The sequence below is a fragment of the Actinoallomurus sp. CA-142502 genome (assembly GCF_050936355.1).
In the GTDB taxonomy this organism is placed as follows: domain Bacteria; phylum Actinomycetota; class Actinomycetes; order Streptosporangiales; family Streptosporangiaceae; genus Actinoallomurus; species Actinoallomurus iriomotensis.
In genome coordinates this window covers 6,767,509-6,823,515 of record NZ_JBNJMY010000001.1, presented here as the reverse complement: position 1 = coordinate 6,823,515, position 56,007 = coordinate 6,767,509, and the positions used below count along the sequence as shown (strand labels likewise).

At 72.7% G+C, this 56,007-nt stretch carries 50 protein-coding genes (2 of these 50 cut by a window edge); 18 read left to right on the top strand and 32 right to left on the bottom strand.

Annotated elements, in window-relative coordinates; genetic code table 11:
• A protein-coding gene (locus ACQEV1_RS32175; protein WP_433398455.1) for a family 16 glycoside hydrolase crosses the window boundary here: on the top strand, positions 1-1,177 show its 3' portion. Its footprint begins 881 nt before the window's first position; 1,177 of the gene's 2,058 nt are visible here — the last part of the coding sequence; its start codon lies off the left edge, out of view; it ends in the stop codon at positions 1,175-1,177.
• A gap of 88 nt (positions 1,178-1,265) precedes the next feature.
• Here the strand turns inward: ACQEV1_RS32175 and ACQEV1_RS32170 are convergent, their stop codons facing one another.
• The 11 genes from ACQEV1_RS32170 to ACQEV1_RS32120 all read right to left on the bottom strand — a co-directional run bounded on the left by ACQEV1_RS32170 (position 1,266) and on the right by ACQEV1_RS32120 (position 12,307).
• Positions 1,266-1,703: a GrpB family protein gene (locus tag ACQEV1_RS32170; RefSeq protein WP_433398453.1), complete on the bottom strand. Its 438-nt coding sequence runs from the start codon at positions 1,701-1,703 to the stop codon at positions 1,266-1,268.
• Positions 1,704-1,805: 102 nt separating this feature from the next.
• On the bottom strand, positions 1,806-3,431 hold the full coding sequence (locus tag ACQEV1_RS32165; protein ID WP_433398451.1) for an AMP-binding protein: 1,626 nt from the start codon (positions 3,429-3,431) through the stop codon (positions 1,806-1,808).
• Positions 3,428-4,156, bottom strand: a complete 729-nt coding sequence (locus tag ACQEV1_RS32160) for an ABC transporter ATP-binding protein (RefSeq protein WP_433398449.1) — start codon at positions 4,154-4,156, stop codon at positions 3,428-3,430. The genes ACQEV1_RS32165 and ACQEV1_RS32160 overlap by 4 nt, the downstream gene beginning before the upstream one ends.
• A gap of 19 nt (positions 4,157-4,175) precedes the next feature.
• Entirely contained in the window at positions 4,176-4,940 is a 765-nt protein-coding gene (locus tag ACQEV1_RS32155) for an ABC transporter ATP-binding protein (protein WP_285623091.1), read from the bottom strand.
• Positions 4,937-5,830, bottom strand: coding sequence for a branched-chain amino acid ABC transporter permease (locus ACQEV1_RS32150; RefSeq protein WP_433398446.1), 894 nt, complete (start codon positions 5,828-5,830; stop codon positions 4,937-4,939). The genes ACQEV1_RS32155 and ACQEV1_RS32150 overlap by 4 nt, the downstream gene beginning before the upstream one ends.
• Positions 5,830-6,714: a branched-chain amino acid ABC transporter permease gene (locus ACQEV1_RS32145; RefSeq protein ID WP_433398444.1), complete on the bottom strand. Its 885-nt coding sequence runs from the start codon at positions 6,712-6,714 to the stop codon at positions 5,830-5,832. Before ACQEV1_RS32145 ends, ACQEV1_RS32150 begins: the two co-directional genes overlap by 1 nt.
• A gap of 19 nt (positions 6,715-6,733) precedes the next feature.
• The gene (locus ACQEV1_RS32140) at positions 6,734-7,903 is read right to left on the bottom strand and encodes an ABC transporter substrate-binding protein (RefSeq protein WP_285623086.1); all 1,170 of its coding nucleotides are present in this window, start codon (positions 7,901-7,903) and stop codon (positions 6,734-6,736) included.
• Positions 7,904-7,955: 52 nt separating this feature from the next.
• The gene (locus ACQEV1_RS32135) at positions 7,956-9,590 is read right to left on the bottom strand and encodes an alpha/beta fold hydrolase (RefSeq protein ID WP_433398442.1); all 1,635 of its coding nucleotides are present in this window, start codon (positions 9,588-9,590) and stop codon (positions 7,956-7,958) included.
• A gap of 1 nt (position 9,591) precedes the next feature.
• A complete protein-coding gene (locus ACQEV1_RS32130) occupies positions 9,592-10,131 on the bottom strand; it encodes a 3-isopropylmalate dehydratase (RefSeq protein WP_433398440.1) in 540 nt (179 codons plus the stop codon).
• Entirely contained in the window at positions 10,131-11,435 is a 1,305-nt protein-coding gene (locus tag ACQEV1_RS32125; RefSeq protein ID WP_433398438.1) for a 3-isopropylmalate dehydratase large subunit, read from the bottom strand. Before ACQEV1_RS32125 ends, ACQEV1_RS32130 begins: the two co-directional genes overlap by 1 nt.
• Before the next feature lie 5 nt (positions 11,436-11,440).
• Positions 11,441-12,307 (bottom strand): isocitrate lyase/PEP mutase family protein, encoded by an 867-nt coding sequence (locus tag ACQEV1_RS32120; protein ID WP_433398436.1) that lies wholly within the window; start codon positions 12,305-12,307, stop codon positions 11,441-11,443.
• Positions 12,308-12,526: 219 nt separating this feature from the next.
• On the opposite strand from ACQEV1_RS32120, the gene ACQEV1_RS32115 reads away from it, so the two are divergent.
• The 6 genes from ACQEV1_RS32115 (at position 12,527) to ACQEV1_RS32090 (ending at position 18,562) form a co-directional block, all read left to right on the top strand.
• Positions 12,527-13,627: a cyclase family protein gene (locus ACQEV1_RS32115; RefSeq protein ID WP_433398434.1), complete on the top strand. Its 1,101-nt coding sequence runs from the start codon at positions 12,527-12,529 to the stop codon at positions 13,625-13,627.
• A 19-nt stretch (positions 13,628-13,646) separates the two neighbouring features.
• Positions 13,647-14,069: an Ohr family peroxiredoxin gene (locus ACQEV1_RS32110; RefSeq protein ID WP_285623074.1), complete on the top strand. Its 423-nt coding sequence runs from the start codon at positions 13,647-13,649 to the stop codon at positions 14,067-14,069.
• Positions 14,070-14,074: 5 nt separating this feature from the next.
• Positions 14,075-15,712: an FAD-binding protein gene (locus tag ACQEV1_RS32105; RefSeq protein WP_433398432.1), complete on the top strand. Its 1,638-nt coding sequence runs from the start codon at positions 14,075-14,077 to the stop codon at positions 15,710-15,712.
• A gap of 45 nt (positions 15,713-15,757) precedes the next feature.
• Entirely contained in the window at positions 15,758-16,540 is a 783-nt protein-coding gene (locus ACQEV1_RS32100; protein ID WP_433398430.1) for an IclR family transcriptional regulator, read from the top strand.
• A gap of 130 nt (positions 16,541-16,670) precedes the next feature.
• Entirely contained in the window at positions 16,671-17,450 is a 780-nt protein-coding gene (locus ACQEV1_RS32095; RefSeq protein ID WP_433398428.1) for a DUF2334 domain-containing protein, read from the top strand.
• 5 nt (positions 17,451-17,455) lie between these two features.
• Complete coding sequence (locus tag ACQEV1_RS32090; protein WP_433406021.1) at positions 17,456-18,562, top strand: glycosyltransferase; 1,107 nt, start codon at positions 17,456-17,458, stop codon at positions 18,560-18,562.
• On the opposite strand, the gene ACQEV1_RS32085 is transcribed toward ACQEV1_RS32090, so the two are convergent.
• From ACQEV1_RS32085 to ACQEV1_RS32050, 8 genes are all read right to left on the bottom strand, one after another.
• Positions 18,542-19,414: a DMT family transporter gene (locus tag ACQEV1_RS32085; RefSeq protein ID WP_433398426.1), complete on the bottom strand. Its 873-nt coding sequence runs from the start codon at positions 19,412-19,414 to the stop codon at positions 18,542-18,544. The genes ACQEV1_RS32090 and ACQEV1_RS32085 overlap by 21 nt on opposite strands.
• A gap of 11 nt (positions 19,415-19,425) precedes the next feature.
• The gene (locus ACQEV1_RS32080) at positions 19,426-19,764 is read right to left on the bottom strand and encodes a hypothetical protein (protein ID WP_433398424.1); all 339 of its coding nucleotides are present in this window, start codon (positions 19,762-19,764) and stop codon (positions 19,426-19,428) included.
• Positions 19,765-20,080: 316 nt separating this feature from the next.
• Positions 20,081-21,289, bottom strand: a complete 1,209-nt coding sequence (locus ACQEV1_RS32075) for an alpha/beta hydrolase (RefSeq protein WP_433398422.1) — start codon at positions 21,287-21,289, stop codon at positions 20,081-20,083.
• Positions 21,286-22,311, bottom strand: a complete 1,026-nt coding sequence (locus ACQEV1_RS32070; RefSeq protein ID WP_285623044.1) for an alpha/beta hydrolase-fold protein — start codon at positions 22,309-22,311, stop codon at positions 21,286-21,288. The genes ACQEV1_RS32075 and ACQEV1_RS32070 overlap by 4 nt, the downstream gene beginning before the upstream one ends.
• Before the next feature lie 147 nt (positions 22,312-22,458).
• Complete coding sequence (locus tag ACQEV1_RS32065) at positions 22,459-23,193, bottom strand: serine hydrolase (protein ID WP_433398420.1); 735 nt, start codon at positions 23,191-23,193, stop codon at positions 22,459-22,461.
• Entirely contained in the window at positions 23,190-24,611 is a 1,422-nt protein-coding gene (locus ACQEV1_RS32060) for a TRAP transporter large permease subunit (RefSeq protein WP_285623040.1), read from the bottom strand. The genes ACQEV1_RS32065 and ACQEV1_RS32060 overlap by 4 nt, the downstream gene beginning before the upstream one ends.
• An 11-nt stretch (positions 24,612-24,622) precedes the next feature.
• The gene (locus tag ACQEV1_RS32055) at positions 24,623-26,191 is read right to left on the bottom strand and encodes an N-acyl-D-amino-acid deacylase family protein (RefSeq protein WP_433398417.1); all 1,569 of its coding nucleotides are present in this window, start codon (positions 26,189-26,191) and stop codon (positions 24,623-24,625) included.
• 199 nt (positions 26,192-26,390) lie between these two features.
• Entirely contained in the window at positions 26,391-27,215 is an 825-nt protein-coding gene (locus ACQEV1_RS32050; protein WP_433398416.1) for a hypothetical protein, read from the bottom strand.
• Positions 27,216-27,446: 231 nt separating this feature from the next.
• On the opposite strand from ACQEV1_RS32050, the gene ACQEV1_RS32045 reads away from it, so the two are divergent.
• The 4 genes from ACQEV1_RS32045 to ACQEV1_RS32030 all read left to right on the top strand — a co-directional run bounded on the left by ACQEV1_RS32045 (position 27,447) and on the right by ACQEV1_RS32030 (position 31,866).
• On the top strand, positions 27,447-28,628 hold the full coding sequence (locus tag ACQEV1_RS32045) for a hypothetical protein (RefSeq protein WP_433398414.1): 1,182 nt from the start codon (positions 27,447-27,449) through the stop codon (positions 28,626-28,628).
• Positions 28,629-28,744: 116 nt separating this feature from the next.
• Positions 28,745-29,866 carry an ABC transporter substrate-binding protein gene (locus ACQEV1_RS32040; protein ID WP_433398412.1) on the top strand — a complete coding sequence of 374 codons (1,122 nt, stop codon included), beginning with the start codon at positions 28,745-28,747 and terminating at the stop codon, positions 29,864-29,866.
• Positions 29,867-29,876: 10 nt separating this feature from the next.
• Positions 29,877-30,656 (top strand): enoyl-CoA hydratase/isomerase family protein, encoded by a 780-nt coding sequence (locus tag ACQEV1_RS32035; protein ID WP_433398410.1) that lies wholly within the window; start codon positions 29,877-29,879, stop codon positions 30,654-30,656.
• 4 nt (positions 30,657-30,660) lie between these two features.
• The gene (locus tag ACQEV1_RS32030) at positions 30,661-31,866 is read left to right on the top strand and encodes a fumarylacetoacetate hydrolase family protein (RefSeq protein ID WP_285572211.1); all 1,206 of its coding nucleotides are present in this window, start codon (positions 30,661-30,663) and stop codon (positions 31,864-31,866) included.
• 29 nt (positions 31,867-31,895) lie between these two features.
• Here ACQEV1_RS32030 and ACQEV1_RS32025 read toward each other — a convergent pair whose 3' ends face one another.
• Complete coding sequence (locus ACQEV1_RS32025; RefSeq protein ID WP_433398409.1) at positions 31,896-32,948, bottom strand: LacI family DNA-binding transcriptional regulator; 1,053 nt, start codon at positions 32,946-32,948, stop codon at positions 31,896-31,898.
• Positions 32,949-33,134: 186 nt separating this feature from the next.
• Between ACQEV1_RS32025 and ACQEV1_RS32020 the strand changes: the two genes are divergently transcribed.
• Together ACQEV1_RS32020 and ACQEV1_RS32015 are read left to right on the top strand one after the other, a co-directional pair.
• Complete coding sequence (locus tag ACQEV1_RS32020; protein ID WP_433398407.1) at positions 33,135-34,346, top strand: CaiB/BaiF CoA transferase family protein; 1,212 nt, start codon at positions 33,135-33,137, stop codon at positions 34,344-34,346.
• 9 nt (positions 34,347-34,355) lie between these two features.
• On the top strand, positions 34,356-35,930 hold the full coding sequence (locus ACQEV1_RS32015) for an aldehyde dehydrogenase (NADP(+)) (RefSeq protein ID WP_433398405.1): 1,575 nt from the start codon (positions 34,356-34,358) through the stop codon (positions 35,928-35,930).
• 101 nt (positions 35,931-36,031) lie between these two features.
• On the opposite strand, the gene ACQEV1_RS32010 is transcribed toward ACQEV1_RS32015, so the two are convergent.
• The 3 genes from ACQEV1_RS32010 to ACQEV1_RS32000 all read right to left on the bottom strand — a co-directional run bounded on the left by ACQEV1_RS32010 (position 36,032) and on the right by ACQEV1_RS32000 (position 40,644).
• Positions 36,032-37,957 carry an ABC transporter ATP-binding protein gene (locus ACQEV1_RS32010; RefSeq protein ID WP_433398403.1) on the bottom strand — a complete coding sequence of 642 codons (1,926 nt, stop codon included), beginning with the start codon at positions 37,955-37,957 and terminating at the stop codon, positions 36,032-36,034.
• On the bottom strand, positions 37,954-39,552 hold the full coding sequence (locus tag ACQEV1_RS32005; RefSeq protein WP_433398401.1) for an ABC transporter ATP-binding protein: 1,599 nt from the start codon (positions 39,550-39,552) through the stop codon (positions 37,954-37,956). The genes ACQEV1_RS32010 and ACQEV1_RS32005 overlap by 4 nt, the downstream gene beginning before the upstream one ends.
• A gap of 171 nt (positions 39,553-39,723) precedes the next feature.
• Entirely contained in the window at positions 39,724-40,644 is a 921-nt protein-coding gene (locus ACQEV1_RS32000) for an ABC transporter substrate-binding protein (RefSeq protein ID WP_433398399.1), read from the bottom strand.
• A 247-nt stretch (positions 40,645-40,891) separates the two neighbouring features.
• Between ACQEV1_RS32000 and ACQEV1_RS31995 the strand changes: the two genes are divergently transcribed.
• Entirely contained in the window at positions 40,892-42,130 is a 1,239-nt protein-coding gene (locus ACQEV1_RS31995; RefSeq protein ID WP_433397788.1) for an IS110 family transposase, read from the top strand.
• Positions 42,131-42,133: 3 nt separating this feature from the next.
• Here the strand turns inward: ACQEV1_RS31995 and ACQEV1_RS31990 are convergent, their stop codons facing one another.
• The 6 genes from ACQEV1_RS31990 to ACQEV1_RS31965 are packed head-to-tail and all read right to left on the bottom strand — an operon-like array spanning position 42,134 to position 47,620.
• Entirely contained in the window at positions 42,134-43,246 is a 1,113-nt protein-coding gene (locus tag ACQEV1_RS31990; RefSeq protein ID WP_433398397.1) for an LLM class flavin-dependent oxidoreductase, read from the bottom strand.
• Positions 43,239-44,054, bottom strand: coding sequence for an LLM class flavin-dependent oxidoreductase (locus ACQEV1_RS31985; RefSeq protein WP_433398395.1), 816 nt, complete (start codon positions 44,052-44,054; stop codon positions 43,239-43,241). The genes ACQEV1_RS31990 and ACQEV1_RS31985 overlap by 8 nt, the downstream gene beginning before the upstream one ends.
• Positions 44,051-44,788: an ABC transporter ATP-binding protein gene (locus tag ACQEV1_RS31980; RefSeq protein WP_433398393.1), complete on the bottom strand. Its 738-nt coding sequence runs from the start codon at positions 44,786-44,788 to the stop codon at positions 44,051-44,053. Before ACQEV1_RS31980 ends, ACQEV1_RS31985 begins: the two co-directional genes overlap by 4 nt.
• Positions 44,785-45,606 (bottom strand): ABC transporter permease, encoded by an 822-nt coding sequence (locus tag ACQEV1_RS31975; protein ID WP_433398391.1) that lies wholly within the window; start codon positions 45,604-45,606, stop codon positions 44,785-44,787. The genes ACQEV1_RS31980 and ACQEV1_RS31975 overlap by 4 nt, the downstream gene beginning before the upstream one ends.
• Positions 45,603-46,610 (bottom strand): NrtA/SsuA/CpmA family ABC transporter substrate-binding protein, encoded by a 1,008-nt coding sequence (locus tag ACQEV1_RS31970; protein WP_285623001.1) that lies wholly within the window; start codon positions 46,608-46,610, stop codon positions 45,603-45,605. The genes ACQEV1_RS31975 and ACQEV1_RS31970 overlap by 4 nt, the downstream gene beginning before the upstream one ends.
• Entirely contained in the window at positions 46,607-47,620 is a 1,014-nt protein-coding gene (locus ACQEV1_RS31965; RefSeq protein ID WP_433398389.1) for an ABC transporter substrate-binding protein, read from the bottom strand. Before ACQEV1_RS31965 ends, ACQEV1_RS31970 begins: the two co-directional genes overlap by 4 nt.
• A gap of 84 nt (positions 47,621-47,704) precedes the next feature.
• Here ACQEV1_RS31965 and ACQEV1_RS31960 point away from each other — a divergent pair, with 84 nt between their 5' ends.
• Positions 47,705-48,481 carry an IclR family transcriptional regulator gene (locus ACQEV1_RS31960; RefSeq protein WP_433398387.1) on the top strand — a complete coding sequence of 259 codons (777 nt, stop codon included), beginning with the start codon at positions 47,705-47,707 and terminating at the stop codon, positions 48,479-48,481.
• An 85-nt stretch (positions 48,482-48,566) separates the two neighbouring features.
• A complete protein-coding gene (locus ACQEV1_RS31955; protein WP_433398385.1) occupies positions 48,567-49,142 on the top strand; it encodes a hemerythrin domain-containing protein in 576 nt (191 codons plus the stop codon).
• Between the two features lie 513 nt (positions 49,143-49,655).
• On the opposite strand, the gene ACQEV1_RS31950 is transcribed toward ACQEV1_RS31955, so the two are convergent.
• Both ACQEV1_RS31950 and ACQEV1_RS31945 read right to left on the bottom strand, forming a co-directional pair.
• Complete coding sequence (locus ACQEV1_RS31950; protein WP_285622993.1) at positions 49,656-50,081, bottom strand: ChaB family protein; 426 nt, start codon at positions 50,079-50,081, stop codon at positions 49,656-49,658.
• A gap of 89 nt (positions 50,082-50,170) precedes the next feature.
• Positions 50,171-51,079, bottom strand: a complete 909-nt coding sequence (locus tag ACQEV1_RS31945; RefSeq protein WP_433398383.1) for an ANTAR domain-containing protein — start codon at positions 51,077-51,079, stop codon at positions 50,171-50,173.
• A gap of 186 nt (positions 51,080-51,265) precedes the next feature.
• Between ACQEV1_RS31945 and ACQEV1_RS31940 the strand changes: the two genes are divergently transcribed.
• Complete coding sequence (locus ACQEV1_RS31940; protein WP_433398381.1) at positions 51,266-53,356, top strand: catalase; 2,091 nt, start codon at positions 51,266-51,268, stop codon at positions 53,354-53,356.
• Between the two features lie 64 nt (positions 53,357-53,420).
• Here ACQEV1_RS31940 and ACQEV1_RS31935 read toward each other — a convergent pair whose 3' ends face one another.
• Positions 53,421-55,208 carry a thiamine pyrophosphate-requiring protein gene (locus ACQEV1_RS31935; RefSeq protein ID WP_433398379.1) on the bottom strand — a complete coding sequence of 596 codons (1,788 nt, stop codon included), beginning with the start codon at positions 55,206-55,208 and terminating at the stop codon, positions 53,421-53,423.
• A gap of 90 nt (positions 55,209-55,298) precedes the next feature.
• Between ACQEV1_RS31935 and ACQEV1_RS31930 the strand changes: the two genes are divergently transcribed.
• Positions 55,299-56,007, top strand: partial view of an FAD-binding and (Fe-S)-binding domain-containing protein gene (locus tag ACQEV1_RS31930; protein WP_433398377.1) — the 5' end (the start) only. 2,270 nt of this gene lie beyond the right edge of the window; only the first 709 of its 2,979 coding nucleotides appear in the window; it begins with the start codon at positions 55,299-55,301; its stop codon lies off the right edge, out of view.

Sequence of the window (56,007 nt, the reverse complement as noted above, 5' to 3'; positions counted from 1 at the left end):
CCAGAAACTGGTGCACATCGTCTCCGCTGACGGAGGACGTACCTGGAGTGCGAACGCCGATGGCAGCACACGGGTCTCACCCGGCGAGGTCGAGGACGTGGCGAGTCCGACACGGTCCGACCGGCCGGGCATGGTGACCATCGCCGTCCTGCCGAACGTCGACTGGATCATGAGTTTCGAACTGTGCGGTACGAATCACTTCTGCGAAGCCCACGTGAAGACATCGAAAGACGAGGGGCGGACCTGGGGTTCGGGGCCGGCCGACCTCGGGACCGAGGTCGTCACCGATGACGGTCGCTACCTCGGCAGCAGTCCCTTCATCACGTGGAGTCCGGCCGGCGGTGCGAACGGTGAACTGCTCCTGACCGGAATGCGCACCCGCTTCGCGTCGGGCAACGGATTCTCGCCAGAGGACCACCAGGCGGTCTTCGTGAACTCCGACAACGGCACCGGAACCTGGAGCTGGATGCCTGCCCCGATCAACGTCGGCGGTGCCGGGCCGACGGCCAACTGCTACCAGAACTACAGCCCGGATCTGCTGCCTTCCAGCTCGGGGCGGATGCTGCGCTACACCGCGGCGCGAGCGTCGGGAACGTACGGATGCGAGGAGAGCACCGGAGAGGCCAACGCGGGGGTACTGCCGTACGCGTCGGACTTCGGCGCGGGTGACGCCGGATGGTTGAGCTACGGCGGCTGCTGGACGACCGCCTCGGACACGTACGTCGAGACGTGCGGGGGCGACGGCGGCAACAAGGCACTCGCCGGCTCGACCGGGTGGACGAACTACACGATCAGCGGCGACGTCATGATCACCTCGGGAACGCAGGCCGGATTCGTGTTCCGTGCCACCGATCCCAGAGTGGGAGCGGACGCGTTCAACGGCTACTACGTCGGCGTCAGCTCGACGCGACTGATTCTGGGACGAGAGAACGGATCCTGGACGCTTCTCTCGCAAGCGGCCATCCCCGGTGGACTGGCGCACGACAGGTGGTACCACCTCACGATCCGGGCCGTGGGATGCAGGTTCACGATCACCGGCTCCGACGGCGGCGAGACCGCTCCGATCGCCTTCAGCCACACGGACGCCGGCTGCTTCACGCACGGCGCGATCGGCGTGCGCGACCAGAGCGGCACTGCCGCGTGGCGGAACATCACAGTGACACATCCCGGGCGGTAGACGAGCCGGGCCGAAGGGCCGCAGGCGTGGGATCGACGCGGCCTCGCCTCAGGGCGGGGCCGTGCGGTCCACCCCTCCCGAAGGCATTTCAGGTCCGGCAGCGACAGCAGCGGCATCCCTGTCCAAGATGGATGTGCGCTGTCCTTCCTGCGGTGATGGCGAAAATTCGCTGGTTGCGGGTCGGCCAACTCGCCAGCGTGACCACGTGCAGGATGTGATCGCGCACGCCTCCGGGGGCGCGCACGTACAGCAGACGGTCGACCATGCCGTTGAAATGACGGTGATAACCCAGAGCGGCCAGAGTCTCCTCGTCTCGCTCGACGATTTCCAGGTCGGTGACCGCGGCCATCAGATCGATGATGGGCTTGGCCGCCAGCCCTGGCACAGCCGTCGAGCCGATGTGCTCAATCTCGACCATCACTCCGGGCAACGCCTGCTCCAGCTCCTCGATCGCTGCGGCAGCCCGAGCCGGCCATGCCGGGTCGTACTCGACGACGTGGATGGTCCGCCTGGCCATGAGCGCCATCCTGTCACCGTACGACCGGTTTCAGGCTTGGCCCGCTCGGCCGCGTCCAACAAGCCGGACACTGGGCCGCGGTGAACGCCGTTCGGCCAGTCGATCAGGCACTCACGATCGCGCCGGTGCGTCGCGCAGTTCTCGGCGGAGGATCTTGCCGGTGACGCTTTTCGGCAGGTCGTCCTCGATCAGCACCTGGGCGGGAGCCTTGTACACGGCCATCCGGGCGCGGCAGAAGTCCCGGAGTTCGGCCTCCGTCGCGGTCACGCCGGGGCGGAGGCTGACGAACGCCCGCACGGTCTCGCCCCGGTACGGGTCGGGGACGCCCACCACGGCCGCCTCGCGTACGGCCGGATGCTCGTACAGGACGTCCTCCACCTCACGCGGCCAGACCTTGTAGCCGGCCGCCACGATCATGTCCTTCTTGCGGTCGACGAGGTAGACCCAGCCCGCGGTGTCCATGAAGCCGACGTCCCCGCTGAGCAGCGTGCCCTCCGGGAACGAGGCGCGGGTCTGCGCCGGGTTCCGCCAGTAGCCCGCGGCGACCTGCGGGCCGCTGATGGCCAGCTCGCCGACCTCTCCGGCCGGCAGCGGCCGGCCGTCGTCGCCGCGGATCTCCACCCGGACGCTGGGCAGGGGGACGCCGATCGCCAGGGCGCCGGACGTCTCGTCGACCGGCGCGCGGGTGCCGAGCGGCACGGCCACCGCGGCCGAGGTCGTCTCGGTCAGGCCGTAGGCGTTGTGGATATAGACGCCGAACTCGTCGGCGAACCGGCGGACGGTGGCGGCCGGCACCGGCGCGCCGCCGCTGAGCACTTTCGACAGCGAGCCCAGGTCGTGTTCGCGGGCCGCGGGCTCGCCCAGCAGGGCGATGAACGCGGTGATCGACCCGATGGTGAACGTCGGCCGGTAGCGCTCGACCAGCGCCGCCGCCGTACGGGCGTCGAACCGGTAGGTCAGCACCAGCGGCAGACCGCCGCCGAGGCCGAGCGCCAGGTGCATGGCCAGGCCGGTGATGTGGAACAGCGGCGCGACGGTGAGGATCGAGTCGGCGTCGCCCAGGCCGATCCATGTGCGGCAGGCGGCGACCTGGTAGGCGAGGTTGCGGTGCAGATTGATCGAGCCCTTGGCCGGGCCGGTGGTGCCGGAGGTGTAGCTGAGTAGCGCCGCGTCGTCCGGTCCCGGGGCCTCCGCGGCCTGCGGTGCGCCGCCCTCCTCCAGGATGGCGAGAACGTCGTCGTCCGCGCCGTCCGGCCAGGGCCCGGTGGCGTCCGCGGCGAGGGCGCCGTCGCGGGAGTACAGGACGTGCGCGGGCGCGTTCCCGGCGGGCAGCGCGGCGACCACGTCCCGGGCGGCGGGATGCGCGACCAGGACCCGGGCGCCGGAGTCGGCGAGCAGGTGGGCGAGCTCCCGTTCCTTGTACATCGGGTTGACCGGCACGACCGTGCCGCCGAGCTTCCAGACCGCGAGCACGGCCAGTACGCAGACCGGGGTGTTCTGCAGCGCGACCGCCACCCGGTCGCCCGCGCCGACGCCGCGCCGCTCGAGCCCCGCCGCGAACGCGTCGCTCAGCCGGTCGACCTCGGCACGGTCGAGGGTGGTGCCGAAGTAGTGGAGCTGCGGCGCGCCCGGCCGCTCGGCGACGCGGCGGCGGAACAGCTCCACGACGCTGTCCGCCTCGACGTCGATCTCGCCGGGCACGCCCGGTCCGTAAAGCGCCTGCCAGTACGGACTCATGAACTCTCCTTCATGCGCGGCTCGTCCTCGATGCCGAGGTGGCGGGCGATGGTCGCGGGGTCCTTCTCCAGCTCCTCCGGGGCGCCCTCGGCGACGATCTCACCTCGCTGGATGAGGCACGCGTGGTCGGCCAGCGGGAAGGCGAGGGCGGCGTTCTGCTCGACCAGCAGCATGGTCATGCCGGTGGCGCGGATCGCGGAGATCGCCGCGAAGACGGTGTCGACCAACGCGGGGGACAGGCCCATCGACGGCTCGTCGAGCAGCAGCAGCGACGGCGCGGTCATCAGCGCCCGGCCGATCGCCAGCATCTGCTGCTCGCCGCCCGACATCAGCGCCGCGGTCTGCCGACGGCGTTCGGCCAGCCGGGGGAACAGGTCGTACACCTCATCGACCAGGGCGGTGCGACGCCGGCCACGGGCGTACGCGGAGAGATCGAGGTTCTCCTGTACGGTCAGGCAGCCGACGACCATCCGGCCCTCCGGCACCAGCGCGAGGCCGAGCCGGGCGACCCGGTGCGCGGGCATCCCGGTGATGTCGGTCCCGTCGAAGACGACCCGCCCGCCGCTCGGGCGCAGCAGCCCGCCGATCGCGCGCATCGTGCTCGACTTGCCCGCGCCGTTCGCGCCCAGGAGGGCGGCGACCCGCCCCTTGCCGAGGGAGAGGTCGAGACGTGACACGGCGCGGATGGAACCATAGGTCACCTCGAGCGACTCGACGGTCAGCATGGCCTCGTCTCCTTCTCTATCACTTGCCGAAGTACGCCTTGCGCACCTCGGGGCGGCGCAGGCAGACGCCGGGCTCGTCGCAGGCGATGACCTCGCCGGAGGCGAGCACGGCGACCCGGTCGCAGATCGCCTGGATCAGGCGCATGTTGTGCTCGACCACGACGATCGTCGTGCCGCTCTCGCGCAGGCCGGTCACCAGCTCGCCGATCCCGGTCCAGTCGGCCGCGTTCATGCCGGCGGTCGGTTCGTCCAGGAGCAGCAGCCGGGGCCGCGACACCAGCGCCCGCGCGATCTCCAGCCGGCGCTGGTCGCCGTACGACAGGGTCTCGGCCAGCCGGTCGGCGGCGTCGCGCAGGCCGACCGACTCCAGGGTCTCCAGCGCCTGTTCCCGCAGGTCGCGCAGTTCCGCGCGGGCCCGTGGCGTGCCGGCCGAACCCCGGAGGCCGCCGACCCGCCGGCGCCGGTAGGTCCCCGCGAGCACCTGCTCGACGACGGTGAGGCCGCGCAGCAACCGGATGTTCTGGAACGTACGGGAGACGCCCAGGCGGGCCAGGGCCTGCGCCGGCAGGTGGTGGCACGCGTCGCCGTACAGCCGGATCGAACCGCCGTCGGCGGGGAGCAGACCGCTGATGATGTTGAGCAGCGTCGTCTTGCCGGCCCCGTTGGGCCCGGCGATCCCGAAGACGGTGTCGCGGGGGACGGTGAGGCTGACCGAGCGCAGCACGCTCAGCCCGCCGAACCGCTTGGCCAGGCCGTCGACGGCCAGCGCCTCCGTACCGCTCATGAGTTCACCTCCGCCGGTTCGCGCGTCTTGTCCGGCGTGGGCGCGGGGCGGCGTCCGTCCCGCAGCCGCCGCCAGCGCAGCGGGTCCACCAGGCCGCCGGGCAGCCAGATCATGATGATCAGCAGGAGCGCCCCGTCGATGATGGCCTGGCCCTGGCCGATGAACTGGTTCACGTACACCGGCAGCCCGGTGAAGACCACCGCGCCGATGACCGACCCGAACCAGTGGTACGCGCCACCGAGCACGACACAGGCGATCACCGTCACGGCGAGGTCGATGTAGAAGCTGTCCGGGTCGATGTAGCGCAGCAGTCCCGCCTGCAGCACGCCGCCGACCCCACCGAGCACGCCGCTGATCACGAAGGCGACCGCCTGCACCCGGCGTACCGGGATGCCCATCGTCGCGGCGACCGTGGGGTCCTCCCGCGTCGCCACCGCCGCCGTGCCGAACCTCGACCGGGCGAGCCGGGCCAGGATCAGGCAGGCCACGCCCAGGACCACGATGAGCTGCCACAGGTGCACCTCGACCGGGACCACCTCGCCCTGCGAGCCCCCGGTCAGCCCGCCGAGGTTCACCACGACGACCCGGGTGACCAGGATGAGGGCGACCGTGGCCAGTGCCAGCCAGTGGCCGGCCAGCCGGATCAGCAGCAGCCCGGTGACCGCGGCGACCACTCCGCCGCCGAGCCCGCCGACGAGCAACGCGGGCCACAGCCCCAGCCCGGCGGAGTTCATCAGGTGGGTCGCGAAGAACGCGCCGACCGCGGCGAAGCTCACTGTGGCGAAGCTGAGCAGGCCGGCCCACAGCGTCATGTACGTGCTCAGCGCCAGGACCGCGCCGGCCAGCGCGAACTCGGCGGCGCTGATCAGGAGCGTGAGTTGCTGTCCCATCAGGCTCTCCCCAGCTCGACCGTCTTGAGCAGGCCGCGCGGCCGTACGACCAGGACGACCAGCAGCAGGCCGAAGGTGATCGCGTCCTGGAAGGAGTTGGAGATGTACTGGGCCGACAGCACCTGGACGACGCCGATCGCGAACCCACCGAACGCCGCGCCGCGCACGTCGCCCATGCCGCCGATGACGACCGCCGCGAAGCCCTGGAGCAGCAGGCCGTCGCCGAGGCCGAAGGTGAAGGTCTGCCCGTCGGCGTAGAACACCCCGGCCAGTCCCGTCGCGGCCCCGGCCAGCGCCGCCGCGGTCAGGATCGCGACGCGCGGGTTCACCCCGCCGAGCATGGCCGCGCCGCGGTCGTGTCCCACGGCGCGGATCGCCGCGCCCAGCCGGGTGTGCCGCAGGATCACGTGGATCACGGCGGTCACCGCGATCGCGCAGACGACCGCGATGACCTGGGTGGCCAGCACCCGCAGGCCGGCGAAGCGGATCAGGCCGCCCGGCACCGTGCCCGGCGGGAAGCCGAGCGGCGCCGCGCCGGTGGCGAGGCTGGCCGCCTCGCGCAGCGAGATCCACAGGGCGACGCTCGTGATGATCGTGCCGAGGAGTTGCTCGCCGCCGCGGGACCGCAGCGGCTGGAACGCCACCTGGTCGACCGCCACCGCCGCCACCGCGCCGATCGCGGTGCCGACCAGGCAGGCGATCGCGAACGGCAGTCCGGCGTGCGCGACCGCCCAGTAGGCGAAGATCGCTCCCCAGGTGGCGTACACGCCCTGGGCCAGGTTCAGGATCCGCATCGTGGAGAAGACGACGCCGAACCCGACCGCGAACAGGGCGTACACGGCGCCGAGGGCGAGGCCGTTGATGAGCTGCTGAACGAACAACATGGTCAGGTCACCGGCCCGTTCACGACTTGCCCGCGCCCGACGGCGTCCACTCGGTCTGCCGCCCGTCCTTGGTCCAGGTGATGTGGACGATGCTCTCGGGGGCGTGCAGCTGCCCGTTCTGGAAGCCGACCGTGCCGTAGATGGTGCCGTCCAGCTGTTTCAGCGACGACAGCGCCTTGGTGACGCTCGCCCGGGTGACGTTCTTGCCGGCGTTCTTGATCGCGGTGGCCATCGTGTACGCGGCGATGTAGCCCTGGGCCGCGTAGTCGTCCGGGTCGGTGCCGTATTTGGCCTTGTACGTCTGCGCGAACTTCTGTCCCTGCGCGTCGGCCTTGCCGGCGAAGAAGTACACCGGGAAGGGGATGCCGGCGAGCGCGCCGCCCGCGGCCTTGTAGGCGCCGGGGCTGCCGATCGCCTCGCTCGCCACGATGAGCCCGTTGTAGCCGCGGCTGCGCAGCGCCTTGATCAGCGAGATGGACGACTGCTGGAGGCAGGCGACGACGACGGCCGCCGGGTTCTTGGCCATGAGCTGACCGGCCGCCCCGCTGAAGTCGGTCTGCGCGGCGAGCGTGTTGACGGTGCCGAGGTCCCGTACGCCGGTGCCGGCGAAGCCCTCCTGGAAGCTCTTGAGCTGGGAGACCCAGCCGGAGTTGTCCTGCGTCACCGCGTACGCCACCGATGCCGGGCGGACCTGCTGGGCGACCTTCTGCGCGAGGCTCTTGTTGGCGTCCTGCGGCATCGTCGTGGTCCGCACGACGTACGGCGGCTTCTCCAGGCCGAGGTCGGTGGCGCCGTAGATGTCCAGCGGCATCTTGGCCGCCGTGGTGATGGGCTTCACCGCGCCGGCCGTCGGCGACAGGATGCAGCAGATGGTGCCGACGACGCTCTGGTCGCCGGCGAGCTGCTTGGCCTGCTCCACGGCGCGGGCGGGCGTCTCGGCGCCCTCCTTCTTCACCAGTTCGATCTTCCGGCCGCTCCCCAGGTAGCCCTCCTGGTTGAGCTGGTCGACGGCGAGTTCGGTGCCGTGCGCGAACGTCTGCCCGGCGAAGGCGACGGGCCCGGTCAGCGCGGTGATGAAGCCGACCTTGACGTCGCCGCTCTGCGTGTCGCCGTTGCACGCCGAGGCCAGCAGGGCGGCGACGGTGATCAGCACGCCGAGCGGTCCGCGGCGGCGAAGGGATGGTGCCATTGCGTCTCCTCAGAGAAGGGATCCCGGGACTGCGCGTCTTCGGCCGGCGTCGTCAGCCGGCGGCGGTGAGGAAATCCCGGTACCGCCGCACGGTCTCGGCGACCGCGGCGGGATCTTGGTCGGGGTACCAGCAGGTCGCGGGCGTCGGGGCGAGGGTGACGCCGTCCGGGGCCGCGGAGCGCAGGGCCGGGAGGTTGTCGGCCAGCATGTCGTCGGGGCCGGCGCAGATCAGCGCCGGCGTCGTGAGCTCGGGCAGCCGGTCCCGCGTCGGGTACCGGAATGCCGCCGCGTAACTGAGGTGATAGGTCGGACCGCTCTGCAGCAGGCCGACGGTCCAGTCGTGCAGTTCTCGCGCGCGCGGCACGCGCAGGGGGCGGCTCGCGGCGGTCCGGTCGCGGTACCACGGCCAGAACAGGAACATGTCGCGGCGAATCCCCCAGGCCCGTACGAGGTGGGAGCCGAACCGGTCCGGCCGCAGCGGCGGCAGGTAGTGCTCCAGGATGTCGGCGGTGAGCTCGGGCGGCAGCAGCGGCGGCGCCTCCAGTACGGCCCGGCGCACCAGGTCCGGGCGGCGCACGCACAGCTCCAGCGCGATCACGGCGCCGGTGTGGGTGCCCCACAGGTGCACGGGCCCGCCGGCCCGCCGTTCGACGACGTCGGCCATCGCGTCGGCCAGCCGCCCGATGTCCACCTCGTCACGCCAGGGCTTGTCCGACTCGCCGTTGCCCGGGTAGTCCGGGGCGAGCACGTGGAAGTCCGCGCCCAGTCCCCGCATGAGCGGTTCGAGGAGCCGCGCGGACCCGGGCGCCGAATGCAGCGCCAGCAGCGGCGGCGCGGTCGCGTCGCCCGCGAGCCGCAGGTGCACCTGCCCGGCCGAGGTGTCGGCGAACTCCCGCCGCACCTCCGTGTCCCGTACGTCGCCGGGCACGCCGGCGAGAGGCAACGCCCGCCGGGCGGGCCGTGGTTCGGGGGCGGGCCGCGGGTCGCCGTGCGCGCGGGAGAGCAGGGTCAGCCAGCGGTCGGCCGGCGTCGGCCCGGTGCCGTCGGCTCCCACCGTGCGCGGGGCGGGACCGGCGCCGGCGAGCGGGTCCTCGGCCGCGCGGCACCAGGTCTGCCAGAGCGCCGCGAAGTCCTCGGGGTGCTCGGCGAACGCGACGACCGTACGGTCGAGCGCGGCGGGTCCGGGCAGCTCGGCCCGGCCGGGCACCGCGGCGCGCGGCGCTCCGGGCGGGAAGAGGTGCGCGTCCCGTACGAGGTGCCACAGCCGCGACAGGTGGGTGCCGTCGGCGCGCGGCGTCAGGTCGGGCGGGGGGAGTTCCCGCGCGGCCGCGAGGTACCCGGGGTCGACCAGGAACAGCTCGCGGCAGCCCGGCGCCCGGCCCGCCACGGCGGCGGCCAGGTCGCAGCTCATGTCCAGCCCGACGACGGTGTGCGCGCCGAGCGCGGTCGCGACCCGGGCGAGCGCGTCGGCCGCCGTGCCCACGCGGGCCGCCGCGCCGGGCGCCGATCCGCCGGTGCCCGGCAGGTCGGCGACGGCGACCGGCCGGTCCGGCGCGCGGAGCGTGAGCTCCTCCGCGAGCGGCCGGCCGGACCAGCGGATCCCGGGCAGCACCAGTACGCCCGGACGGTCCGCGGTGAGCCAGACCCGGATCTGCCCGTGGCCGGTGTCGAGGTAGCGGCCCCGCATGTCAGCCCTCCGCCGGGGTCCGGCGGCGACCGTGCTCCCGCAGCAGCAGGTTGAGACTGCCGCCGGACTCCAGCACCTTGACCACGCGCTCGCTGGGCGGGTCGCCGGTCAGCTCCGTCCCGTCCGGCAGCCGTACGACGGCTCGCCGCCAGTCGACCTCCACGGCGTCGAACCGCCGCACCGCCGTGGCGATGCCCGGGACGGCGACCAGGGGCATGCCGTTGTAGGTCTCGCCGCGCCAGAAGCCGGGCGAGAACGACTCGGCGAGGACCACGCTGATCCCCAGGTTGCGCAGGGCGACGAGGGGCGGGTAATGCGGGTGGCCGTAGCCGAAGTTGCGCCCGCCGACGACGACGTCGCCCGGCTGGACCCGGTCCACGAACTCCGGGTCGAAGGCCCTCATGCAGACGGCGCGCAGCTTGTCCGGGTCGTAGTACTTGATGTTCTCCACTCCGACGATCAGGTCGACGTCGAAGTCGTCGCCGAAGATCCAGGCGACGCGCCCGCGCAGGACGTCGGGCAGGACGGATGCCGGCTCCATCACTCCACCACCTCCCGCGGGTCGGTGATCCGGCCTGAGACGGCGCTGGCCGCCACGGTGTAGGCCGAGCCCATGTAGATGTCGGCGCCGGTGCTGCCCATCCGGCCGGAGATGTTCAGCACGCCGGTGGAGATGCACTTCTCGCCCGGCTGGAGCGGCCGGGCGTAGCCGAAGCAGAAGTCGCAGCTGGAGATGGCCACGTTCGCGCCGGCCTCGCGCAGCACGTCCAGCAGGCCCTCCTCTTCGGCCTGCCGGTGGATGAGCTGCGAGGTCGGCACGACGTTGAGCTGCACGCCGGGCGCGACCCTGCGGCCGCGCAGCACCTCGGCGGCGGCCCGGATGTCCTCGATCCGGCCGCTCGCGCACGACCCGATGAACGCGCGGGTGATGGGCGTGCCGGCCGCCTCATCCACGCCGAGGGTGTTCGCGGCGCGGGCCGAGCCGGGCAGTACGACCCGCGGGCGCAGCGCGTCGAGGTCGATCTCGTGCGTCGCCGTGTAGGCCGCGCCGGGGTCGCTGGTCAGCGGCTCGAACTCGGCGCGAGCGACGCGGCGGGCGTACTCCAGCGCCGCGTCGTCGGGGTTGAAGATCGCGGAGACGGCGCCGGTGAACATGGCCATCCCGCACAGCCCCTGGCGGCGTCCGAGACTCATGTTCTCCGCGCCCGGCCCGGTGAACTCCATGACCTGGTGCGCGCAGCCGTCCGCGCCGACCCGGGAGATGATCTCGTGGATGAGGTCGCGGTTGTCCACGCCCGGTGCGAAGGACCCGGTCAGGTGGAAGCGCGTCGAGGCGGGCACGTCGAGGAAGATCCGCCCGCTCACCCACGCCTCGAGCAGGTCGCGGCGCACGCCCCAGCCCAGCGCGCCGAACGCGCCGAGACCGCTGATGTGGCCGTCGAAGTGGATGAGGAACTTGCCGGGCAGCGCGTAGCCCAGCTCCGCCGCCACCTGGTGCCCGATCCCGCGCCCCTCGTGCACGGTGATGCCGTAGAACTCGCCCCAGCGCCGGGTGACGTCGTGCACCTCCTCCTCGCGCTGGTCCCCGTTGGACAGCATGTGGTCGATGAAGACCAGGTACCGCTCCGGATCGTCGACCTCGGTGATGCCGAAGTCGTCGTGCATCTGCTTGAACATCAGGTCGGTGTAGCCGGGGAAGTCGTAGGCCACCATGTAGTCCGGGCGGAACGGGTGGTTCTGCCCGGGGCGCACCTCGCCGAGGCCCCCCGCGCGGGCGAGGATCTTCTCGGTGATGGTCAGCGCCGTGCCGTTCCGGGGCGTCGGCTGTTCCGTCGGCTGGGTCACGTCGCTCACGCCCCGGCCGCCGGCAGGTACTTCTCCTGCGCCTTCTCCACGTCGGCGAAGCCGATCAGGTCGACGAAGTCGTGGTGCGGCAGCGCGTCCGCGCTGACCTGGGCGGGCGGTTCACCCGAGCGCAGGCGGCGCAGGGTCTCACGCATGGCGCCGGTGGCGGAGAGCAGGACCTGGGTCGGCAGCAGCGCCAGTCGTACGCCGACCTCGCGCAGCAGCTCGGGGGTGAAGTCGCGTTCCACCCAGGTGGAGGCCGTGAGCGTGGCCATCAGCGGGACGCCGACCCGCTTGTGGCACCCGGCCCACTCTTCGACGGTGGTGAACGTCTTGGTGACCGGCATGATCATCTCGGCGCCCGCGGCGACGTACGCCTCCGCGCGGGCCAGGGCCTCCTCGCCGGCGGCGTCGGTCCTGGCGATCACGATGAGGCGGTCGCCGACGGCGTCGCGCACCGCGCGGATCTTCCCGGTGGCCTCCTCCAGACTGATCACCGGGACCGGGTCGCCGACGCAGATCGGGCAGCGTTTGGGCGACTCCTGATCCTCCATGAAGACCGCGGCGACGCCCGCGTCGGCGAACCGGCGTGCGGTACGGGCGGCGTTGACGGCGTTCCCGTAGCCGGTGTCGATGTCGGCGATCACTGGGAGGTCGCTTGCCTCGATGATCCGGCGCACCGCGTCGAGGTTCTCCGACATCGTGTACAGCTCGGCGTCGGGCAGGCCGAGCGCGGCGGAGATCGCGAAGCCCGAGGCGCACAGGGCGCGGAAGCCGGCCTGCTCGGCGAGGCGTGCGGTCAGACCGTCCCACACACCCGGGGCGAAGACCACGTCGTCGGCCATCAGTTCACGGAGGCGCGTCGCTGTCATGCTTCCCCTTTCCGGAATACGGAATAGATTTCGGAGGAGACACTAGGTTTCGCCCTATGGGCTGTCAATAGGTTCACGGTGCCGAAACATTCGACCCGGATTGCTGGTCAGAAGGGTCTGCGGCGATGGTCTTGACCGGTGTCGCGGTCTCGTGTGATAGTCCGTCATCCGGAACTACTTTCACTGACCTGTTCGTGGCGGCCCGGCTGGAGGAGTTCGATGGACACGTTCTGGCCCGGCGTCGGCGGCAACTGGGGCCGGTGGGGCGAGGCCGACGAGCGAGGCGCGCTCAACCTCATCGACGCCGAACGGATCCGCGCCGCGGCGGCGCTCGTGCGCAGCGGCCGGGCACTCTCCCTCGCCCGCCCGCTGCGCAACGGCCTCCCGCCGTACTATCCGCGGGCCGGCGAGAGTGCCTTCGACCACCGGATGATCACCTGGTGGGGCTCCAACGCGGGCGGCGACGTCCAGGCCGCGAGCGACCGGGTGCGCTCGGAGTGCCACGGCCTGGAGATCACCCACATGGACGCGCTGAGCCACATCGCGCACCGCGGACGCGGCTACGGGGACCGCGACTTCAGGGAGATGGCCGGACCCGAGGGCGTCAGCGCCTGCGACATCACGACCGCCGTCCCGGTGGTGACCCGGGCCGTACTGGCCGACATCCCCCGGCTGCGCGGGGTCGACCACCTGCCGCCCGGCACCGCGGTGGGTCACGACGAACTCGCCGCGGCGGCACCGAGCCTCGCCCCGGGAGACGCCCTGATCGTACGCACCGGCCGATGGTCGGCAACGACACCCGAGCCCGGCTCGGCCCCCACCGCCCGCTCCTCATTCGCGTCCGGGTCGGTGTCCGCCTCCGCGCCCGGGTCGGTTTCCGGTGCCGTGCCCGGGTCGGTTTCCGGTGCCGCGTCTGGCTCTGCGCCGGAGTCGGCGCTCGCGTCCGGGGCCGGTTTCGCGTCCGGTTCGGTGCCCGGTACCGCGCCCGTGTCCGGCTCCGCTTCCGGGTCGGGTGGGCGGTACGGGCGGTTGTCCGGACTGCATCCGGACGCGCTGCGGTTCGTGCACGAGCGGGACGCCGCGCTGGTCGGGACCGACGGGCCGGGGGACGCCTTTCCCGTGCCGGTCGACGACTGCCGGCTCCCGGTGCATGTTCTCGCCCTCGTCTACCTCGGCGTGCACCTCGTGCACAGCATGGCGCTCGACGCTCTCGCCGAGACGCTGGCCGCCGAGGGGCGCGACGACTTCATGCTCATCCTCGCTCCGCTGGCCGTGCCCGGCGGGACGGGTTCACCCATCACCCCTGTCGCCGTCATCTGAACGGCCAGCAAGGAGGACCATGTCCGACGCACCCCTCTACACCGCCCTCGTGGACGTCGCCCACGGCCGCGCCGGCTCCGCCCGCAGCGCGGACGGTGTCCTGGACATCACCCTCGCCGCGCCGAAGGAACTGGGCGGCGACGGGGCCGGCACCAACCCCGAGCAGCTGTTCGCGGCCGGGTTCGCCGCCTGCTTCCTCAGCAGCGTCGCGGCGGTGGGCCGGCGGCGCCGGCTGGAGCTCGGCGAGTTGTCCGCGCGCGGCGAGGTCGACCTGCACCGGGGCGACGGGGGCGGGTTCCGCCTGGGCGTACGGCTCACGGTCGCCGCGCCGCAGGCGGACGCCGCCGCACTGCGCGACGCCGTGGCCGAGGCCGAGCAGGTCTGCCCGTACGCCGCGGCGGTGCGCGGGAACATCCCGGTGGACGTGCGGATCGAGAGCTGAGAGCCATGGACCGCGTCGTCGACTTCCTCTGCGTCGGAGCGGGCCTCGGCGGCCTGGCCGGCGCGGTGCGCGCGCACGCTCTCGGGGCCGACGTGCTGGTCGTGGAGCGATCCGGCATGGTCGGCGGCGTGGCCGCCTACAGCGGAGGCTTCGTCTGGGCCGGCGCGACCGACCTCGCCGCCGACGAAGGGCTGGACGACTCGCTGTCCGCGACGGAGGCCTATCTCGACCACGTCCAGGGCGAGGGCCGCCCGGTCGACCGCCCGTCGCGCCGTGCCTACCTGGAGCTGGCGGTCGAGGCCACGCGCTGGTATCGGGAGGCCGGCGTGCCCTTCCAGGTGATCCGGAACTGCCCCGACCTCTACCACCCGGCACCCGGCTCCACGGCCGAGGGACGCCTCCTGGAGTGCGTCGTGCCCGGCGCGACCCTCGGCGCCTGGCGGGACCGGCTGCGACCGAGTCCGTACTACCAGACCGGGGTCAGCCGCGACGACCTCTACCGCGAGCGGGCGCTGGACCCCGCCGAGCTGGACCGGCTGCGCCGGCACGGCGAGGAGACGGACCTTTTGACCCACGGCTCCGGGCTGTCGGCCGCCTTCGTACGGGCCGCGCTCACCGAACGCGGCGTCGACTGCCTGCTGCACCACCGCGTCTCCGGGCTGGTGATGGACGGCGACGCGGTCGCGGGCGCGGTCCTGGACGGGCCCGGCGGTCGTACGACGGTCCGCGTGCGGCGCGGCGTGCTGATCGCCACCGGCGGGTACGGCTGCGCGCCGGACGCCTGCGAGCTGGAGGACGTGCCCGCGCTCGTCGAGTCGGCGCCGCCCGTGGTGGAGGGCGACAACCTGCTGCTGGCGCAGCGGGCCGGCGCGGCCACCGTCCGCGGCGCGGACCCGTTCTTCAGCGTCGGCTTCCACTTCCCCGGCGAGACCCACCCCGGCGGTGACGTGCCCCTGTGCCGGCCGCTGCTGGAACACCTGGGGCTGCCGCACTCGATGATCGTCAACCGCGACGGACGGCGGTTCGGCGACGAGAGCTACTACGGCGCGCTGATCGGCGCGCTGCGCCGCTACGACGGGCGGAACAAGCGGTGGGCCAACTTCCCCTGCTGGTTCGTCGCCGACGAGGAGTTCCGCCGCCGCTATCGCCTGGGGCCGTACGGGCCCGGGGAGGCGTGGCCCGACCCGATCGCGCGGGCCGGCTCGGTGCGCGAGCTCGCCGAGGTCGCCGGGATCGACCCGGACGGCCTGGCCGCCACCGTGGCCGCCTACAACGACGGCGCGGCGCGCGGCGAGGACCCGGAGTTCGGCCGCGGCACCCTGCCGTTCATCCGCCGCGCCTACGGCGATCCGCTCCAGGCGCCCAATCCGAACCTCGGCCCGCTGGCCACCCCGCCGTACTATGCTCTGCCGCTGTCGATCGTCGGTTTCGGGATGGGCACCCTCGGGCTGTGGATCGACGGGCAGGGACGGGTACGGCGCCGCGACGGCAGCGCGGTGACCGGCCTGTACGCCACCGGCAACGCCGCCGCCACCAAGGAACTCAGGGGCTATGTCACCGGTCTGGCCAACGCGCGCAACTACACCTATGCCTATGCGGCGGCGACACACGCGCTGGCCGCGACGGTCCAGGCCCGCCGATAGAATTCGGAATATGGACCGGATTACGGAACACGCGGGGGAGGGTCGATGACCGGCGACCAGGGGACGGCGGCCGTCGACCCCAAGAACCTGGTGGTCTCGGTGTTGAAGGCGTGTCAGCTCATGGAGTGCTTCACCCGGGAGAAGCCGACTCTCACGCTGACCGACCTCACCGCGGCCACCGGCATGAACAAGACCACGGTCCACCGGCTGGCCTCGACGCTCATCCGGGCCGGCTGGCTGACCCGCGGTGACGGCGCCACGTACCGGCTCACGATGCGGCCCTTCCGCGTCGGCGCGGTCGCGCTCGCCGAGCTCAGCCTGCGCGACGAGGCCGTGCCGTTCCTGCGCGGCCTCGCCGACCGCTTCGGCGACACGGCGTACCTGATGATCCCCGGCCAGGAGGGCGCCGTCTGCGTCGACATGGTCCAGGGCAACAACCCGGTGCGGGTCAACACGGTCGGGGTCGGCACCGTGCTGCCCTATCACACGGCCGCCGGGCCGGTCGTGATGCTGGCCTTCTCCGAGGAGCTGCGCGACCGCTGGCTGGCCCGGACGCTGGACCAGTACACCTCCAACACCATGGTCGACGCGCAGACCCTCACGGACCGGCTCGACAAGGTGGTCCGCGACGGCTACGCGATCAGCGAGGAGGACTACCTGTACGGCGTCGGCGCGGTGGCCGCCCCGGTGTTCGACGCGCAGAGCGAGATCGCCGCGACGCTCAGCCTCGGCGGGGTGAACGACGGGTTCCGCGGCAGCCGCCTGCTGGAGATCATCGAGGCCGTCACCTCGTCCGCCCGCGAGCTGTCCGCCCGCCTCGGCCACTGATCCCCGGCGGTCACCGGCGTTCGCCTGATGTTCGCCGCGGCGGTACCGCGGCGTGGCCGGGGATGCGCACCCGGTGGGTCACGATCACTCTCGTGAAGGTCGCCAACGTGACGAGTGCGGGCCGCCTGACATGAGGGACACGAAGACGCACGGGCCGGCGAGCAACCGGGTGACGCGGCTGGTGGTGAGCGTCCACGACGTCGCCCCGGCCACGGCCGGCCAGACGCGGCGCTGGTGCGCGGACGCCGACTCGCTCGGGATCCCGGTGTCGCTTCTGGTCATCCCCGGACCGTGGCGCGGTGCCCCTCTCGCCGACGAGCCGGGGTACGCCGAGGTGCTGCGGGCGAGGGCGGCACGCGGCGACGAGCTCGTGCTGCACGGCTGGACCCACCGCGCCGGACCGGAGGGATCGCCGCCGCGCCGGCTGCTGGGCCGGCTCGTGGCCCGGGGAGCGGCCGAGTTCGCCGCGCTCGACGAGGCGCAGGCGGCCGACCGGCTGGCGCGCGGCCGCGCGGTGCTGGCAGAGCTCGGCCTGTCCGTACGGGGCTTCACCCCGCCCGGCTGGCTGGCCTCCGCCGCGACCGATCGGGCGCTCGCCCGGGCCGGATTCCACTACACCACCTCGCACCTCGGCGTGCTCGACCTGCGGAGTGGGCGGATGCGGCGCGGATTCGCCCTCTCTCACCGGCCCGGCGGCACGGGAGAGCGGCTGGGCGCCGCGACGATGGAACGCTGGGCGCGGTGGAACGCCGGCCGCGGCGGCCTGATACGGGTCGCGCTGCACCCCGACGACCTGGCCCGGCCCGGACTCCGGGACGCCGCGCTGCGCGCGATCGAGACGGTGCTGGCGGCCGGCGGGCGGGCGGTCACGTACTCGGACGTGGTGCCGGACACCGCGGGGTCGCATTGAGAATCGTGCAGGTCGCCAACTTCTACGCTCCGACGTCGGGCGGCCTGCGCGTCGCGCTCGACGAGACCGGCCGGGGCTTCGGCCGGTACGGGCACGAGCGGATCCTCATCGTGCCGGGGCGCACCGGCTCGGTCGAGCAGACGCCCTCCGGGCAGCGCGTCACCGTACGCGGCCTGAGCCTTCCCGGGCTCGGGAACTACCGGGTCCTGACCGGCCGGCGGCGCGTACGACGGCTGCTGGACGCGCGCCCGCCGGACGTGCTGGAGGTGAGCGACAAGACCAGCCTGCTGTGGCTGGCCCGCTGGAGCCGCCGCCGCGGGGTGCCGCTGGTGCTGTTCTCCCACGAACGTCTCGACGCGATCCTGTACTCGCGGGTGCCGCGCTGGTTCCCCCTGCGGGCCGCCACGGACACCGTCAACCGCCGCCTCGCTCGCCTCGCCGACGAGGTCATCGTCACCTCGGGCTTCTCCCGCGCCGAGTTCGACCGGGTCGGCGCGCGCAACGTACGGCGGATCCCGCTGGGCGTCGACCTCGAGACGTTCCGGCCGATGTCCCGCGCCTCGGCGGGCGACCGGGCGGTGCGCCTGGTCACCGTCACCCGCCTGTCGCGGGAGAAACGCCCGGAGCGCGCGATCGACTGCCTGCGCGTCCTGGGCGAGCGGGGAACGGCGGCCGAGCTGACCGTGATCGGCGACGGCCCGGACGGCGATCGACTGCGGCGCCGTGCCCGCGGGCTTCCCGTCACGTTCCTCGGGCACCTCGGCGACCGGCGTGACGTGGCCGGCCGGGTCGCGAGCGCCGATGTGGCGCTGTTCCCCTCGCCGGCGGAGACCTTCGGGCTGGCGACTCTCGAGGCGCTGGCGTGCGGCACGCCGGTCGTGGTGCCGGCGGCCGGCGCGGCACGCGAGCTGCTCGGCGGTCCCGGCTCGGGCGTGGTGAGCGACGAGACGCCCGCCGGCATGGCCGACGCCGTACGCGATCTGCTCGAGGTGCCCGAACGCCTGCGGCGCGCCGCCGCGCGGGCTGCGGCCGAACGCTACCCGTGGACCGACACCGTCGCCGCGCTGGTCCACCGGTACGAGACGATCGGCTCACGCTCGGCTCGGCGGTAGCCGCTGGTCGTGCGACGTCGGGGAGGAGGCCAGCAGCGCCACCCCCGCCGCGACGAGCACGCCCGCCCCCAGCGCGCCCGCGCCGACGGCGGGCCGGCCGCCGAACACCACCACGCCGGCGATCCAGCTCGCCACCGGATCGGTGATGGTCATCGCGGTGAGCGCGGTGGGCAGGGAACCGCCGGCGAAGGCGTTCTGCACCAGGACCGTTCCGGCGGCCGTCGAGACCACCAGCCCGGCGGTCGGCGGGCCGAAGGCGCCGGCGAGCAGGCCGTGCCGGGACACCTCCTCGCCGGCGAACACCAGGAACACCGCGGTCATGCAGAAGCAGATCCCGGAGGCGACGGCGAGCGCGACGGTACGGGCCTGCGGACACGGCCGGAGCCGGCGGGCGAGGACCAGCAGGGACGCGAGGATCCCGGCCGACACGACGACCACGAGCCAGGTCCGCGACCGATGTCCGGCGGCCGGTTCCACCCCGCCGCGCACGGTCACCAGCAGGATCAGCCCGGCGCAGACCGCCGCCGCTCCCCACCAGTCACGGCGCAGCGGCCGGCGGCCGGTGAGCGCCGCTGCGAGCGGCAGGGCGAACAGCAACTGGGTGACGTTGAGCGCCTGCACGACGACGATGGACCCCAGACGCAGGGCCAGCGCCTGGGCGCAGAACCCGGCGGCGCCCGCCGACCAGCCCCACCACCACAGCGGCTCGCGCGCGACCCCGGCCAGCAGCGCCGGGACCCCGGGCGGCGCCGGCCCGGCGGCCGTACGCCGCGCCGCGTGCTGTTGCAGCGCGGCGGACACGGCGAAAAGCATCGCGCTGAGCAACGCCAGTGGAACGCTCGACCCCGCCACGGCGCGCGGAACTACCGACCCACCGGATCGCCCGCGTCCGCGTGCGCGACACGGAGGGCGTCGGCGAGCTCGTCGGGCGGGTCGACCAGGCCGCGTCCGGCGAGCAGAACGGCGGCGGCCGGCGGTGGGTAGTCGCCGGTCAGCCCGCCGACCAGCTCGGTGGCGGACACGTTGCCCGAGTGTGAGCCGCCGCGCGGCACGTTCGGGGCCCGCGCGATGATGTGCGGGCCGAGGTCGCGGACGGCGCGTGCCGCTGCCACCGTGGTGGGGAACTCGGTGACGGCGACACCGTGGGCCCGTGCCGTCGAGATGCCGCCGGCGTACCGTCCGACCACGACTCTCAGTTTCATGATCGTTCTTTCGCTCGCGTAATCGGATCGGTTGCCACGGTCGTCGGCATCGGTGTTGTGCGGGTCGGACTTTCCTTTCGGCGCACGAACCCGCGAGTGAACAGGCCGCGAACTCCCGCCGGAGAAGGACGCTCGTCAACGCGCCGGGGTGAAGGTCTCCGGCGAACCGGCCGTGGCGCTCGGCGGCGTGGCCGGTGACACGGACGTCAAGCAGCACCTGACGGGCCTGTCCGAGGGAGAGGGCTCGCTCCACGCCATCCGTGCGGGGACCGCGGTCGTCACCGTGTCCGCGGGCGGGTTCGGACCGGATTCACGATCACCGTCTCCCGACGCTGAGAGATCGGCCGCCGGGCCCGGGGGCCCCACTCGTCCCCGGGCCCGTCGGCCTGCCGGTGAAGGAACCGGTCGGTGTTCCGCCCGCCAGCCGGGCGCCGAGCCACTGCAGGGCCGGCGGCAGCTCACGCCGCCACGTGCTGAAGTGGTGGCCGCCGAACGGAAGCGTGATGGAGGCGACGCGCATCGGCGGGCGGGCCAGAGCGAGGAACCGCCGGGTCTGCGCGTAGTCCTTCTCTCCCACGCGGCTGGTGGTCAGCAGGATGCTGACCGGGGGAGAGGGCAGGTGCCGCAGCCGCCAGAGCAGGTCGTTCTCGTCGCGGTACGCCTTGCTGCGGCCGTAGAGGTCGCCGGTGGTGAAGTCCTGGAGCGCGTGGTAGTAGCCCGCGAGAGAGATACCGGCGGAGTACCGGTCGGAGTTCCGCATCACGAGCTTGGCCGCGCAGTACCCGCCGGTGGAGTCGCCCATCGCGCCCCAGCCGGCCGCCCGGTCGGCGGTGCGGTACGCCGAGGCGAGGGCGACCGGTACGTCCTGGGCGAAGAACGTCTCGGCCTGCGGGCCGTGCGGGATGTCGGTGCACTCGGTGTCGCGCGGCGGCGCGACCGTCGAGCGGAGCATGACGACGATCGTCGGCGGCATCCGCCCCGCGGCGACCTCCTGCGCGACCGTCCTCGGCAGCCCCAGGTGGGTGATCAGGTTCTGGGCGTCGCCCGGGTACCCGGTGAAGGCCACGAGCACCGGGAAGCGCGTCCGGTCCGACGCCGCGAAGTACTGCTGCGGCAGGTAGACGAACGCACGCTCGTTGATCAGCGTACGCGTCCCGTGGATGACGACGGAGTCGATGCGGCCCTGCCCGGCGGGAAGCCGGTACCGGGGAGCGGTCGGGTCCGGGGTGACCAGCGCGCTCCGGTTCGCGGCCGAGGCGTTCGCCGGGGGAACGGCGAGATTCCGGGTCTTGGCGCGGACGCCGACGAGATCGCCCCACGAGCCGTAGAAGTCGAAGGAGGCGTTCGCCACGTCCAGCACGGCCAGGACCACGCAGAGCTGGCAGCCGAGGATGAGGCCGAGCCGGGCCAGCACGTCCATGGCGCGCCCGCCCGCCACCCGGGGCGCGAGCCGTACCGTCGCGACGATCGCGGCCAGCGCGACGACGACGACCGTGATCTGCAGGGGAACGCCGGTGAGCCTCACGACGTGCTCCCGGAGGCGAGGTGGGCGCCGAGCCAGCGCAGCACGGTGGGCGGGCTCTGCCAGGCGGCCGGGGGCAGCGGGTCGGCGCGCATCGGCGGCCGGACCCCGGCGGCGAACCCGTCGTCCCCGACGACGCCGACGCTGATCGGCGGGGGCGGCCGGTGCCGGAGCCGCCAGCGGGGGTCGTACTCGTCGCGGATGGTTCGGCTGCCGCCGTACAGGTCGCCCGCCGGAGGCGTGAGCGCGGCGGCGGTGAAGACGGCCGAGCCGAACCGGTCGGAGTGCCGCATCGCGAGGAGCGCCGCACAGTACGCCGCCGGCCCCTGCACTCCGGCGACCGACCAGCCGCTCGCGGCACCGCTCACGCGGTACGCCGCGCCGACCGTGGCGAGCAGGTCCTGGCCGAAGAACGTCTCGCCCTGCGCGCGGCCCGGCGCGTCCACGCATCCGGCTCCGACCGGCGCGATGACGATCAGCATCGGCCGCAGCCGCCCGGCGGCGATCTCGGCCGCCGCCAGCGCGGGGACGCGCCGCCGCACGATCGCGTCGCGCGGAGAGTCGAGGAGCAGCACGGCGGGGAACCGCCGCTGCCGGTCGCTCGCGTACCGCGGTGGCACGTACACGTACACGCGGGCGGAGATCCCCGACCGCGCGCCGCGCACCCGGAGGGTGTCCAGCCGCCCGTCGGCGGCCGGCAGCCGGCGGGTGAGGGCGTCCCGCGACGGCTTCACCGACGGCGCGGCGACGGGGACGGGTCCGGGCCGCTGGTCGGAGACGCGCACCGTACCGGTGTTCATCCCGAACAGGTCACGCCAGGACGAGTAGAACTGCATGCCGGAGTTGATCAGTACGAGCAAAGCCAGCAGCAGCACGGCCTGGCCGCCCGCCAGCAGTCCCGTGCGCGCCGCGACCTGCGCGCGGCCGGCGCCGGAGTACCTGGGCAGAAGCCATACGCAGGCGGTCACCGCGGCCAGCGCGACGACCATCAGCGTCCCGACGAAACCGGCTCCGGTCAGCCCCATCGGCGAGCCGCGCGGTCATCCCTGCCGGGCGAGAGGTCACGGGTGGACATGCTCGGCTCCCCCCTTGGCGAGTACGTGCCGCCACAGTAGGAGAGCGCGGGTCAGAGGATCCTCAGCGTGGAGTTAGGCCGCATTTACCTTCGCGCGTCACGAGCGGGTGAGGGCGGAGAAGACCAGCCGGCCGCATTCGGCGATGAGGCCGGCGCCGTCGGCGACGCCCTCGGTCAGCGCCGCGACGACCACCGGAGGGCCGGCGGGCGGATAGACGATACCGGCGTCGTGGCGGACGCCGGTCAGCTCGCCGGTCTTGTGCGCGAGGCGGAACCCGGTCGGCAGGTGACGCGGCAGCCGGTCGTTGAACTGCTGCGCCTCCAGCGCCCGCACCGCGAACGGAGAGTCCGCGAGCCGGGACAGCGCCGTCGCGACGTCGGCGGCGCTGGTCAGGTTGTTCAGGCCACGGGCGCGCGCCTCGAAGTCCATCATGTGCCGGGCCAGCACGGTGGCGGTCAGGCCGTGGCGCGCGCACCAGGCGTTGACCTCGTCCCGGCCGATCCGGTCGATGAGCACGTTCGTCGCCGTGTTGTCGCTGACGGCGATCATCAGGGTGAGCAGGTCGCGGACGCTCATGTCACCGACGTCGGCCAGGTGGGCCAGCACGCCGGAGCCCGGGACGGCGGGCCGTACGGGGAGGCGCTCGTCGAGCGGCACGCCTGAATCGAGCGCGGCGGCCAGGATCGGCAGCTTGATCAATGACGCCGCCGTGAACCGGTGGTCCGCCGCGACCTCGATCGTCTCTCCGGCGCCGTCGAGCGGGCGGACGACGACGCCCACCCGGCCGTCGGCCGGCCGGGCCAGCTCGGCCAGCGACGCGCGAAGACTCACGTCAGGACCAGGAAGAGCAGGGCGAACAGCGCCGTGTTAGTGACGATGATCGCCCAGCCGTTGAACAGCATCATGCGAAGGCTGGACGAGCGCGCCAGGCCCATCTGCCCGATCATGTCGGCGCCCGGCAGCGGGCCGAGCTGGTCGACCTGGGAGGTGCCGAGCAGCGCCACCGCCCACACCGCCGGGGCGACGCCGAGCGCCGCGCCCACCGGGCCGAACAACTTGTTGACCAGAACCACCTGGGCGACGGCGGCGCCCGGTACCGCGTGGAGGTAGCCGAGGAAGACGACGAGCATCAGGAACACCCACGGCCCGGCGTGGGAGAGCACCGGCTTCAGGTCGGCGAAGACCGCGTCGAAGGCGCCGGTCTTCCCGATCAGCGTGAGCATCGGATCGAGCATCCAGAACAGCAGGAACAGCCAGATCAGCCGCGCCGCTCCGGTGTACATCGCGTCCAGGATCTTCTTGGGCGCCAGCCCGCCGGCCAGCCCGGTCGCGACGGCGGTGACGATCATGACGACCAGGGCGTACGAGTAGGCGGCCTTCTCGGCGATGCCGTAGATCGCCAGGGCGAGCAGCACGAGCGCCAGGACCAGCGCGGCCCGGCGGGCGCCGGGGCGTTCGGTCTCGGCCGTGTTGTCGGCCGCGTCGGCGGCGGTGTACTCCTGGTCGGTGTGGCGCTGGATCCAGCGCGCCATGAAGAAGCCCGTCACGATCGTCACGGCCGCGACCGGCAGGCCCGCGTGGAGCAGGTAGGTGCCGTAGCTCAGCTTCGTCGCCGCCATGATCGTCACGACGGGCGGCGTGAACGGGCCGGTCATCAGGCCCGCCGCGCCGGCCGCGTGCAGCATCGCCGCCACCGCCGGCGGGCGCCAGCCGGTGCGCGCCGCGATCGGGATGATGATCGGCGCCAGGATCGCGTTACCGCCGGCCAGCGTGCCCAGCGCGCCGACGATGATCAGCGAGGAGACCATGACGCCGATCTGCACGCGCGTGCGCGTGTTGAGCCCGATCCGGCCCATCACGAATTTGATCAGCGCCTGCGCCGCGCCCGTCTCCTGCGTCACCTGCCCGAGCGCCGAACCGAGCAGAATGATCACGCCGATGACCGCGACCAGCGACCCGAGCGACGTCGCCATCTGGGCGCCGAGGGGGATCGGGCCGGTCCGGGTCATCACCGCGGCGACGATGAGCGCGCCGGCGGTCGCGAGCACCACGTCCACGCCGAAGAGCGCGAGCACCGCGTAGAGGAAGATCGGGATCAGGCCCCACAGCCCGGCCTTGGCGCCGCCCACGGCGATCACGATGCCGATCACCAGCGCGACCGCGAACGCTCCGGTGGCGATCATCGGCAGGCGCCGGTCACGTTTCTCCGGGGCCGCCGCCGTGTTCTCGGCGGGAGTGGTCGTACTCATCGGGGGACTCCTCAGGGCCTGGGTCGCCGGAGCACGCGTCCGGGACGGTTTCCGGTCAGGGCCGCGTCGCGCAGCGCCGGGGTGCCGTTCACGACGACGTGGCGTACGCCCGTCGCCAGGTTCCACGGGTCGTCGAAGGTGGAGGTGTCCCGGACCGTGCCGGGGTCCAGGACGACGAGGTCGGCGGCCAGCCCCTCGCGGATCCGGCCACGGTCGGTCAGCCCGGCCCGCGACGCGGGCAGCCAGGTCATCTTCCGTACGGCGTCGGCGAGCGTGAGCAGCCGCGAGTCACCCGCGTAGCGCCCGAGCACGCGGGCGAACGTGCCGAAGCTGCGGGGGTGCGGCCGGCCAGTACCGGAGGGACGGAGGGTCCATCCGTCGCTGGCGACGCTGACCTGCGGATGCGACAGCACCGCGCGCATGTCGTCCTCGGCCATCGCGTGGTTGACGATGCCGGCCGAGCCGTTGTGCGCGGCGAGGACCTCCAGGGCGGTCTCGGCCCCGCCCAGGCCGAGTTCGGCGCCGAGCTCGGTGAGGCTCCGGCCGATCCAGTCCGAGTACGGGCCCGGTGGCAGCTGCGCGAGGACGATGGCGTCGGGGTCGATCCGGGCCTCGGCGGCGATGCGGCGCCTGACCTCCGTGTCCGCGAGCCGCTCCAGCAACCGGTCCACGCCGCCGTCGAGCGCCCAGCCCGGCAGCCGCGAGGTCAGCGTCGTGGAGGAGGCGGTGTAGGGGTAGACGTCCGCCGTGACGTCGACGCCGTCCGCGCGGGCCTCGTCGATCAGCCGCAGCGCCTCGTGCACCTTCCCGTGGTTCTCCCGTCCCATCGCCTTGAGGTGGGAGATCTCCAGGCGCACGCCGGACTCGCGCGCCGTGGTCAGCGCCTCGGTGACGGCGTCGATCAGCCGGTCGGCCTCGTCGCGCATGTGGGTGGAGTAGAGCAGACCGAGCCGCGCCGCGGTGCGCGCCAGCTCGGTCACCTCGGCCGGTGGCGCGTAGGTCCCGGGAGCGTAGATGAGGCCGGTGGAGAAGCCCACCACGCCCTCTTCGGCGGCGCGTTCGATCAGCCGGCGCATCGCCGCGAGCTCGTCCGGCGACGCCGCCCGCTCGTCGTCGCCGACGGTGGCGATGCGCAGCGCGTTCAACCCGACCTGGGCCGCGAGGTTGACGGCCGGGGCGGTCTGCTCGACGGAGTCGGCGTAGCCGTGGAAGCCGGTCCAGTCCCACGCCAGTTCCTCGCGGCCCATGAACGCCGCGGCCCGGCGCAGCCGTTCCGTGTCGGCGACCGGAAACGGGGAGAAGCCGCAGTTGCCGCCGACGAGCGTCGTGACGCCCTGGAAGAGGCAGGTGTCCGCGGCGGGGTGCGCCGGGAGGGAGAAGTCGGAGTGGGAGTGCAGATCGATGAAGCCGGGCGTCACCACCTGGCCGGTCGCGTCCAGGGTGTCGGCGCCGGACAGGGTTCCGGGCGCCGCGACGGCGGTGATCCGGTCGCCCTCGATGCCGATGTCGGCCGGCGCGGCCTCCGCTCCGGTGCCGTCCAGCACGCTTCCGCCGGCGATGACAAGGTCGAGTTCGGGCATCGTGCGGTAACAACCTCCGGTCTGGTCAGGCAGGGGGGTGACCTCGCCGTCGTTGCCTGCCCGAAAAGCTGTTTTAGGGCAAACAGTTACTGAACGGACTTCTACCAAGATGTCGGACCGCCGTCAAACGGGTCCGCCCGGCCGGCCGGCGGTCGGACCCGGTACGGCCCGAAGATGTTGATCATGGCTTTGACCTGCGTTATCGTGCGGCCTCGTCGGTGTCGGCCGTCATCGGGTCGTCGAGCAGGGCAAGATCCGGGGGGACGAGGGTGGTGCTCTCCAGCAGTTCGCGGATCAGGTTCTGGTTCAGGGCGTTGCCGACGGGCTCGCCGACCTCCTCCCGGGTGAGTCCGGGCACGCCGCCTCTCGACAGCCGGGCGCGGACGGCCGCGACCCGGTGCTCGACCTTCTTGGCGGTCCAGCCGGCGTCGGGCTGAAGGTCATCGAGGTGTTCACAGACCTGCTGCCAGGTCAGCGGCTGGGGGTGCGTCTCGTACAGCAGGTACCGCTGGGCGAGGGCGACGAGGACGAGCCGCTCGCCGGCCGAAAGCCGCCAGGTGCGCGGCGGCTGGGTCGGGTCGGAGTGCCGGGACGCCGGTCGCCGCTCGTCCGGCCCGGTCACGTACAGCTCGAGCAGATGCTCCCGGCCGTTCGAACCGCGGACGAACAACGGCGTGTAGCCCTCGGCGAGCGGCACGGCCTCGTCCCCGGCGAAGAGCAGCCGCGAGTCGGGGAACCGGACGGGCAGCCGTCCCGTGGTCCGTACCCACCACGTTTCGTCGCGGCGGGTCAGCAGGCCGTGGTGGCGGCTGATCCGCCGGTCGTCCTCGCCGATGCACAGGTGCACCTTCGGGCGGTTGCGCCCGAAGGTGATGGTGCGGCCCTCCCGCGGCCGGACCACGATGCCTCCGGTGATGGCCAGGGCGTAGATCATGCCCGGCGTCGACGGCGGCACGCCGAGGGCCAGGCTGGCGTGCCCCGCCGAAAGCCTCCGGCCGCCCGGAACCGGCCGCCCATCGCCCACATCGACCTCCGCGAGCAGGGATGCGGCCAGGATGGCACGCGCGGCCGGGACCCCTCCCGGACGAGACCGCTACCTTCGCGGTGTCCCGGATCGCGGGGGCGTCCGGGACGCCCCGCACGGTCCGGCGCGGCGCGAACGGACGTGCGCGAAAAGGCGAACGGTCGTGCACGAAATGGTGCGACGCCTCGGACGTCGCTCACTAGAGTCCCCGCGAAGTCGCCGGGTCGGCCGGTGGCGGAACGGCTCAGCCACCGCGTCCGGGAGAACTCATTGCGCGTCTACAACGTCGGCCGAAGCATGCTCTCCCTCCTCGTCCTGTGCCTGGGCGCCGCGCCGTTCTACTGGCTGATCGGCAAGTACGCGGTCGGCATCGGCGCGGTGCTGGGCATCGTCTTCCTCGCCGTCAGCGGCGCGTTCCGGGAACGCGACGCGCAGGGGGCGTCCAACTACGCGATGGGCGCCTGCGGGTTCCTCTCGCTCGTCGCCGTCGTGAGCCTGGTGACCGGCGTGCTGGCCCTCGTCCGCAACGTCGGTCACGGCTGGCCGGTCGTCGGCGGCGCGGTCGCCGCGCTGACCCTGGTCTACTTCCTGACCTGCGTCGTCGCGCGGGTCTTCCCGAGGTGGCGGGCGAACACCGAACGGGAGCGGCTGGCGAGCCGCCTCGGCTGGCGTCACCGTCGCGCGGACGCCGAGCTCCTCGACCGGGTGCGCGGTCTCTTCCCGGAGTTCGGCGACGTCTACGGGGTCGTCGACGGGGAGATCGACGGGGTCGCATTCACGATGGGCACCGTACGGCGCGCCCTGCGTCCGCGCGGCCGGGTGTGGCTCGTCCCGCTCTCCGCGGCGCTGCCGCGCATCCAGATCAAACGTGACCCGTCGCAGGCCGAGCTCGGCAAGGGCATGGTCGCCGCCGGCGACGTCGGGTACGGCTACGTCTCGCCCAACGTCGACGCCACGCAGATCCCGCTGGCGGAACAGATCATCGGCGGGCTGCGCACGCTGGGCGTCGCGGAGTGCCGGATCCGGGGCAGGGAGCTGGCGCTGCTGGTCCGCGGCGCCGGCCGCCCGGAGGACGAGGCGCGGCTCGTCCCCCTGGCCTACCGCGCCCTGCCCCTGGAGGCCGCCCGGCAGGCGGCGGACGAGATCCTCACATGGGAGGCCGGCGCGGCGGCCAAGCACGGCGCCGCCGTCGCGGGACGTACGGCCCGCAAGGGCCCCGAGCCGGAGACGCTGTTCGGCTACGGCTACTTGGCCGGGTTCGTCGAGATCATCTGCGGGATCTGCGCCTGGATCTACAACGGGTTCCTCCCCGGTGTGGCGCTGCTCATCGCCGCGATCGTCTTCTTCGTCGTCGCGTCGCGCGGCGACCAGAAGGGCAAGAAGCCCGACGTGCCCATGGCCGAGACGTCGTAGGGCCCGCCCGGCCGCGCGCGGTGACCATGCACTGAGCCTGGTGCGGCCGGAAGCACGTCTGTTAAGTTAGCGCTAACGGCAGCGCTAACTTCCCCGCCGTACTGCGAGGGTTTGCTATGACGGACTACCGAGGACTCACCTGGGACCATCCGCGCGGCACGGTGGCCCTGAACACCGCGGCCGAGCGGTTCTCGCGGGAGGCGCACGGCGACACGCTCGGCTGGGACAGCCAGCCGCTCGAGGGCTTCGAGTCGCATCCCATCGGCGACCTCTGTGCGCGCTACGACCTGGTGGTGCTGGACCACCCGCACCTCGGCGACGCGCTGGCCGCCGACGCGTTGCGGCCGCTCGACGACCTGTTCCCCGTCTCCGCGCTCGATGAGTGGCGGGCCGCCGCGGTCGGAGCGAGCGCCGCCTCGTACACCGCGCGCGGGCGGCTGTGGGCGGCGCCGCTGGACGCCGCCACCCAGGTGTCGGCGTGTCACCGGGAGACGCTGCCCGAGCCGCCGCGTACCTGGGAAGAGGTCCTGGAGACCGTTCGCCGCGTGCCGTCCGCCCTGTCCGTCGCGGGTCCGCACGCGCTGCTGACCTTCTTCTCTCTGTGCCAGGGGCTGGGGGAGGCGGCGCGGACCGCGGGGGAGGGACCGCTCGTGTCCCGGCCGACAGGAGTGGCGGCGCTGGAGATGATGCGCGACGCCTTCGCGCACTGCGACCCCGCGACGGCCCGGCTCAACCCGATCGCGCTGCTGGAACGGCTCGCCCGTGGCTCGCTGGCCTACTGCCCGTTCGTCTACGGGTACGTGAATTACGCGGCGGCGCCGGGCCACCCCGTGCGGTTCGGCGACGTTCCCCGCCTGACGCCCGGTGGGCCGCTCGGCTCCACGCTCGGGGGCACCGGCCTCGCCGTCTCGCGCCGGGCCCAGGTGTCGGAGGCGCTGAAAGGGCACATCGCGTGGCTGATGTCCGCCGACGCGCAGCGGCGGTTCCTGCCGTGGCACGAGGGGCAGCCCGCTCGGCGGGAGGCGTGGACGGACCCGGACGTGGACGAGGCCTGCGGTGGCTTCTACTCCGGCACCCTCGCCACCACGGAGGCCGCGTGGGTACGCCCGCGCCACCCCGGCTACACCGCGTTCCAGGCATCGGCGTCCACCCTGATCCGCGAGAACCTGTCGGCGGGGCGCGCCGCCGCCGCGACGTACGACGAGCTGGAACGGGCCCACCGGGCCGCCGTCCGCTGAAAGGAACCCCATGGAGAGCACCGTGCCGGAGATCGGCTGGTCGCTGAGCGACCACGTCGCCGTGATCACCCTCGATCGCCCCGCGAAGCTGAACGCCGTCACGGCGGAGATGTCGGCGGAGCTGATGCGCCTGGCGAACTGGTGCAACGCGTCCGACGACGTCCGGGCCGTCATCCTCACCGGGAGCGGAGACCGCGCCTTCTGCGTCGGCTCGGACATCGCCGAACTCGACGCGTACGCCACCCCCTGGGACTTCCGCAACCGCGCCGACTACTGCGACTCGTTGCGCCGCCTGCGCAAGCCGCTGATCGCCGCCGTGAACGGCTGGGCCCTGGGCGGAGGCCTGGAGACCGCCCTCACCTGCGACATCAGGATCGCCGCCGAGTCCGCGCGGTTCGGCGCGCCGGAGATCAAACTGGGCTGGGTCGGCGGAGGCGGGATGTCCGCCCTGCTGCGGGCGAGCATCGGCGAGAGCAACGCGGCCCTGATGCTGATGACCGGGGACCCCATCACGGCCGCACAGGCGGAGCGGTGGCACCTGGTGAGCGAGGTGACCCGGCCCGAGGACCTCCTGGACCGTGCGCACGCCGTGGCCGAGGTCATCGCCTCCCGGGCCCCCATCGCCGCCGAGACGGCCAAGGCCAACCTGCGGGCGGCGGCGACCATGCCCCTGGACCAGGCGCTGACCTACGAACGCGACCTGCAGACCGTGTGCTTCGCCACCGAGGACGCCGCCGAGGGCCGGGCGGCCTTCCGGGAGCGACGTCCCGCCGTCTTCCAGCGAAAGTAGATTCATGGAAACCCACATCGACCAGAGCGCCGGTCTGTCGGGGCTGCGCGCCGCGAACACCCTGCCGCAGGACGGTACGACCGGTGCCCTCCTCGCGCGGATCTGGAACCCGGCGGCGGGCGGCCCCTCGCCGGCCGCCGTCCGCGCGGACGGCGTGTACGACGTCTCGGCCGCGTTCCCCACCGTGGCCGGCCTGTGCGAGGAGGACGAGCCCGCGGCCGCGCTGCGGTCCGCGGCGGGCGTCCGGGTCGGCGGCGTCGACGACCTGCTGGCGGCGACCGTCGACCGGCCCGGCGACCCCGGGGCCGCCCGCTTCCTGGCGCCGGTCGACCTCCAGCCCGTCAAGGCGGCCGGCGTCACCTTCGCCGCCTCCATGGTGGAGCGGCTGATCGAGGAACGGGCCCAGGGCGACCCCGGCGCCGCCGCGGCGATCCGCGCGGAACTGGCGGAGGCGCTGGGCGGCGACCTGCGTTCGCTGCGCCCCGGCTCGCCCGAGGCCGCCGAGGTCAAGCGGCGGCTGGTGGCACGCGGAGAGTGGAGCCAGTACCTGGAGGTCGGCATCGGGCCCGACGCCGAGATCTTCACGAAGGCGCTGCCGCTGTCCGCCGTGGGCCACGGCAGCCGGGCGGGCGTGCTGCGCGAGTCGGAGTGGAACAACCCGGAACCGGAGGTCGGCCTGGTCGTCTCCTCGCGGGGGGACATCGTCGGCGCCACGCTCGCGGACGACATCAACCTCCGCGACTACGAGGGCCGGTCCGCGCTGCTGCTGCCCAAGGCGAAGGACAACAACGCCTCGTGCGTGCTCGGCCCGTTCGTGCGCCTCTTCGACGGTGGCTTCGGGCTGGACGACATCCGGTCGACGACCGTCCGGCTGGAGGTCGTCGGCGCCGACGGCTTCCGGATGAGCGGGGAGTCGCCGCACGGGCGGATCAGCCGGGACCCGGCCGACCTGGTGAGCCAGCTCATGGGCGACCACCACCAGTACCCCGACGGCGTCGTCCTGCTGCTGGGCACGATGTTCGCGCCGGTCGAGGACCGGGAGCGGCCCGGCCTGGGCTTCACGCATCACCAGGGCGACATCGTACGGATCTCCACGCCGGAACTCGGGACCCTCGTCCACGAGGTGCGGCACGCGCAGGACTGCGCCCCGTGGGAGTTCGGCGTGCGCGCCCTGATGGCCAACCTCGCCGGGCGCGGCCTGCTGCGCTGACCGATGACCCCTGGGGGCCGCCGCGCCGGTCAGGCGCTGGCGCGGCGGCGGATCTCGAATCCCAGGTCGACGTGGGGCCTGGCCGGTTTCTCCCCGCGCATCCGGCGGAGCAGCATCCGGGCGGCCTCCTGGCCGATCGTGGTGTTCGGCAGGGCGACGGTGGTCAGGCCGGGCCGGATCAGCCGGGACAGCTCGAAGTCGCCGAAACCGGAGACCGCGATCTCGTCGGGTACCGCGATGCCGCGCTCCGCCGCGGCCAGCAGGGCGCCGTTGGCGAAGACGTCGGTCGCGAAGACCAGGACGTCGCACTCCGGATGAAGCCGGCGTATGACCTCCAGGAGGCGCCCGCCCGCCTCCAGGGTCAGCGGATACTCCGAGGCGTCGAACACGCGCGGCTCGGCGCCGGGCCAGTGGTCCGCCACGGCCCTCAGATAGCCGTCGAGCCGGCGCCGCGAGCGGTGGTCGCCCTTGTGCAGGCGGCCGACGAAGCAGGGCCGCCGGTATCCGGCCTCGTGCAGGGAGGACACCATCGCGTACATGGCCTCCTCGTTGGAGAAGCCCACGAGAGTGTCGAGCGGGGTGTCGGTCCAGTCCCACGTCTCGACGACGGGGACGCCGGACGCCGTCAGCATCCGCACCACCGCCGGGCTGTGGAGGGTGCCGGTCATGAAGAACCCGTCCGGCCGCCGGCCGAGCAGCGAGCGGATGAGCTCCTCCTCCCGCTTGTCGTCGTAGTCGGTGTAGCCGAGCAGCAGCTGGTACCCCTCGGGCGCCAGGACGGAGGACAGGCCGGTCAGCGTCTCGGAGAAGATCGAGGCGGACAGCGAGGGGATCACCGTCGCCACGATCTTGCTGCGGTTCGAGGCGAGGTTGCGAGCGGACAGGTTCGGCACGTACCCGGCGTCGCGGATGGCGGTCTCGACCTTCTCCCGGGTGTGCGGGCTGACCTCGTCCGGAACGCGCAGCACCCGGGAGACCGTCTGGGCGGACACCCCGGCGAGCTCCGCGACGTCCTGGAGCGTCACGGAGCGGGTGGCGGAGCGGCGGCGGGGCGAGGTCATCGCTCCGTCCTGACGGCTCATCTGTCGCTCTCCTCGGTGTCGCCGCCGGCCGGGAGGCCCAGCGCTGTCGGCCCAACTCTACGCACCCGGCTCCGGCGTCACGTGGCCGTTGTCCATTCCTGGGCCGCTCTTTTGTTAGCGCTGACGATAGCGCTAACATAACCTTGGAACGCTCGTGCTTTCAGTCGCTGGGTGAAGAGGCGGTTCATGAAGGTTCTCGAAGGAATTCGCGTCCTCGACCTGTCCATCGCGATGTCGGGGCCGTTCGCCGCCATGAAGCTGGCGGATCTGGGCGCGGACGTGATCAAGGTCGAGCCGCCGGGCGGCGAGTGGCAGCGGCACGCCGCCGCCGGCGGCGCCCGCGGAAACGAGGTCAACGCCTCGTTCCTGTCGCTCAACCGCAACAAGCGCAGCCTGTCGATCGACCTGAAGTCCGAGGCGGGCGGCCGGCTGCTGCGCGACCTCGTGGCCACGGCGGACGTGTTCCTGCAGAACTACCGGCCCGGCGTCGCCCAGCGGCTCGGCGTGGACTACGAGACCCTCAGCGCGGTCAAGCCGGACCTGGTCTACGTGTCCATCTCCGGGTACGGGGAGACCGGCCCGTACGCCCGGCGCCCCGGGCAGGACGTCCTGCTCCAGGCGATGAGCGGGGCCCTCTTCAGCGCCGGGCGGCCGGGCGAGCCCCCGACCCCGGCCCCGTACTTCCTGGTGGACGCGTTCGCGGCCTACTCCGCCTTCGAGGGCGCCCTCGCCGCGCTCTTCCACCGGCAGCGGACGGGGGAGGGGCAGCTGGTCCAGGTCAACATGCTCGACGCGATCATCGCCGCGCAGATGCAGGAGATCAGCGTCCGTACGGTGGGCGGGGTGCCGCAGACCCGAGGCGAGGCGATCCACGCGCACAGCTACATCCGCGCGCCCTACGGCATCTTCCCGACCGGCGACGGCTACCTGGCGCTCTCGTTCGCCGAGCCCGCCGTCCTGGCCCGGCTGATGGAGGACCCACGCCTGGCCGCGTACGAGGCGGAGCGCGACGGCTTCCGCGAACGGGAGGCGATCTCCACGCTGGTGGAGGAGAACCTGCGCAAGCGGACCACCGCGGAGTGGATCGAGGAACTCGGCGCCGCGGGAGTGTGGTGCGGGCCGGTCTACGGCTACGACGACCTGCTGACCGACCCCCAGGTGCTTCACAACGGCTCGTTCGTCACCTACGACCATCCCACCGAGGGCACCGTGACGACGCCGGGCTTTCCCTTCAAGCTCTCGCGCAGCGCCCAGGCCGTGGACCGGCCGGCCCCGGTCAACGGCGAACACAGCCACGAGGTGCTCCGCGAACTGGGCCTTAGCGAGGACCGGATCGACCGGCTGGCGAAGGACCAGGTCATCGTCCGCGCGCGCCCGGCCGCCCGCAACCCTCTCTAAGGAACACTCATGCCCCTGAAGGGAACCATGTTCGTCGGCGCCGAACGGCGTCCGGGATCCGGTCCGGCGATCACGTCGCATGACCCCCGTACCGGCGCGTCCCTGGAGCCCGCCTACGGCACGGGCACGGATGAGGACGTCGCGGACGCCTGCGAGCGCGCGGCCTCGGCCGCCGTCGCGTACCGGTCGACGTCGCCCGGGGAACGGGCCGCCTTCCTGGAGCGGATCGCCGAACGCATCGAGGACCTGGGCGACGAACTGGTCGACAGGGCGGTCGCCGAGAGCGGCCTGCCACGCGGCCGGATCAGCGGCGAGCGCGACCGCACCACCGCCCAGCTCCGCCTCTTCGCCGACGAGGTAAGGGCGGGGGAGTGGGCGGACACGCGTATCGACCCGGCCCTGCCCGACCGCAGGCCCGCTCCACGGCCCGACCTGCGGCAACGTCATCTGGCGGTCGGCCCGGTGGCGGTGTTCGGGGCGAGCAACTTCCCGCTGGCCTTCTCGGTGGCGGGCGGCGACACCGCGTCGGCGCTGGCCGCGGGCTGCCCCGTGGTGGTGAAGGGGCACAGCGCCCACCTCGGCACCTCCGAACTCGTCGGCTCCGCCGTGGCGGACGCGGTCCGCGACAGCGGGCTGCCCGAGGGCGTGTTCTCCCTGCTCTTCGCGGCGGGCAACGAGGTCGGGCAGGCACTGGTCGCCGACCCGCGGATCCGCGCCGTGGGGTTCACCGGCTCGCAGGCGGGCGGCCTGGCCCTGCAGCGGACGGCCGCCGCCCGCGCCGTGCCGATCCCGGTGTACGCCGAGATGAGCAGCGTGAACCCGGTCTTCCTGCTGCCGGGGGCGCTGCGGGAACGCGCCGCCGGGCTGGCCGAGGGGTTCGCCGGCTCCCTGACCCTGGGAGCGGGCCAGTTCTGCACCAACCCGGGTCTGATCGTCGCCGTCGACGGCCCGGAGCTGACGGAGTTCCTCGCCACCGCGGTGCGCGTTCTCGCCGCGACGACCGGGCAGACCATGCTCACCGAGGGCATCCACGCCGCCTACGAACGGTCCACGGCCGGCCTCCTGGCGACCGACGGCGTACGGGAGCTCTGCGCGGGCCTTCCGGGAGAGGGGGAGAACGTCGGCGTCGCGCGGCTGTTCTCCGTGGCGGCCGACGTCTTCCTCGGGCGTCCCGAGCTCCAGGACGAGGCGTTCGGCGCCGCGTCCACCGTGGTGATCTGCCGTGACCCGGAACAGCTGCGCGAGGTGGCCGCGGCGCTGCGCGGCCAGCTGACCGCGACGGTCCACCACGGGGACGGCGACCGGGAGATCGCGGCGGCGCTGCTGCCACTGCTGGAGGAACGAGCGGGACGCATCCTGTTCGACGGCTGGCCCACCGGCGTGGAGGTCACCCACGCGATGGTGCACGGCGGACCGTACCCGGCGACCTCCGATGGGTGCACCACCTCGGTCGGCACGCTCGCGATCCGCCGGTTCCTGCGTCCGGTGTGCTACCAGAACGTGCCCGCCGAACTGCTCCCGCCCGAGGTGTCCGACGACAACGCCTACGGCCTGCCGCGCCGCATCGACGGCGCCCGCCGCTAGGGACGCGCCGGCCGGGCGATCCCGTGGGGCGCCCGGCCGGCGCGGGCTCACGGCGTCCAGGGGGTGCCTGGCGGAACACCCGCTATTCGGATTCGCTCGCGCTATCGGCGCTGCTGTGACCAGACGGACCAGAGGGCGGCGTAGGTTCCTGCCGCGGCGATCAGCTCGGTGTGCGTGCCGGTCTCGGCGATCCGGCCGGTGTCCAGCACGATGACGCGGTCGGCGGCGGCGGCCTGGGTGAGGCGGTGGGCGACGACGAGCGCGGTCCGTCCTTCCAGCGCCGCCTCGGCCGAGGCCTCGAGGACCCGGGCGCCCGCGCTGCCCGCCTCCGCGGTCGCCTCGTCGAGGATGACGACCCGGGGATCGGCCAGCACGAGCCGGGCGAACGCCAGCTGCTGTGCCTCCGCGACGGTCAGGGTGTGCCCGCCGTCGCCGACCCGGGTCGCCAGCCTCTCCGGGAGCCCTTCGGCCCAGCCGAGCGCGCCGACGCGGTCGAGGGCCGCGCACAGCTCCGCGTCGGTCGCGTCCGGCGCGGCCAGCCGCAGGTCGTCGGCCAGGGTTCCGGCGAACACGTGGACCTCCTGGGTCACCAGCACCACGTGCGCGCCCGGCACCGGGGGGCGGCCGCCGACCAGGACCGAGCCCGTGCCGGGCCGGTGCACGCCGGCGATGAGCTTGGCCAGAGTCGTCTTGCCCGCGCCGCTCGCGCCGACCAGCGCGACCCGCTCACCGGCCGCCACGTCGAACGTGACGTCGCTCAGCACGGCACGACCCGGAACGTACGCGTGCCCCAGCGCCCGCGCGGTGACCGACGCGCCCCGCGGGGTGCTGGTTGCGTCTGCCGGGGTGGCGGTTGCGTCTGCCGGGGTGCTGGTTGCGTCTGCCGGGGCGGCGGTTGCGTCCCCTGGGGTGCTGGCTGCGTCTCCCGACGCGCCGACTCCGTCCCCCGGGGTGGCGGCTGTGTCTGCCGGGGTGGCGGCCGTGTCCGCTGGCGCGCCGGCTCCGTCCGTCCGTACGTCGGCGCCGTCCTTCTCGGCGGGCGTCCGTACGTCGGCGACGCCCACCAGCCGCCGTAGGCCGGCGGCCGCCGACTGGGCGTCGTCCACCAGCGCCAGCGCCATGTTGATCGGGCCGAACAACCCGTGGAAGTACAGCGCGGCGGCCGTCGCGCCGCCGACCGTCGCCGATCCGTCGCGTACCAGGACGAACCCCACGGCCAGCACCGCGCACAGCCCGGCGTACTCGCCGACGTGGAGCCTGCTGTAGAACCGCGTCCGCAGCGCCACGCCGCGCAGGGACAGGTCGACCGCCACCTGCGAGCGCCGCTCCACCCGGCCGAGGTGACGGCCGGTCAGCCGCAGCGCCCGTAGGGTCGCGGCTCCGTCGATCGTGCCGAGCAGCGCGTGCTGCTGTGCCCCGGCCGCCGCCCGCTGCTCGGCGTACAGCGGCCCGGCCCGCCGCGAGTACCAGCGCGCCGTGTGCAGCTGCACCGGTACGGCGACCAGCGCGGCCGGCAGGAACCGCCAGTCGAGCACGGCCATCCCGGCCAACGTCGAGACGATGGTGAGCAGCGAGCCGATCAGCGCGGGCAGCGCTCGTCGCACGGCCTCGGCGATGACGGTGACATCGCCGGTGACCCGCGAGGTGAGGTCGCCCGACCCGGCGCGCTCGAGCTGGTCCAAGGGAAGTCGCAGGGCGCGGGCCAGGAAGCGTTCCCGCAGCTCGGCGAGCGCGTTCTCTCCGGCCCGCGCCAGTTCGGCGAGCCCGGCGGCGGACAGCACGCCCTGCACGAGGGCCGCCGCGACCAGCAGGATCGCGGGCCAGGTGATCGAGCCCGCGCCCCGGCGTCCGGTGACGAGGTCGACGATGCGCCCCACCAGCGGAGGGACGAGCAGCCCTGCCAGCGTTCCGGCGAGGAGGACCGCCAGGGCAAGGACGACCGTCCAGACGCGCGGCCGCAGGAGCGCGCCGACCGAACGCAGGGTCCGCCGTCCGCTCGCGACCGGCAGCAGTTCCCGCTCACTCATGACAGGACCGCCGCCCGGTAGCGGGAGTGTTCCGCCACGAGTGCGGTGTGTGTGCCCTGGGCGGTGACCGCGCCCTCGTCGAGGAGGACCACCCGGTCGGTGACGGCCAGGAGCGCCGGGCTCGTGGTGACCACGATGGTGGTCCGGTCGCGGCGGAACGCGCGGAGGCCCTCCGCGACGCGGGACTCGGTGACCGTGTCGACGGCGGTGGTCGGGTCGTGCAGGACGAGCACCGGAGGATCGGCGGCGAGCGCACGGGCGAGGGCCAGGCGCTGGCGCTGCCCGCCGGACAGCGAACGGCCGCGCTCGTCGAGGACCGTGTCCAGCCCGGCCGGCAGGGCCGCGACCACCTCGTCGGCGCCGGCCGCGACCAGCGCCGCGTCCAGGCCCATGTCGGCGGCCAGGTTGTCGCGGACCGTGCCGTCGAACAGCCGCGCGTCGTGCCCGGCGACGAGGATCGCGGCCCGCAGTTCGCCCGGGTGCAGGTCGGTGAGGGCGACGCCGTCCAGCTCGACCGAGCCCTCCTCCGGGTCGGCGGCCCGCCCGAGGTGGGCGAGCAGCGCCGACGCGGCGGCCGGGTCGGTGGCCACGACGCCGACGAACTCGCCGGGGGTGATGTCCAGGTCGACCCGGCGCATGCCCGTGCCGGACAGGCCGCGCAGGGCGATCTTCCCGGCGGCGGGGTCGGGCACCGGGAGCGGGCCCGGTGTCACGGCCGGCGGACTCGACAGCACCGTCGCGATGCGCCGGGCCGACGCGCGGCCCTGCGCGAACACGCCGTTCACCCACGCCAGGGTGGTCAGCGGGGTCAGCAGGTACTGGGCGAGACCGGCCGTCGAGACCAGCTCGCCGATGGTGATGTGCCCGCCGGCCGCCAGCCGCCCGCCGGCCAGGGCGATGACGGCGAGGAACACGCCGTTGAGCGCGATCGTCAGACCGTGGTAGGTCGCCTCCGCCCGCGCCGACCGTACGGTGGCGCGCAACGACTCCCGGCTGGTGCGCCGATAACGGTCGAGCGCGTGCCGCTGGGCGCCGAGGCCCTTGAGCACCCGGAGCCCCGAGACGAGGTCGGCCGCCACGCCCGACGCCCGTGCGGCGTGCTCCTGCTCGGTCTCGCTGCGGTGTTCGAGCGGTTTGCCGAGCCGGTGCGACAGCCAGAGCAACGGCGGCGCGCCGACCAGGACCAGCAGGCCGAGCGGCAGCGAGATCATCAGCAGCAGGACCGCGGTCAGCGCGAGCCCGCCGACGGCGGCGGTCGCGGAGGGCACCATCGCGGCGACCGCGCCGACGCGTGCCGCGTCCCCGGCGGCGATGTCCACCAGGGCGCCCGGCAGCCGTCCGGCCTCGGCGCCGCCCCGGTGGTCGAGGACGCGCCGGGTCAGCGCGAGCCGGAGCTCGTGCGCGGCCTGCTGCGACGCGCGCTGGGCGGCCCGGTCGCCGAAACGGTAGCTGAAGCTGAGCGTCAGGTACACCGCGCCGAGGACGCCGAGCCACAGCGCCAGCCCGCCGGGTCCGCCGCCGACCGCCTGGTCGATCACGACGCCGATCAGGAACGGCACGAGCGCCTCGCCCGCCTGATGACCGCTGATCAGCACGGAGCCGAGCAGAACGGGCCGGCGTTGTCCCGCGATGGCCCGGGTCAGGACGGAGCGCCCGGCGGGAAGCGCGGACCCCCTCCGATGCCGAAGACGCCTCATCCGCCCTCCGGAGCAGCGATATAGGTAAGGCTTACCTTATCTGCTTGCTCACGTCACGGGACCGGCGTCTCATCTATCGGACGCGGTCTCCTCGATCAACGCGTTGATCTCCGGCAGTACGGCGTCGGCGACCTGGATTCTCCGCTCGATCAGGCCGTTCGCGTGGAAGAGGTCGGCGGCGCGCTGCTGCTCGGTGACGAAGTCGCCGGTGACCGGACGCAGCCCCCACGGCCGGGTGCGCAGCGCGTGCTCCCAGGCGTCCAGGTCCCCGCCGTCGTCGGCGGCGAACAGCGCGGCGGCGTCCCGCGGGTTCTGCCGGATCCAGGCGTCACTCTCCTGCAGCGCCGCCACGATCGCCGCCAACTCGCCGCGCCGTTCCGTGGCGAACGCCCGGCTGGTGAACCACAGCGAGCGGTGGCTGAACAACCCGTCGGTCTCGATGATCGTCCGGACCGGGCCGCGCCGCTCCACCTCGGTGAGGTGCGGGTAGGAACCGACCCAGGCGTCCACCTCGCCGTTCAGGAACAGCTCGGTGGCGTTGCCGTACGCGTCGACCGGCTCGATGTCGCGCCAGCTCAGCCCGGCCTGCTCCAGGGCGAACAGGAGCAACGTGGTCTGCCAGGAACCGTGTCCGAGGGCGACGCGCCGGCCCTTCAGGTCGGCGGGCGTGGCGATCGGGGACTCCGCGGGCACGACCAGGCGGCCGTTCTCGACCCGCGGCCCGGAGATCGCGACGTAGACCACGTCGTGGCCCTTGGCCTGGGCCGTGACCGGCGGAGTGGACCCGGTGCCGATGAAGTCGTAGCCGCCGTCGAACAGGTGGTCGCCGTGGGCCGACGGCAGGCCCTCGGTCGGCTTCGGCCGCTCCCCGGCGGGCAGCGACCGCAGGTCCACCCACTCCACGTCCGGGACGGACCGCTCCAGGACGCCCCGGTGCCGCAGCACCCACAGGGAGTTGTTCTGCGGGAAGTATCCGACGCGCAGGGTCATGACGGTTTTCCTAATGAGTTCTGGGAGTGAGCCATCCGGCAGACTCCTGGGTTTGGTAGCCGCCGGCAGGTGAGCACTTGGTTTTCCTGGACCTGGAGTCCTGATGAAAGATCGTGCCCTTGCCGGTCGGCCGGGAGAGTTGATCGCTGATGGGATGTCGTGCCCGGTTCTGTACTTGGGGCCGTGAGCACTGCTTCATTAGGTCGCTGATGGTTCTCCCGCAGGCTGCTGAACAGCGGTTCCGGAGATGGGAGAGACGTTGCGGCTGTTCGTTGGGGATGACTGGGCCGAAGCGCATCACGATGTTGAGGTGATGGATGCGTCGGGCCGTCGGCTGGCCAAGGCCCGGCTGCCCGAAGGCGTTGTCGGGATGACGCGGCTGCACGCGATGCTGGCCGAGCGGGCCGGACAGGTCGCCGATGAGGATGTGGAGGTGGTGGTCGGTATCGAGACCGACCGCGGTCCGTGGGTAGGGGCGTTGGTGGCGGCCGGGTACACGGTGCTGGCGGTCAACCCGCTGCAGGCCGCCCGCTACCGGGAACGCCTGGCCGTGTCCGGGGCCAAGAGCGACTCCGCGGATGCGCACATGCTGGCCGACATGGTCCGCACCGACTCCCACCAGCTGCGCCCGGTGGCCGGGGACAGTCCGCAGGCCGAGGCGGTCAAGGTCGTCGCGCGCACGCACAAGACACTGATCTGGGAACGGACCCGCCACACCCAGCGGCTGCGGCACGCGCTGCGCGACTACTTCCCGGCCGCCTTGGTGGCGTTCGAGGACCTGGACGCCCCCGACACCCTGGAACTGCTGGCCAAGGCCCCCGACCCCGCGTCGGCGGCCAAGCTGACCATCGCCCAGATCAGCGCGGCGCTCAAGCGAGCCCGCCGCCGCGACATCGCGGCTAAAGCCGCGCGGATCCAGGCCGCGCTGCGGGCCGAGCACCTGGGCCAGCCGGACGTGGTCACCGCCGCATACGCGGCCACGATCCGGGCTCTGGTGGCGGTGCTGGTCACCGTGGAAGAGCAGGTCACGGCCATGCGCAAGGAGGTCGAGGCGCATTTTGGGCGGCACCCGGCCGCTGAGATCATCCTGTCCCAGCCAGGGCTGGGACTGATCCTCGGCGCCCGGGTGCTCGCAGAATTCGGCGACGACCCGCTCCGTTACACCTCGGCCAAGGCGCGCAAGAACTATGCCGGCACCTCCCCGATCACCCGAGCCTCGGGGAAGAAGAAGGTCGTCGCGGCACGGTTCGTGCACAACGACCGGCTCATCGACGCCCTGATGACCCAGGCATCCACCGCGATCAGCGTCTCGACCGGCGCACGCACCTACTACGACAAGCTGCGGGCCCGCGACGCCGGCTACAACGCCGCGCTTCGCCAGGTCGCCAACCGGCTCGTCGGCATCCTGCACGGCTGCCTCAAGACCGGCACCCTTTACGACGAGGCGACCGCTTGGTCGCATCGCGCCGAGTCGCTTGCGGCTTGACATCTAAGCTCCTGGGATGTCTTTCAACAGGGGAAGAACGTTGCGGCCCACGCGCTGGGCCTCCTCCAGATGGGGCACGCCGGCGAGGATGAAGGCGTCCACGCCGAGCGTGATGAGTTCGTCGAGCCGGGCGGCGACCTGGTGGTAGTCGCCGACCAGGCCGAAGAGCGGGCCGGGGCGCAACCGGTTGAAGCCGCCCCACACGTTCGGCTGGACCTCCAGATCGCGGTACGAGTCACCGGTGCCCGCGGTGAACTCCCGGCCGCGGCGCCAGCCGACCGACTCACTGGCCTCGGGGGTCCGCTCGGTCTCGCGGAGACGTTCCCAGCCGCGTTCGATCTCCTCCCACGCCTGTTCCTCGGTCTCCCGGGCCAGCACGTCCACCCGTACGGCGAACTTCGGGGGAGTGTCACTGTGGCGGCGTACGAGGTCGAACTTCTCGCTGAGTGCGTCGAACGGCTCCAGCCAGGACAGGTAGTAGTCCGCGTGACGGCCGGCGGCGGCGATCGCGGCAGGGGAGGACCCGGAGAAGTAGATCTCCGGGAACGGCTGCCCGCGCAACTCCGGCGGCAGCGCTCCGCCCTCGACCCGGTAGAACCGGCCCTCGTGGTCGTACGGCCCGTGCCACACACCCTTGAGCACGTCGAGGAACTCCGAGGTACGGGCGTACCGATCGTCGTGGTCGACCCGGTCGCCCCACCAGAGCTGCTGCGGACCGCCGCCGCCGGAGATGATGTTGTACACGACCCGGCCGCCGGTCGCGGCCTGCAGCGTGGCCGACATCCGCGCCGCCTGCACCGGGTGCAGGAACCCCGGCTGGAAGGCGATCATGAACCGGTACGTGCTGGTGTCGTGGGCCAGCGCGGCGGCCGCGGCCCACGGGTCGTCGGTCTGCGGGAAGGACGGCATCAGCCCGCCCACGAAGCCCGCCTGTTCGGTGGAGCGCGCCACCTCGGCCATGTAGTCCAGCGGGCCGTACCCGTCGGAGGCTCCGGCGCGGAGTCCCGGGCCGAGACTGCCGGGGAGGAACGGCCCGAAGCCGCCCCGGGTGATGTCGCCCAGCCGCAGCGCGGGCGCGTCGCCCTCCATGGCGATCCGCCAGTAGATGTCAACCATGCCGTACCTCCTGTTCCAGCAGTGGCAGGACGCGCTGCCCGATCCGGTAGGCGTCGTCCAGCGGCGCGGCGGGTTCGAGGAAGAACTCCGTGACGCCCCGGTCCAGGTGCGTTCTGATCTCCGCCGCCACCTGTTCGTCCGGCCCCGCCCGTACCGGTAGCCGGACGGCGGCGGCGACCCCGTCCGGCACCAGCGCCGGATCGTCGCCGGGGTCGAGCACGTGCACGTCGGCGTGGTTCGCGGACAGCTCCAGCGCCTCGTCCGAGGTACCCGAGAGGTACACGCGGGGGAACGGGCGCGGCGCGCGGGACGCGGGCAGCCCGCCGTCCAGGACCTGGAAGTACTCGCCGTCGAAGCCGAATCCGGAACCGTCCCAGACGCCCCGGGCGACGGTGAGGAACTCCGCCGCGCGGGCGTACCGGGCGGCGCCGGTCAGGAAGTCGCCCTGGGCGCGGGCGACGGCCGGGTCCAGGTCCACGATGAGCCGCCAGCCGAGCCGTCCGCCGGTGTAGCGCTGCGACGAGGCCGACAGCTTCGCCGCGTAGACGGGCGTGGCGATGCCCGGATGGAACTCCGCGATCACCTCGATACGCCGGGAGTCGCGCAGCAGTCCCGCCGCGACCACCAGCGACTCCAGGCCGCCGGGGTCGAACGGCACCAGCGCGCCGTCCAGGCCCGCCAGCTCGGCTGCCCGGCCGACCAGGCGGTGGCCCGTGCCGCGGTCGGGCGGCCGCAGGTCGGTGACGAACTCCGGCAGCTCCACCCGTTCGGGCGCGCGGGTGGGCACGGTGATGTGGAAACGGGTCAACGTCGTCCCCCTTCGATGGCCTCCACGGCCGGTTCGTTCTCCCGTACGCCCAGGTCGGCCAGCAGCCGGCGGCGCAGCGCGGTGAACGCGGGATCGGTGGCGTCGCGGGGCCGCTCCGCGGCCACCGTCTCGTCGGTGACGAGCCGGCCGTCCCTGAGCACCGCCACGCGGTCGGCGAGCTTGATCGCCTCCTCGACGTCATGGGTGACCAGCAGCACCGCCGGACGGTGGGTGCGGACCAGATCGGCGACCAGATCCTGCATCCGCAGCCGGGTCAGCGCGTCCAGAGCGGCGAACGGCTCGTCGAGCAGGAGCAGGTCCGGCTCGCGTACGAGGGCGCGTGCCAGCGCCACCCGCTGCGCCTCGCCGCCCGACAGCGTGTGCGGCCAGGCCCGCGCGTGGTCGGCGAGGCCCACCTCGGCGAGGGCTCGCAGGCCGCGCTCACGGGACTCCGCGGTGCGCGGCAGCCCCACGACCACGTTGCCGAGCGCCCGCTTGGACGGCACCAGACGCGGTTCCTGGAACACGATCGTGCGCGCCTCGGGCACGAGGACGGTCCCGGCGTCGGGCCGTTCGAGCGCGCCGAGGATGCGCAGCAGCGTCGTCTTGCCGGTGCCGCTGGCGCCGAGCAGCGCCACGAACTCACCGCGCCGGATGTCCAGGTCCAGCCCGTCCAGGACGGACCGGGCGCCGAAGGTCCGGCGCAGCCCCTCGATGTGCACGGCGACGCTCATCGGGCCGCCCCTCTCGGCCGCCACGGCATCAGCACCCGCTCCGCGCCTCGCGCGACCAGGTCGGCCGCCAGCCCGAGCAGCCCGTAGATCAGCACGCAGACGGACAGGATGTCGGTACGGGAGAAGCTCTGCGCCTGGGTCATCAGGTAGCCGATGCCGGAGGTGGAGTTGATCTCCTCGGCGGCGATGAGCGCGATCACGCTGAGGGTCATCGACAGCCGGAAGCCGGCGAGCAGCGACGGCAGCGCGCCCGGCAGCACCACCTCGGCGACCAGCCGCCACCGTCCCAGCCCGAACGACCGCATGGCCTCCAGCAGCCGCCGGTCGACGGTGCGCACCCCGCCGGCGGTCGAGACGTACATCGGGAAGGTGGTGGCGACCGCGATGAGGATCACCCGGGCCGTCTCACCGATCCCGAACCAGACCATGAACAGCGGCACCAGGGAGAGGAACGGCAGGGCCCGCAGCAGTTGCAGCGGGGAGTCCAGCAGTTCCTCGCCCAGCCGGGAGAACCCGGTCACCACGCCCAGCACCAGCCCCGCGGTCAGCCCGAAGAGCAGGCCGAGGACGGCCCGCGTCAACGAGACCCCCAGCGCGTCGGTGAGCTGGCCGTCCGACCAGAGCTCCCCGGCGGCCTTCGCCACGGTGGCGGGGGAGGCCAGCACGTCGGGGGTGAGCACCCCGGTGGCCGAGGCGACCCACCAGCCGGCCAGCAGCGCCAGCGGCCCGGCCGTACGCAGGATCGGTGTCACGCCCCGGCGCCTCGGCCGGGGCAGGTCCGGCCGCGGGACGACGAGATCGGGGTACGCGGTGGTCACAGCCGCACCACGTACGGCCGCACGTCCACCCGGGTAGGCGTGATCTTCTGGTCGGCGAAGAACTCGGCGACCTGGGCGAAGTCGGCGAGGTTCGTCTCGCCGATCACGCCGGTGGGGGCGCCCTTGCTCACGTCGTCGATGGTGAGCCGCCGCGCGGTCCCGCTGACCGCCTGCGGGCCGGAGGTGGTGAAGACGTTGACGAAGTCCGCCGGGTTCTGCTTCTCCCGCAGGCTCTGGTCGTGCAGGTAGGTGTAGAGCACCCGGAGGACGTCCGCGTGCGCGTCCGCGAAGCCGGTGCGGACGGCGAACACCGAGTAGTTCTGCGAGCCGATCTGGCCGCCGTTCACCAGGAAGTGGGCGCCGGTGGCGGCGATCTCCGGGAGGGAGTACGCCGCCCAGACCGCCCAGGCGTCCACCTTCCCGGAGTTGAACACCGGGGCGGTCTGCGCCGGGTTGAGGTACACGCGGGTCACCCGGTCGGCCGGGATGTTCGCCTGGGCCAGCGCCTTGAGCAGCAGGTACTCGGCGGTGCCGCCCTTGTTGACGGCGACCTTCCTCCCCACGAGGGCGCCGACGGAGGTGATCGGCGAGCCCTTGCGCACCAGGATGCCCTCGCCGGTCTTGTCGGGGGCGACCTGGGCGAACAGCTTGAAACCGGGCCGCTGGGCGAGCGCCGCGATGGCCGAGGTGATCGAGCCCTGCGCGATGTCCAGCTTGTCGGCGTTCAGCTCCTGCGCGGCGGGGGCGAACGGCCCGGAGCTTCCGGTCCAGGCCACCTTGGCGTGGACGGCGGCCAGTGCCCTGGCCAGGCTGCCGTCCTTCTTGCCGCGGGCCAGCACGCCCGCGTTGCCCGGGTCGGGGATGCGGATGGTGACCGTACGGCCGCCGGCGGCGTCGGCCGCACTGGCCGCGTCGCCGCCCGACCCGCCGCAGCCCGCCACCGCCAGCAGCGCGGCCAGCAGGCCCGCGGCCAGGGTGTGGCGCCGGAAAAGCGTGCGTGTCATGACTGCTCCTGTGCGATGAAGGGAAGGCGCGGGACGAGGGCGCGAGCCTCGGCCAGCGGTGCGGGGTCGGCCCAGGTGGTGACGTCCACCGGGGTGTCGTGGAAGCCGTGGCGCCGCAGGAACTCCTCCTGCTCGGCCAGCAGCGTGAGGCGGACGTCGTCGAGGCCGGCGTGCAGGCCGCGGTGGTAGTCGCCGCGGTAGGCGCCCGCCACCCCGGCCGGACCCGACCCGGTCTCGTCCTGCAGGATGCGCGCGACCTCGGCGGGCCGGTCCGCGGCCCAGTCGGCGGCGCCCAGCAGTACCGCCAGGAAGCGGACGACCAGGTCGGGGTGGTCGTCCAGCAGCCGCTGGTCGACGGTGATCGGGCGAGGTGTGCCGTTGTTGACCCGCGACCGCCTGTCGGCGAAGGAGTCCAGGTCGATGGCCACCTCGGCGCCGTGGCGCGCGGCGGCCTCCACCGCCACCGCGCCCTTGGTGTAGACCGCGTCCACCCGGCCCTCGCGCAGGGCGGTGAGCTCGGCCTCCCACTGACCGGGACCGTCGCCGTCCAGGTCCACCGGCACGGCGTCGTCCAGGCTCAGCCCGGCCTGGCGCAGCGCACCGTCGAATCCGCGCAGGGCCATCGCCCGCCAGAAGTCGATCTCGATGGCGCGGTGCGGGATCGCCAGCCGCCGGCCCTTCAGGTCGTCGGGCCCTTCGATGCCTGAGCCCGGCCGCGCCACGATGACCTGCCGTTCCTCGATCCAGGTCAGGCCGACCAGCCGGGTCGGCGCGCCGCCGGACCTCGCCCACAGCGCGGGAACGTTCCCGCCTTCACGGAACAGCGTGGCCAGCCGGTGCCGGAAGTGCTCACCGCGCACATCGCCGGCCCCGGACTCCTGCAGTGACCGGACGGCGATGCCGTCCGCGGCGAACTCGGCCGCCAGCCAGCCTTGATCCGCGGCGATGCCGGTGGCGGTGGGGACGGGACAGCGGGTGAACCACAGGGTGTCCGGACGTGAGGTGACCATGCGGGAAGTATTTACGACAAAACCTACCAACTCAATCTAGATTTCATATGATGGGAAACAGAACGGCTCGGCGAAAGGCGGGACATGCCGCGGACGAACACTCCGACCGGAAACCAGGCGGTCCTGCGCGCCCTGAACGTCCTGCACTGCTTCCGGGACAACGGCGCCGCGCTCAGCGCCTCAGACATCGCCCGGCGACTGAACCTCAGCTCCTCCACCGCCCACCGGCTCGCGCGGACCCTCGTACGGGCGGGCTTCCTCGACCAGGACGACGGCACCGCCCGCTACCGGCTCGGCCCGTCCGTCGTGGAACTCGGCCTCCTGTCCTACCACCAGCGCGGCCTGCAGAGGACCGGCCCGGAGCTCGACCATCTCGCCCAGGTCACCGGGGCCACCGCCGACCTGGCGATCCGCGGCGGCACGCATGTCGTGCTGGTCTCCGGCGGTTCGGTGCGGCGCAACGACACCGGGATCGGGCTGCGCCGCCCGCTGCACTCCACCGCCCTCGGCAAGGTGCTGCTGGCCTGGGCACGGCCGGGCGAGGACGACCTGTCGGAGCTGGGCCCGCTCCGCCCGCTGACCGGCCGTACCATCGCCGACCTGCCCAGCCTGCGCGCCGAGATCGAGCGCGTCCGCGCCGCCGGGTACGCGATCAACGACGGCGAGTCCGCCGAGGGGATCCGCACCCTGGCCGTCCCTCTGCTGGACCGCGCCGGCCACGCCCGCTTCGCGCTCGCCGTACGATCCACGCCGGAGGTGCTCACCGACGCGCGCATGCCCTGGTTCCTGAGCCATGCGCAGACCTGCGCCCGTGCCCTCGAAGTCCTGCTCCTCCACCCCGACGAGCGCCGCCGCGCCTGACCCGTGCGGAGGCCCCCGGGCCGTTTCCGGCGACGGTGCCGCGCGTAGCGTGAAAATCGTGGAGCCTACTTGAGCGGGGGACGTCATGGGGAACGTGTTCGAGGTACTGCGCAAGGATCATGAAGAGGTCAAGCGGGCCCTGGCCGAGCTGGAGCGAGGCCCGACCGCCGCGTCCGGCGCGAACCCCGACCAGCTGACGCTGCGGGAGAAGCTGGTCGAGGAACTGACCATCGAGGAGTCCAAACACGAGGCGGTCGAGGAGGAGTACTTCTGGCCGGCGGTACGCGACCACCTCGAGGACGGAGACGCCCTGGCGGATCACGCGATCGAGCAGGAGGTGGCCGCCAAGTTCGTCCTCAACGACCTGATCGGCATGAAGACCGACGATCCGCAGTTCGAGGAACTGGTGGGACGCTTCATCACCGACGGGCGCGAACACATCGCCTACGAGGAGGACAACGTCTGGCCGGCGATGGAGAAGGCACTCAGCGCCGAGGAGGCGGAGGAACTCGGCCACAAGGTCGAGGAGGGCAAGAAGATCGCCCCCACCCGCCCGCACCCGCACACGCCACCGAAACCGGGCATCCTCAAGGCCGCCGGCCCGGCGGTCGCGGCAGCCGACCGGGTCCGCGACGCGGCCACCGGCCGCGGACAGGACTGAGCCTCCCGCGCCTCCTGCGGCGATCGGCTACGCCGGAGCCGGCGGTGGCCGGCTGATCGATTCGAAGCGGTCTTGTTACGTGAAGGCCGAGGTGCGGCCGGGCGTTCCGCACGGCCACCCCACGGCCGGCCCGTCATCGGCGCGGATTCCCGGCACTGGGAGGACCCGACGTGTCCGGGCGAGAGGTGGGTGTTCGTCTCCAGGGGCTCTTCTGACAGGAGAATTCTCTGCTCACAGAAGAAGCCCGCCATCGGCTACCCCGACCTCCGGCGCGGGAGGGTCGAGTCTGAGAGCCGTGTGCGACATGGCCCGCCGCCATCGGTGACCCAGCGAGCGTGTACCCGTGCGGCCGGGCCGTGCCGGGTCGGGCCGTTCCGGGCGGCGCGGGCAGGGCTGGCGGCTCGTGCCACCTACGGCGGTGATCGGCTCACTCCGGAGGCGGCGAGTCGGATCACCGCCGGAGGCGACGGCGGCCCGGAGCCGGTGACGTGCTTCCGGTCTCGGTGCGGGACGTCAGGAGCGGGCCTTGGCGGTGGCGCGGTCGTTGGCCTTCTGCAGCGCCTTGACGAGTTCCTTCTTGGTCATCTGTGACCGGCCGGGGACGTCCATCTCCTTGGCGAGCTCGTACAGGTGCTGCTTGGAGGCGTTGGCGTCGACGCCGCCCGCCGACGGGCGTGACGTGCCGCGGCCGCCCTTGGACTGTTCGTCCGACGGGCCCTTGGCGCCCTTGTTCTTCGGCTCCCAGTGGTCGCCGACCTTCTCGTGGGTGTGCTTGAGCGCGCCGTACGCGACCCGGTGCGCCCGCTCGCCCTCGCCGTACTCCCGGACCGCGGCGTCGTGGGCCTTGGCGAACGTGCGCTGGGCCTTCGCGTCGGAGCGCTTGATCGTGTCGGGCAGCTCGCTCTGCTTGGCCGTGCCCTTCTTGGTGGTCTTCGGCATTTCTCCTCCCGTGGAACGGATCCCCGTCACGGCAGGACCTACCCCGCAGGCGGCGCCCACACCTCCCTGACGGCGGACCCACGGCAGGGTCAGCGACCGAGGGCGAGGGCGTGCAGGTCCTCCAACGCGTCCAGGACGGTGGTCCGGTCGTGCCACTGCAGCCACCGGCCGGCCTGGGCGGTCACGCGATCCAGTTCGGCGGTCTGGACGTCGGTCAACGTGCTGGCGGGCCGCTCGTGATGCGAGGACACCACGCCGACACATCGTCCCGCGGCGTCGAGCAGGGGTGTGCTGTGGCAGGAGCGGCTGCCGGCCGCGAGGACGTGGATGCGGGAGTCGTCATCCAGCGCCGACGTGGTGGCGACGTCGGAGACGCTCACCCGGGCCGTCTGCTGGGCGGCCAGGGCGCAGGAGGTGGTGTCCTCGCCGACGTGCTGGAAGAAGTCGACGAACTCGTCGGTCAGGCCGTGGTGCGCGGCCAGTTCCAGGCCGCCCGAGGCCACGTCGACCAGCTGCACGTTCCCCATCGGGGCACCGGAGATCTCCATCACCTGTCGCAGGAGGGCGCGCACCAGGTCGGTGCGGTTCAGCCGTCCCGGCGGCCGTCCCGGCAGCAGCTTGCTCACCGGGGGAGCCGCCCACCGGCCGCGTCCGGCGAACCACCGTTCGCGCGGGTGGCGAGGCCGCGGTGCCGCGACGAACGCGGATGCCAGCGTGCGCACCGGCAGGTTGTGGTTCTGGGAGGTGCGGGCCAGCATCGTGAAGGCCACCCGGTCGTCGGCCAGCCGGTAGCGCTCCTGCAACATCCCCACCGCGCGCGAGACCACGCGGTTCGACCGGGTCTGCCGGCGCAGGTTCCGCACCGTCTTTCGCAGCTCGGCCAGCTCGGCGACGATCTCCGCCTCCACGGGTCCCACGGCGGGCGGACTCCCGGCGACCTCGCCGCCGAACGTCTCCTCCGGGGCCGGAGCCCGCCAGGTCGGCTCCACAGTGCTCATCGCGCTCTCCCACCGCCTTCGGGCCACCAGAGGTGGACCCGATGTGAGAGCGGCGCGGCTGCTTCACGACCGCATCGGACCTGACCAGCCTGTCCGCTCGCCGCCGCCTAGTCAAACCACGCTGTTTACCTCGCGGCGGCCGGGTAGAGCGGCACCCCCACGGCCCCGAGACTCAAGGGAGATGTGATGCCGGCCGAGGACCGTACCGACAAGGATCGGCAGCTGGACGCCGTCCGGGCCACCCCGGAAGAGGCGGTTCTGACCACCGACCAGGGCGTCGCCGTCAGCGACACCGACAACTCGCTGCGTCCCGGCGAGCGCGGTCCGACGCTGATGGAGGACTTCCACTTCCGCGAGAAGATCACCCATTTCGACCACGAACGGATCCCCGAACGCGTCGTGCACGCCCGCGGCGCGGGCGCGTACGGCTACTTCGAGGCCTACGGCGACGCGCTGGCCGGGGTGACGGCGGCGGAGTTCCTCACCGACCCGGGCGTGCGGACCCCGGTCTTCGTGCGGTTCTCCACCGTCGCGGGTTCGCGCGGGTCGGCCGACACCGTACGGGACGTGCGGGGCTTCGCGACGAAGTTCTACACGCGGCGGGGCAACTTCGACCTGGTCGGCAACAACATGCCCGTCTTCTTCATCCAGGACGGGATCAAGTTTCCCGACTTCGTCCACGCGGTGAAGCCCGAGCCGCACAACGAGATCCCGCAGGCGTCCTCGGCCCACGACACGCTGTGGGACTTCGTGCAGCTCCAGCCCGAGACGACGCACATGATGATGTGGCTGATGTCGGACCGGGCGCTGCCACGCAGCTACCGCATGATGCAGGGGTTCGGCGTGCACACGTTCCGCCTCGTCAACGAGGCCGGAGAGGGCACGTTCGTGAAGTTCCACTGGAAGCCGAAACTCGGCACCCACTCACTCGTCTGGGACGAGACCCAGAAGATCGCCGGGAAGGACCCGGACTTCAACCGCCGCGACCTGTGGGAGGCCATCAACGACGGTGACTTCCCCGAGTGGGAGCTCGGCGTCCAGCTCGTCCCGGAGTCCGACGAGCACGCCTTCGACTTCGACCTGCTCGACCCGACCAAGATCATCCCGGAGGAGCAGGTGCCCGTACGGCCGGTCGGCCGCATGGTCCTGAACCGCAACCCGGACAACTTCTTCGCCGAGACCGAGCAGGTCGCCTTCCACACCGCGAACGTCGTGCCCGGGATCGACTTCACCAACGACCCGCTGCTCCAGGCCCGGCTGTTCTCCTACCTCGACACCCAGCTGATCCGCCTCGGCGGCCCCAACTTCACCCAGCTGCCGGTCAACCGGTCGCTGAACGAGGTGAGCAACCACCACCGCGACGGCTACCACCAGACGACGGTGCACCGCGGACGGGCCGCGTACCACCCCAACTCCCTCGGCGGCGGATGCCCGGCGATCGCGGGCGACGGCTACGCGCACTTCCAGGAACGCGTCGACGGCAACAAGATCCGCAAGCGCAGCGAGAGCTTCGCCGACCACTACTCCCAGGCCACGCTGTTCTGGAACAGCATGGCCGACTGGGAGAAGGACCACATCGTCGCGGCGTTCCGGTTCGAGCTCGGCAAGGTCGAGCCCATGCACGTGCGCGAGGGCGTCGTACGGAACCTGGCCAACGTCCACCACGACCTGGCCACCAGGGTCGCCGAGGGCATCGGCGTCGAGCCGCCGGCCGAACCCGCGGGGCCGGTGAGCGACCAGCGCTCTCCGGCGCTGAGCCAGGCGAACAGCCCCACCGACACGGTCGCCACGCGCAAGATCGCGATCCTGGCCGCCGACGGCGTGGACGGCGACCACGTACGGGCGGCCATGACGGCGCTGACCGAGGCGGGGGCGACGTGCGAGGTGCTCGCCGCCGTCGACGGGTCGCTCAGCGCGGCCGCCGGGGACGACGTCGAGGTCACCCGGCCACTGACCACGGTCGCCTCCGTCCTGTACGACGCGGTGCTGGTGCCGGGCGGCGACCGTTCCGTCCAGGCGCTGGCGGGCGACGGCGACGCGGTGCACTTCGTCAGCGAGGCCTTCAAGCACGGCAAGGCGATCGGCGCCCTCGGCGACGGCGTCTCGCTGCTGGAGGTCGCCCGGCTCACCTCCGTACGGCGAAGCGACCGGGAGACCGTCGCCGACCAGGGCGTGGTGACCGGCGGTACGGCGGACGGCGACTTCACCGAGGCGTTCGTCACGGCGGTGGCGGCCCACCGTCACCCCGAGCGTGACCCGAGCGCCGTTCCCGCCTGACCGCCGAGCGAGCCGAAGCCCGCCGGGGAAGACTCCCCGGCGGGCTTCGGCTTGACGCGGGCGCTCAGTTTCGGCCGAACAGCTCCTGGGCCTTGGTCTTCAGCCCCTTCTTGACCACCCCGCGGGCGTCGGGGTCGCCCTTGATGATGGCCTCGGCGGCGTCCTTCATCTGTTCGAACTCCGCGTGCGGCGGGATCGGCGGGATGTCGGGGTCGCAGTGGACGTCGAGGAGGACCGGCCGGTCGGCGGCCAGGGCGCTCTCCCAGGCCGGGCCGATGGCCTCGGGCTTGCTCACCTCGATGCCCTCCAGGCCGATGGAGCGCGCGAACGTGGCGTAGGACATGTCCGGCAGGGTCTGGGACTCCTCGAACTTCGGCGCGCCGCCCATCGCGCGCAGCTCCCAGGTGACCTGGTTGAGATCGTTGTTGTGCAGCACGGCGATGACCAGCCGCGGGTCGGACCACTCGGAGCAGTAGCGCCTGATGGTGAGGAGCTCGGCCAGGCCGTTCATCTGCATGGCGCCGTCGCCGACGAACGCGATGGCGGGCCGGTCGGGGTGGGCGAACTTCGCGCCGATCGCGTACGGCACGCCCGGTCCCATGGTCGCCAGGGTGCCCGAGAGCGAACCGCGGACGCCGCCGCGGATCTTCAGGTCGCGGGCGTACCAGTTCGCGGCCGAGCCGGAGTCGGCGGTGATGATCGCGTCGTCGGGGAGCCGGGAGTTCAGCTCCCAGAACAGCCGCATCGGGTTGACCGGGTCGGCCTCCACCATGGCCTGCCGCTCGACGGTGCCCCACCAGCGGGCGACGTTGTCCTCCACGGTCTGGCGCCAGGACCGGTCCTCGGCCCGGTTCAGCTGGGGGATGAGCGCACGCAGCGTCTGGGCCGCGTCGCCGACGAGGTTGACCTCGGTCGGGTAGCGCATGCCGATCATGCGGCCGTCGATGTCGATCTGGATTCCCCTGGCGTCCCCGAACTCGGGCAGGAACTGGCTGTAGGGGAAGTTGGATCCGACGATCAGCAGGGTGTCGCAGTCGCGCATCAGCTCATACGACGGGCGCGTCCCCAGCAGGCCGATCGCGCCGGTGACGTAGGGCAGGTCGTCGGGCAGGACGTCCTTGCCGAGCAGTGCCTTGGCCACTCCGGCGCCGGTGAGCTCGGCGACCTCCATGACCTCCGCCGCGGCGGACCGGGCCCCCTGGCCGACGAGGATCGCCACCTTCGACCCGGCGTTGAGGATCTCGGCGGCGCGCGTCACCTCGGTGTCGGGGGCGCGGGTCACCGAAGGCGTGTAGCCGGGGACCGACGACGGGACGTTCTTGAACGCGTGCGAGGGCCCCTCGTAGGCCTCCTCCTGCAGGTCGGCCGGGATGATCACGGCGGTGGGAGTGCGGTCGGCGAGGGCGATCCGCATGGCCCGGTCGATCAGGTTGGGCAGCTGCGCCGGGACGGTCGCCATCTGCACGTACGCGCTCGCGACGTCCTTGAACAGGCTCAGCAGGTCGACCTCCTGCTGGTAGTTGCCGCCCATCGCGCTGCGGGCGGTCTGCCCGACGATCGCCACCACCGGAACATGGTCGAGCTTGGCGTCGTACAGGCCGTTCAGCAGGTGGATCGCGCCGGGTCCGCTGGTGGCCATGCAGACGCCCGGTTTCCCGGTGAATTTCGCGTAACCGACCGCCTGGAAGGCGGCCATCTCCTCGTGCCTGGCCTGGACGAACTGCGGGCTGTCATCGGCTCGGCCGAGCGCCGCGATGATCCCGTTGATGCCGTCGCCCGGATAACCGAATATGTGCTCCACGTCCCACTCGCGCAGGCGTTCGAGCAGGTAGTCGCCGACAGTGGGCGCCATGATCAGATCCTTCCGCGGTATGGGGTGCTCTGGGGAATTCGCTTCCCGGGCAGCGCGATTGAAACCCGATGGACGGGTAACCGATTTCATATGTCCCAGACACTTCTCCGCGATCTCGCGGCGCGCGTCGACGGTGAGGTGCGGTTCGACGCCGGGTCGCGTGCCGACTACGCACATGACGCGTCCAACTACCGGCAGGTGCCGATCGGCGTGGTGGTGCCCCGGAACGTCGACGCGGCCGCGGAGGCCGTCGCGGTGTGCCGTGAGCACGGTGTGCCGGTGTTCTCCCGGGGCGGGGGCACGAGCCTGGCGGGACAGTGCTGCAACACCGGCGTGGTGATCGACTGGTCCAAGTACTGCCGTCGCCTGGTGTCGGCGGACCCCGAGCGGAGGCGGGCCCTCGTCGAGCCCGGTGCCTGCCTGGACGACCTCAACGCCGAACTCTCGAAGTTCAAGCTGATGGTGGGCCCGAAACCGTCGACGCACGACACGTGCACGATCGGGGGGATGATCGGCAACAACTCCTGCGGCGCGTCGGCCCAGGCGTACGGGAAGATGGCCGACTCGGTGATCCGTATGGAGGTGCTGACCTACGACGGCACCCGGATGTGGGTCGGGCCGACCAGCAAGGAGGAGTACGACCGGATCCTCGCCGAGGGAGGGCGGCGAGCGGAGATCTACCGGGCGGCGTACGACCTGGTGCAGGAGAACCTCGCGCTGATCCGTACCCGCTATCCGGACATCCCGCGCCGGGTCTCGGGCTACAACCTCGACGCGCTGCTGCCCGAGAAGGGCTTCA

Excerpts from the sequence above, each read along its gene's own strand:
- ACQEV1_RS32170 (WP_433398453.1), bottom strand. The coding sequence starts at position 1,703 with ATGGCGCTCATGGCCAGGCGGACCATCCACGTCGTCGAGTACGACCCG.
- ACQEV1_RS32165 (WP_433398451.1), bottom strand. The coding sequence starts at position 3,431 with ATGAGTCCGTACTGGCAGGCGCTTTACGGACCGGGCGTGCCCGGCGAG.
- ACQEV1_RS32160 (WP_433398449.1), bottom strand. The coding sequence starts at position 4,156 with ATGCTGACCGTCGAGTCGCTCGAGGTGACCTATGGTTCCATCCGCGCC.
- ACQEV1_RS32155 (WP_285623091.1), bottom strand. The coding sequence starts at position 4,940 with ATGAGCGGTACGGAGGCGCTGGCCGTCGACGGCCTGGCCAAGCGGTTC.
- ACQEV1_RS32150 (WP_433398446.1), bottom strand. The coding sequence starts at position 5,830 with ATGGGACAGCAACTCACGCTCCTGATCAGCGCCGCCGAGTTCGCGCTG.
- ACQEV1_RS32145 (WP_433398444.1), bottom strand. The coding sequence starts at position 6,714 with ATGTTGTTCGTTCAGCAGCTCATCAACGGCCTCGCCCTCGGCGCCGTG.
- ACQEV1_RS32140 (WP_285623086.1), bottom strand. The coding sequence starts at position 7,903 with ATGGCACCATCCCTTCGCCGCCGCGGACCGCTCGGCGTGCTGATCACC.
- ACQEV1_RS32135 (WP_433398442.1), bottom strand. The coding sequence starts at position 9,590 with ATGCGGGGCCGCTACCTCGACACCGGCCACGGGCAGATCCGGGTCTGG.
- ACQEV1_RS32130 (WP_433398440.1), bottom strand. The coding sequence starts at position 10,131 with ATGGAGCCGGCATCCGTCCTGCCCGACGTCCTGCGCGGGCGCGTCGCC.
- ACQEV1_RS32120 (WP_433398436.1), bottom strand. The coding sequence starts at position 12,307 with ATGACAGCGACGCGCCTCCGTGAACTGATGGCCGACGACGTGGTCTTC.
- ACQEV1_RS32115 (WP_433398434.1), top strand. The coding sequence starts at position 12,527 with ATGGACACGTTCTGGCCCGGCGTCGGCGGCAACTGGGGCCGGTGGGGC.
- ACQEV1_RS32110 (WP_285623074.1), top strand. The coding sequence starts at position 13,647 with ATGTCCGACGCACCCCTCTACACCGCCCTCGTGGACGTCGCCCACGGC.
- ACQEV1_RS32105 (WP_433398432.1), top strand. The coding sequence starts at position 14,075 with ATGGACCGCGTCGTCGACTTCCTCTGCGTCGGAGCGGGCCTCGGCGGC.
- ACQEV1_RS32100 (WP_433398430.1), top strand. The coding sequence starts at position 15,758 with ATGACCGGCGACCAGGGGACGGCGGCCGTCGACCCCAAGAACCTGGTG.
- ACQEV1_RS32095 (WP_433398428.1), top strand. The coding sequence starts at position 16,671 with ATGAGGGACACGAAGACGCACGGGCCGGCGAGCAACCGGGTGACGCGG.
- ACQEV1_RS32080 (WP_433398424.1), bottom strand. The coding sequence starts at position 19,764 with ATGAAACTGAGAGTCGTGGTCGGACGGTACGCCGGCGGCATCTCGACG.
- ACQEV1_RS32070 (WP_285623044.1), bottom strand. The coding sequence starts at position 22,311 with ATGGGGCTGACCGGAGCCGGTTTCGTCGGGACGCTGATGGTCGTCGCG.
- ACQEV1_RS32060 (WP_285623040.1), bottom strand. The coding sequence starts at position 24,611 with ATGAGTACGACCACTCCCGCCGAGAACACGGCGGCGGCCCCGGAGAAA.
- ACQEV1_RS32055 (WP_433398417.1), bottom strand. The coding sequence starts at position 26,191 with ATGCCCGAACTCGACCTTGTCATCGCCGGCGGAAGCGTGCTGGACGGC.
- ACQEV1_RS32040 (WP_433398412.1), top strand. The coding sequence starts at position 28,745 with ATGACGGACTACCGAGGACTCACCTGGGACCATCCGCGCGGCACGGTG.
- ACQEV1_RS32035 (WP_433398410.1), top strand. The coding sequence starts at position 29,877 with ATGGAGAGCACCGTGCCGGAGATCGGCTGGTCGCTGAGCGACCACGTC.
- ACQEV1_RS32030 (WP_285572211.1), top strand. The coding sequence starts at position 30,661 with ATGGAAACCCACATCGACCAGAGCGCCGGTCTGTCGGGGCTGCGCGCC.
- ACQEV1_RS32025 (WP_433398409.1), bottom strand. The coding sequence starts at position 32,948 with ATGAGCCGTCAGGACGGAGCGATGACCTCGCCCCGCCGCCGCTCCGCC.
- ACQEV1_RS32020 (WP_433398407.1), top strand. The coding sequence starts at position 33,135 with ATGAAGGTTCTCGAAGGAATTCGCGTCCTCGACCTGTCCATCGCGATG.
- ACQEV1_RS32015 (WP_433398405.1), top strand. The coding sequence starts at position 34,356 with ATGCCCCTGAAGGGAACCATGTTCGTCGGCGCCGAACGGCGTCCGGGA.
- ACQEV1_RS32010 (WP_433398403.1), bottom strand. The coding sequence starts at position 37,957 with ATGAGTGAGCGGGAACTGCTGCCGGTCGCGAGCGGACGGCGGACCCTG.
- ACQEV1_RS32000 (WP_433398399.1), bottom strand. The coding sequence starts at position 40,644 with ATGACCCTGCGCGTCGGATACTTCCCGCAGAACAACTCCCTGTGGGTG.
- ACQEV1_RS31995 (WP_433397788.1), top strand. The coding sequence starts at position 40,892 with ATGGGAGAGACGTTGCGGCTGTTCGTTGGGGATGACTGGGCCGAAGCG.
- ACQEV1_RS31990 (WP_433398397.1), bottom strand. The coding sequence starts at position 43,246 with ATGGTTGACATCTACTGGCGGATCGCCATGGAGGGCGACGCGCCCGCG.
- ACQEV1_RS31980 (WP_433398393.1), bottom strand. The coding sequence starts at position 44,788 with ATGAGCGTCGCCGTGCACATCGAGGGGCTGCGCCGGACCTTCGGCGCC.
- ACQEV1_RS31970 (WP_285623001.1), bottom strand. The coding sequence starts at position 46,610 with ATGACACGCACGCTTTTCCGGCGCCACACCCTGGCCGCGGGCCTGCTG.
- ACQEV1_RS31965 (WP_433398389.1), bottom strand. The coding sequence starts at position 47,620 with ATGGTCACCTCACGTCCGGACACCCTGTGGTTCACCCGCTGTCCCGTC.
- ACQEV1_RS31960 (WP_433398387.1), top strand. The coding sequence starts at position 47,705 with ATGCCGCGGACGAACACTCCGACCGGAAACCAGGCGGTCCTGCGCGCC.
- ACQEV1_RS31955 (WP_433398385.1), top strand. The coding sequence starts at position 48,567 with ATGGGGAACGTGTTCGAGGTACTGCGCAAGGATCATGAAGAGGTCAAG.
- ACQEV1_RS31950 (WP_285622993.1), bottom strand. The coding sequence starts at position 50,081 with ATGCCGAAGACCACCAAGAAGGGCACGGCCAAGCAGAGCGAGCTGCCC.
- ACQEV1_RS31945 (WP_433398383.1), bottom strand. The coding sequence starts at position 51,079 with ATGAGCACTGTGGAGCCGACCTGGCGGGCTCCGGCCCCGGAGGAGACG.
- ACQEV1_RS31940 (WP_433398381.1), top strand. The coding sequence starts at position 51,266 with ATGCCGGCCGAGGACCGTACCGACAAGGATCGGCAGCTGGACGCCGTC.
- ACQEV1_RS31935 (WP_433398379.1), bottom strand. The coding sequence starts at position 55,208 with ATGGCGCCCACTGTCGGCGACTACCTGCTCGAACGCCTGCGCGAGTGG.